At 67.3% G+C, this 51778-nt stretch carries 56 protein-coding genes and 1 pseudogene; 29 read left to right on the plus strand and 28 right to left on the minus strand.

Annotation, left to right across the window (positions count from 1 at the left end; translation table 11 throughout):
• Nucleotides 1–49 precede the first annotated feature (49 nt).
• Nucleotides 50–979 (plus strand): annotated as a pseudogene (locus F9K34_RS01510) (FliI/YscN family ATPase); the annotation flags it as partial.
• 68 nt (nt 980–1047) lie between these two features.
• Here the strand turns inward: F9K34_RS01510 and F9K34_RS01515 are convergent.
• The 6 genes from F9K34_RS01515 to F9K34_RS01540 all read right to left on the minus strand — a co-directional run bounded on the left by F9K34_RS01515 (nt 1048) and on the right by F9K34_RS01540 (nt 4797).
• Nucleotides 1048–1875 (minus strand): DUF1217 domain-containing protein, encoded by an 828-nt coding sequence (locus F9K34_RS01515; RefSeq protein ID WP_291334743.1) that lies wholly within the window; start codon nt 1873–1875, stop codon nt 1048–1050.
• On the minus strand, nt 1872–2276 hold the full coding sequence (gene flbT, locus F9K34_RS01520; protein ID WP_291334745.1) for a flagellar biosynthesis repressor FlbT: 405 nt from the start codon (nt 2274–2276) through the stop codon (nt 1872–1874). The genes F9K34_RS01515 and flbT overlap by 4 nt, the downstream gene beginning before the upstream one ends.
• Nucleotides 2273–2647, minus strand: coding sequence for a flagellar biosynthesis regulator FlaF (gene flaF / locus F9K34_RS01525; RefSeq protein ID WP_291334747.1), 375 nt, complete (start codon nt 2645–2647; stop codon nt 2273–2275). Before flaF ends, flbT begins: the two co-directional genes overlap by 4 nt.
• Nucleotides 2648–2732: 85 nt before the next feature.
• Nucleotides 2733–3947 (minus strand): flagellin, encoded by a 1215-nt coding sequence (locus F9K34_RS01530; RefSeq protein WP_291334749.1) that lies wholly within the window; start codon nt 3945–3947, stop codon nt 2733–2735.
• Nucleotides 3948–4154: 207 nt separating this feature from the next.
• Nucleotides 4155–4502 carry a hypothetical protein gene (locus F9K34_RS01535; protein WP_291334751.1) on the minus strand — a complete coding sequence of 116 codons (348 nt, stop codon included), beginning with the start codon at nt 4500–4502 and terminating at the stop codon, nt 4155–4157.
• The gene (locus tag F9K34_RS01540; protein ID WP_291334753.1) at nt 4492–4797 is read right to left on the minus strand and encodes a rod-binding protein; all 306 of its coding nucleotides are present in this window, start codon (nt 4795–4797) and stop codon (nt 4492–4494) included. Before F9K34_RS01540 ends, F9K34_RS01535 begins: the two co-directional genes overlap by 11 nt.
• A 413-nt stretch (nt 4798–5210) precedes the next feature.
• On the opposite strand from F9K34_RS01540, the gene F9K34_RS01545 reads away from it, so the two are divergent.
• Together F9K34_RS01545 and F9K34_RS01550 are read left to right on the plus strand one after the other, a co-directional pair.
• Entirely contained in the window at nt 5211–6608 is a 1398-nt protein-coding gene (locus F9K34_RS01545; RefSeq protein WP_291334755.1) for a flagellar hook-length control protein FliK, read from the plus strand.
• A gap of 12 nt (nt 6609–6620) precedes the next feature.
• Nucleotides 6621–7286 carry a flagellar hook capping FlgD N-terminal domain-containing protein gene (locus F9K34_RS01550; protein ID WP_291334756.1) on the plus strand — a complete coding sequence of 222 codons (666 nt, stop codon included), beginning with the start codon at nt 6621–6623 and terminating at the stop codon, nt 7284–7286.
• 13 nt (nt 7287–7299) lie between these two features.
• On the opposite strand, the gene ubiB is transcribed toward F9K34_RS01550, so the two are convergent.
• Complete coding sequence (gene ubiB, locus F9K34_RS01555) at nt 7300–8829, minus strand: 2-polyprenylphenol 6-hydroxylase (protein WP_291334758.1); 1530 nt, start codon at nt 8827–8829, stop codon at nt 7300–7302.
• A 2-nt stretch (nt 8830–8831) separates the two neighbouring features.
• Nucleotides 8832–9584, minus strand: coding sequence for a bifunctional demethylmenaquinone methyltransferase/2-methoxy-6-polyprenyl-1,4-benzoquinol methylase UbiE (ubiE, locus tag F9K34_RS01560; protein ID WP_291334760.1), 753 nt, complete (start codon nt 9582–9584; stop codon nt 8832–8834).
• 92 nt (nt 9585–9676) lie between these two features.
• Here ubiE and mutM point away from each other — a divergent pair, with 92 nt between their 5' ends.
• The 9 genes from mutM to gyrB all read left to right on the plus strand — a co-directional run bounded on the left by mutM (nt 9677) and on the right by gyrB (nt 19592).
• Nucleotides 9677–10528, plus strand: coding sequence for a bifunctional DNA-formamidopyrimidine glycosylase/DNA-(apurinic or apyrimidinic site) lyase (mutM, locus tag F9K34_RS01565; RefSeq protein WP_291334762.1), 852 nt, complete (start codon nt 9677–9679; stop codon nt 10526–10528).
• A gap of 60 nt (nt 10529–10588) precedes the next feature.
• Nucleotides 10589–11365, plus strand: coding sequence for an enoyl-CoA hydratase (locus tag F9K34_RS01570; RefSeq protein ID WP_291334764.1), 777 nt, complete (start codon nt 10589–10591; stop codon nt 11363–11365).
• A gap of 96 nt (nt 11366–11461) precedes the next feature.
• A complete protein-coding gene (gene rpsT / locus F9K34_RS01575) occupies nt 11462–11728 on the plus strand; it encodes a 30S ribosomal protein S20 (protein ID WP_291334766.1) in 267 nt (88 codons plus the stop codon).
• Between the two features lie 527 nt (nt 11729–12255).
• Complete coding sequence (gene dnaA / locus F9K34_RS01580; protein WP_291334768.1) at nt 12256–13614, plus strand: chromosomal replication initiator protein DnaA; 1359 nt, start codon at nt 12256–12258, stop codon at nt 13612–13614.
• 114 nt (nt 13615–13728) lie between these two features.
• Entirely contained in the window at nt 13729–14847 is a 1119-nt protein-coding gene (gene dnaN, locus F9K34_RS01585) for a DNA polymerase III subunit beta (RefSeq protein WP_291334771.1), read from the plus strand.
• Nucleotides 14848–14910: 63 nt separating this feature from the next.
• Nucleotides 14911–16026 carry a DNA replication/repair protein RecF gene (gene recF, locus F9K34_RS01590; RefSeq protein WP_291334773.1) on the plus strand — a complete coding sequence of 372 codons (1116 nt, stop codon included), beginning with the start codon at nt 14911–14913 and terminating at the stop codon, nt 16024–16026.
• Nucleotides 16023–16445 carry a VOC family protein gene (locus F9K34_RS01595; protein WP_291334775.1) on the plus strand — a complete coding sequence of 141 codons (423 nt, stop codon included), beginning with the start codon at nt 16023–16025 and terminating at the stop codon, nt 16443–16445. Before recF ends, F9K34_RS01595 begins: the two co-directional genes overlap by 4 nt.
• Complete coding sequence (locus F9K34_RS01600; RefSeq protein ID WP_291334777.1) at nt 16442–17062, plus strand: LysE family translocator; 621 nt, start codon at nt 16442–16444, stop codon at nt 17060–17062. Before F9K34_RS01595 ends, F9K34_RS01600 begins: the two co-directional genes overlap by 4 nt.
• A gap of 91 nt (nt 17063–17153) precedes the next feature.
• Nucleotides 17154–19592 (plus strand): DNA topoisomerase (ATP-hydrolyzing) subunit B, encoded by a 2439-nt coding sequence (gene gyrB / locus F9K34_RS01605; protein ID WP_291334779.1) that lies wholly within the window; start codon nt 17154–17156, stop codon nt 19590–19592.
• 5 nt (nt 19593–19597) lie between these two features.
• Here gyrB and F9K34_RS01610 read toward each other — a convergent pair whose 3' ends face one another.
• From F9K34_RS01610 to F9K34_RS01660, 11 genes are all read right to left on the minus strand, one after another.
• Nucleotides 19598–20230: a glutathione S-transferase family protein gene (locus F9K34_RS01610; protein ID WP_291334780.1), complete on the minus strand. Its 633-nt coding sequence runs from the start codon at nt 20228–20230 to the stop codon at nt 19598–19600.
• A 68-nt stretch (nt 20231–20298) separates the two neighbouring features.
• Nucleotides 20299–20724 carry an NUDIX hydrolase gene (locus F9K34_RS01615; RefSeq protein ID WP_291334781.1) on the minus strand — a complete coding sequence of 142 codons (426 nt, stop codon included), beginning with the start codon at nt 20722–20724 and terminating at the stop codon, nt 20299–20301.
• A complete protein-coding gene (locus F9K34_RS01620) occupies nt 20714–20986 on the minus strand; it encodes an NfeD family protein (RefSeq protein ID WP_291334832.1) in 273 nt (90 codons plus the stop codon). The genes F9K34_RS01615 and F9K34_RS01620 overlap by 11 nt, the downstream gene beginning before the upstream one ends.
• Nucleotides 20986–21879, minus strand: a complete 894-nt coding sequence (locus tag F9K34_RS01625) for an SPFH domain-containing protein (RefSeq protein ID WP_291334782.1) — start codon at nt 21877–21879, stop codon at nt 20986–20988. The genes F9K34_RS01620 and F9K34_RS01625 overlap by 1 nt, the downstream gene beginning before the upstream one ends.
• A gap of 72 nt (nt 21880–21951) precedes the next feature.
• Nucleotides 21952–22437: an RNA pyrophosphohydrolase gene (locus F9K34_RS01630; RefSeq protein WP_291334783.1), complete on the minus strand. Its 486-nt coding sequence runs from the start codon at nt 22435–22437 to the stop codon at nt 21952–21954.
• The gene (locus tag F9K34_RS01635) at nt 22434–23777 is read right to left on the minus strand and encodes a S41 family peptidase (RefSeq protein ID WP_291334785.1); all 1344 of its coding nucleotides are present in this window, start codon (nt 23775–23777) and stop codon (nt 22434–22436) included. Before F9K34_RS01635 ends, F9K34_RS01630 begins: the two co-directional genes overlap by 4 nt.
• 3 nt (nt 23778–23780) lie before the next feature.
• Nucleotides 23781–24914 (minus strand): murein hydrolase activator EnvC family protein, encoded by a 1134-nt coding sequence (locus F9K34_RS01640; RefSeq protein WP_291334787.1) that lies wholly within the window; start codon nt 24912–24914, stop codon nt 23781–23783.
• Nucleotides 24914–26434 (minus strand): 2,3-bisphosphoglycerate-independent phosphoglycerate mutase, encoded by a 1521-nt coding sequence (gene gpmI / locus F9K34_RS01645; RefSeq protein WP_291334789.1) that lies wholly within the window; start codon nt 26432–26434, stop codon nt 24914–24916. Before gpmI ends, F9K34_RS01640 begins: the two co-directional genes overlap by 1 nt.
• 68 nt (nt 26435–26502) lie before the next feature.
• Nucleotides 26503–26973 (minus strand): 23S rRNA (pseudouridine(1915)-N(3))-methyltransferase RlmH, encoded by a 471-nt coding sequence (rlmH, locus tag F9K34_RS01650; protein WP_291334791.1) that lies wholly within the window; start codon nt 26971–26973, stop codon nt 26503–26505.
• Nucleotides 26973–27446 (minus strand): ribosome silencing factor, encoded by a 474-nt coding sequence (gene rsfS / locus F9K34_RS01655; protein WP_291334793.1) that lies wholly within the window; start codon nt 27444–27446, stop codon nt 26973–26975. Before rsfS ends, rlmH begins: the two co-directional genes overlap by 1 nt.
• A gap of 52 nt (nt 27447–27498) precedes the next feature.
• The gene (locus tag F9K34_RS01660; RefSeq protein ID WP_291334794.1) at nt 27499–28833 is read right to left on the minus strand and encodes a hypothetical protein; all 1335 of its coding nucleotides are present in this window, start codon (nt 28831–28833) and stop codon (nt 27499–27501) included.
• Nucleotides 28834–28975: 142 nt separating this feature from the next.
• Between F9K34_RS01660 and leuC the strand changes: the two genes are divergently transcribed.
• From leuC to F9K34_RS01680, 4 genes are all read left to right on the plus strand, one after another.
• Nucleotides 28976–30391, plus strand: a complete 1416-nt coding sequence (gene leuC / locus F9K34_RS01665; protein ID WP_291334796.1) for a 3-isopropylmalate dehydratase large subunit — start codon at nt 28976–28978, stop codon at nt 30389–30391.
• A gap of 12 nt (nt 30392–30403) precedes the next feature.
• Nucleotides 30404–31009 (plus strand): 3-isopropylmalate dehydratase small subunit, encoded by a 606-nt coding sequence (gene leuD, locus F9K34_RS01670; RefSeq protein ID WP_291334798.1) that lies wholly within the window; start codon nt 30404–30406, stop codon nt 31007–31009.
• A gap of 276 nt (nt 31010–31285) precedes the next feature.
• Nucleotides 31286–32122, plus strand: coding sequence for a hypothetical protein (locus F9K34_RS01675; protein ID WP_291334800.1), 837 nt, complete (start codon nt 31286–31288; stop codon nt 32120–32122).
• A gap of 47 nt (nt 32123–32169) precedes the next feature.
• Entirely contained in the window at nt 32170–33186 is a 1017-nt protein-coding gene (locus tag F9K34_RS01680) for an endonuclease/exonuclease/phosphatase family protein (protein ID WP_291334802.1), read from the plus strand.
• 4 nt (nt 33187–33190) lie between these two features.
• On the opposite strand, the gene F9K34_RS01685 is transcribed toward F9K34_RS01680, so the two are convergent.
• From F9K34_RS01685 to F9K34_RS01695, 3 genes are read right to left on the minus strand one after another with little or no spacing between them, the layout of a single operon-like run.
• On the minus strand, nt 33191–34168 hold the full coding sequence (locus F9K34_RS01685; protein WP_291334803.1) for a threonine ammonia-lyase: 978 nt from the start codon (nt 34166–34168) through the stop codon (nt 33191–33193).
• Nucleotides 34165–34992, minus strand: a complete 828-nt coding sequence (locus tag F9K34_RS01690) for an alpha/beta fold hydrolase (protein WP_291334805.1) — start codon at nt 34990–34992, stop codon at nt 34165–34167. The genes F9K34_RS01685 and F9K34_RS01690 overlap by 4 nt, the downstream gene beginning before the upstream one ends.
• Entirely contained in the window at nt 34989–35672 is a 684-nt protein-coding gene (locus tag F9K34_RS01695) for a haloacid dehalogenase type II (RefSeq protein WP_291334807.1), read from the minus strand. The genes F9K34_RS01690 and F9K34_RS01695 overlap by 4 nt, the downstream gene beginning before the upstream one ends.
• A gap of 156 nt (nt 35673–35828) precedes the next feature.
• Between F9K34_RS01695 and F9K34_RS01700 the strand changes: the two genes are divergently transcribed.
• The gene (locus F9K34_RS01700; protein WP_291334809.1) at nt 35829–36425 is read left to right on the plus strand and encodes a hypothetical protein; all 597 of its coding nucleotides are present in this window, start codon (nt 35829–35831) and stop codon (nt 36423–36425) included.
• A gap of 69 nt (nt 36426–36494) precedes the next feature.
• On the opposite strand, the gene F9K34_RS01705 is transcribed toward F9K34_RS01700, so the two are convergent.
• On the minus strand, nt 36495–37283 hold the full coding sequence (locus tag F9K34_RS01705) for an enoyl-ACP reductase FabI (protein ID WP_291334811.1): 789 nt from the start codon (nt 37281–37283) through the stop codon (nt 36495–36497).
• 7 nt (nt 37284–37290) lie between these two features.
• Nucleotides 37291–38520: a beta-ketoacyl-ACP synthase I gene (gene fabB / locus F9K34_RS01710; protein WP_291334813.1), complete on the minus strand. Its 1230-nt coding sequence runs from the start codon at nt 38518–38520 to the stop codon at nt 37291–37293.
• 171 nt (nt 38521–38691) lie between these two features.
• Here fabB and F9K34_RS01715 point away from each other — a divergent pair, with 171 nt between their 5' ends.
• Together F9K34_RS01715 and adh are read left to right on the plus strand one after the other, a co-directional pair.
• The gene (locus F9K34_RS01715; RefSeq protein ID WP_291334815.1) at nt 38692–39627 is read left to right on the plus strand and encodes a helix-turn-helix domain-containing protein; all 936 of its coding nucleotides are present in this window, start codon (nt 38692–38694) and stop codon (nt 39625–39627) included.
• Nucleotides 39628–39755: 128 nt separating this feature from the next.
• On the plus strand, nt 39756–41276 hold the full coding sequence (gene adh / locus F9K34_RS01720) for an aldehyde dehydrogenase (RefSeq protein ID WP_291334817.1): 1521 nt from the start codon (nt 39756–39758) through the stop codon (nt 41274–41276).
• A gap of 73 nt (nt 41277–41349) precedes the next feature.
• Here adh and fabA read toward each other — a convergent pair whose 3' ends face one another.
• Nucleotides 41350–41859, minus strand: a complete 510-nt coding sequence (gene fabA / locus F9K34_RS01725) for a bifunctional 3-hydroxydecanoyl-ACP dehydratase/trans-2-decenoyl-ACP isomerase (RefSeq protein ID WP_291334818.1) — start codon at nt 41857–41859, stop codon at nt 41350–41352.
• 180 nt (nt 41860–42039) lie between these two features.
• Between fabA and irrA the strand changes: the two genes are divergently transcribed.
• Nucleotides 42040–42459, plus strand: a complete 420-nt coding sequence (irrA, locus tag F9K34_RS01730) for an iron response transcriptional regulator IrrA (RefSeq protein WP_291334833.1) — start codon at nt 42040–42042, stop codon at nt 42457–42459.
• Between the two features lie 219 nt (nt 42460–42678).
• On the opposite strand, the gene F9K34_RS01735 is transcribed toward irrA, so the two are convergent.
• Complete coding sequence (locus tag F9K34_RS01735; protein ID WP_291334820.1) at nt 42679–42882, minus strand: DUF1127 domain-containing protein; 204 nt, start codon at nt 42880–42882, stop codon at nt 42679–42681.
• A 340-nt stretch (nt 42883–43222) separates the two neighbouring features.
• Here F9K34_RS01735 and F9K34_RS01740 point away from each other — a divergent pair, with 340 nt between their 5' ends.
• Nucleotides 43223–44107, plus strand: a complete 885-nt coding sequence (locus tag F9K34_RS01740; RefSeq protein ID WP_291334822.1) for a helix-turn-helix domain-containing protein — start codon at nt 43223–43225, stop codon at nt 44105–44107.
• Between the two features lie 10 nt (nt 44108–44117).
• On the opposite strand, the gene F9K34_RS01745 is transcribed toward F9K34_RS01740, so the two are convergent.
• Nucleotides 44118–44987 (minus strand): glycosyltransferase family 2 protein, encoded by an 870-nt coding sequence (locus F9K34_RS01745; protein ID WP_291334823.1) that lies wholly within the window; start codon nt 44985–44987, stop codon nt 44118–44120.
• On the minus strand, nt 44984–46015 hold the full coding sequence (locus F9K34_RS01750) for a LysR family transcriptional regulator (RefSeq protein ID WP_291334824.1): 1032 nt from the start codon (nt 46013–46015) through the stop codon (nt 44984–44986). The genes F9K34_RS01745 and F9K34_RS01750 overlap by 4 nt, the downstream gene beginning before the upstream one ends.
• A gap of 90 nt (nt 46016–46105) precedes the next feature.
• Here F9K34_RS01750 and F9K34_RS01755 point away from each other — a divergent pair, with 90 nt between their 5' ends.
• The 8 genes from F9K34_RS01755 to F9K34_RS01790 all read left to right on the plus strand — a co-directional run.
• The gene (locus tag F9K34_RS01755; RefSeq protein ID WP_291334825.1) at nt 46106–46552 is read left to right on the plus strand and encodes a cupin domain-containing protein; all 447 of its coding nucleotides are present in this window, start codon (nt 46106–46108) and stop codon (nt 46550–46552) included.
• 73 nt (nt 46553–46625) lie between these two features.
• A complete protein-coding gene (gene miaB, locus F9K34_RS01760; RefSeq protein WP_291334826.1) occupies nt 46626–47936 on the plus strand; it encodes a tRNA (N6-isopentenyl adenosine(37)-C2)-methylthiotransferase MiaB in 1311 nt (436 codons plus the stop codon).
• 199 nt (nt 47937–48135) lie between these two features.
• On the plus strand, nt 48136–48708 hold the full coding sequence (locus tag F9K34_RS01765) for an OmpA family protein (protein WP_291334827.1): 573 nt from the start codon (nt 48136–48138) through the stop codon (nt 48706–48708).
• 1 nt (nt 48709) lies between these two features.
• The gene (locus F9K34_RS01770; protein ID WP_291334828.1) at nt 48710–49000 is read left to right on the plus strand and encodes a hypothetical protein; all 291 of its coding nucleotides are present in this window, start codon (nt 48710–48712) and stop codon (nt 48998–49000) included.
• Between the two features lie 149 nt (nt 49001–49149).
• Nucleotides 49150–50169, plus strand: a complete 1020-nt coding sequence (locus F9K34_RS01775) for a PhoH family protein (RefSeq protein ID WP_291334829.1) — start codon at nt 49150–49152, stop codon at nt 50167–50169.
• On the plus strand, nt 50153–50659 hold the full coding sequence (gene ybeY, locus F9K34_RS01780; RefSeq protein WP_291334834.1) for an rRNA maturation RNase YbeY: 507 nt from the start codon (nt 50153–50155) through the stop codon (nt 50657–50659). Before F9K34_RS01775 ends, ybeY begins: the two co-directional genes overlap by 17 nt.
• Before the next feature lie 40 nt (nt 50660–50699).
• Nucleotides 50700–51587, plus strand: coding sequence for a hemolysin family protein (locus F9K34_RS01785; RefSeq protein ID WP_291334830.1), 888 nt, complete (start codon nt 50700–50702; stop codon nt 51585–51587).
• 2 nt (nt 51588–51589) lie between these two features.
• A partial coding sequence (locus F9K34_RS01790) for a hypothetical protein (protein WP_291334831.1) occupies nt 51590–51778 on the plus strand: 189 nt, incomplete at its 3' end.

A 51778-nucleotide genomic window follows, 5' to 3' on the forward strand; every position in this document is an offset into this window, starting at 1 on the left:
GCCATAGAGGCCATGCGCTGGGCGCGGTCACTCCTTGCCTCGGGGCGGGCGGCGCCGTCTGGGGCCGCGCCTGGAAACCGGTCTCGCCGTTTTTAACACGCTTCTGCCGCTCGTCCGCGGGCAGCGGATCGGTCTCTTCGCCGGCTCGGGCGTCGGGAAGTCCTCGCTCCTGGCGAAGTTCGCACGCGGGGTCGAGGCGGATGTGATCGTCATTGCGCTCATCGGCGAGCGCGGCCGGGAGCTTCGGGAGTTCGTCGACGGCGTGCTTGGGCCGGAGGGCATGGCAAAGTGCGTAATCGTCGCGGCGACGTCAGACCAGTCGCCACTTGTCCGCCGACGCTGCGCCTGGACGGCGATGGCGGTCGCCGAGCACTTCCGCGATGCGGGCCGGCAGGTGCTGTTCCTTGCCGATTCGATCACCCGTTTTGCCGAGGCGCACCGCGAGGTGGCGCTGGCGGGCGGAGAGCCTGCCTCGCTCCGCGGCTTCCCGCCGTCGACGTCCCATCTGATCATGTCGCTGGCAGAGCGCACGGGCCCGGGCACGGAGGAGACTGGCGACATCACCGCCATCTTCTCCGTCCTCGTCGCGGGGTCGGACATGGACGAGCCCGTTGCCGACATCCTGCGCGGCGTGCTTGACGGGCACGTGGTGATGGAGCGCGAGATCGCCGAGCGCGGGCGCTACCCGGCGATCAACCTGCTTCGCTCGGTATCGCGCTCCCTTCCCCGGGCAGCGACCGACGCAGAGAATGCGCTCATCTCCCGTGCGCGACGGCTCCTCGGCGCGTACGACCGGGCAGAGATGATGATTCAGGCCGGTCTTTACGCGGCCGGTTCGGACCCGCTTGTCGATTCGGCGATCCGTGTATGGCCGGCGCTCGACGCCTTCCTGTCGGACGACGCCCCCGAGGGGACGGCGGATAGCTTCGCCCGGCTCCGGGCGATCCTCGACCGGGCGGAACCGAAGCACTCCGGGTGAAGGATCAGAGTTGCGCCGCCTCGATGAACCGCAGCCGGCCTGGCGTCCTACCCCATAGCCAGCACGGTTCAGACCAGCCGCGACAGGAGCGTTCCGCGCGGCCCTGCCGATTGCAGCAACGTGAGAGCAGCGGACCGGGCCAAATAGACGCTGGACGCGGCGCCGACTTCGGCCCGCAGGAGGAAGGCCCGCACCAGCGTCCCGATCTTGCCGGGATCAGTGAACTGGCTGATCTCGGCATCGCCGAGCACACGTTCCGCCCGCTCGCGGAACACGCCGAGTTGCTGGTCGAGATCGAGCCTGGCGAAGGCCGAGGGCAGGCCGAGCGCGGTCTGGAAGACCTCGCGCAGAGGCGGCGAGCCCATCACGTGTAACCACCTCGCATCGTCACTGATCGCGCGACCGGCTATCCCGGCAAGTTCCCTCTCGGCGTTCATGGCCAGTCGCATGTTGTCGTCCTGCGCGCCGACGGCGGCCTCGAAGCTGCGTGTCTCGTAGCTTGCGAGAATCGCATCGGCGAAATCCGAGAGCTTCGTCCGCGGCATGGCGTAGTCGCCGAAACCAAATGCCTTCGAGAACTCCAGGTAGCGCTTGTCGGCGAGCTTGTGGCCGAGCGCATCGGGCGTCAGCGTGCCATCCTCGAGCACCCTGCGGATGAAGTGCCTGTTGTCGATGTCCGCCTCCAATCCGAAGGCTCCGAGCGCCACCGAGAGGAGCCGGCGGTCGGACACGAGATCCTCGGCGGTGGAGATGCTGCCGATCCTTTCACGAAAGTACGCCTCATCCCGCTTCAGGCGGGCGGAAGCGACGAAGGCCTCCTTCTGTGCCTCGCGGCTGCGGGCGAGGAAGGTCCAGCCGGCGTAGCCGCCGAACGGGACGACGGGCGTGAAGCTCATGACGCCGCCGCGGCCAGGAGCCGGGCCTCGCGCGGCAGGAGCGACCGGAGCGACTTCATCGCCAGGTAGAACTGCGCGTCGAGCACCGCTTGCGTGGCGAGCGACAGCTGCGAGCGGCTGTCGTGGTCGGTGAGGACCTGGCTCAACTGTTCGATGCCGCGGATGATCTGGGGGCGCGCCTCCCGCGGGTCGGCATCACCGGACAGCACCAGTTGAGCGATGTAACAGACCCTACGGACCGGCGTGTTCACTTCTTCGGGATGGATTGCGTCTCGCAACCTCAGGATGTTGGCATTCGGCGTGAGAATGGCAAGGCGCGAGCGCTTGTCGCCATTCTCGATCACCGCGCCGTTGATCAGGAGCCGCTCGCGCGGGGCGAGTTTCAGCACAAGGCCGGTCATGCGCCCTCCCCTTCGCCCCGGAGACCGCGCATGACGGCCGTATTGATGTCGATCAGGATGTCGACGGTGGCGTCGCCCGCGATCACACGGCGGCTGTGTTCGGTGGTGAATTGCGCGAGGTAGAAGATCTGTGCCCTGAGCGGTTTCGAGAGTTCATTCGTCTCGACCGCGACATCGGCGGCAAGCGTCGTCCAGAGGCTGCGGTTGTCGTGGAGCGCACGCACAAGTGCCGCGAACCCACCCTCGCCGGACTGGACCTGGCGCAAGCGGCGGGTAACCCGGGCAAAGATTTCGTACTCGGCGCCGCGCCCCGTGCGGGTGGAAATGGCAGCGGCGGAATAGGCCGATCTGGCCATCACGTGAGCGTTCACTGGGATACCTTCCGATGACGGTTTCGTCGGATCACGGGTTTTCCGGCGGAACCGGGGCGCCGTTCGCGCGCCCCGGCAGCGCTCCTCAGCGGAAGAGCGACAGGACGTTCTGCGGCGCCTGGTTGGCGATCGACAGCGACTGGATGCCGAGTTGCTGCTGAACCTGCAACGCCTGCAGCCGAGCCGAGGCCTCCTCCATGTCGGCATCCACCATCGAGCCGATGCCGGCGCGGAGAGCGTCGGAAAGCTTGCCCACGAAGGTGTTCTGGATGTCGATCCGCTTCTCCGCCGAGCCGAACTCGGCAGCGGCGTCGATTCCGGTCTGGATCAGTGTCTCGATCTCGGTCAGGGCCGCCGCGGCGCCCGATGCGGTCGAAACGTCGATCGTGGAGAGCGTGCCGAGCCCGCCCGAGCCGGCGTTCCGGAACTGACCCGTGACCGAAAGATCCGCGGTGCCGTTGTTGGTGAAGACCAGTTGCCCGGGATTGGCGCTGTCGTAGTCGACCGAGAAGTTCGCGATCCCGAGCGAATCGATCGCATTCTTCAGGCCCACGGCGACAAGGTCGTCGGTCGACGAGGCCGCGAGCACGTCGTTCGACGTCACCGTGTAGGAGGCGGTCTTGTCGCCGATGGTGATCGACACCTTGTCGCCCGCCGCCCAGGTGCCGCCGTTGGCGATGGTCAGGTCGTCCGAGCCACCGGCCTGGTCGAGCGTGGTGACGAAAGTGTCGCCGGCGGTCGAGATCGTGCCCGCCGTGGAGGCGCTGAAGACATTCGACGCAGCATAGCCGCCGGTCGAAAGGTCCTGCGCGGTGATCGAGATGGACGAGGTCGTCACCGTCCCGTTGGACTGCCGGTCGAGCGAGGCCAGAACGTCGACCGTCGTCTGAGACCCGTCCACGAGGTTGAGGCCGTTGAACTGCGCCGCTCCGACCACGGTGTTGATCTGGTCGACAAGCGCGTCGATGTCGGTCTGGATCTTGGCGCGGTCGACGTTGTCCTCCTGCGCGGCAACGATCTTGCCCTTCACTTCGGTCAGAAGGTCGGTGACCGTCTCAGCCGCCTGGCGAGCCACCGCGACGGTGGATTCGCCCAGCGCAAGGCTGTCCGAAATCCCCTTGAACCCCTTCACATCCGCCTCCATCACCTTCGAGATCGCCCAGACCGCAGCGTTGTCCTTGGCCGAAGCCACGGATTTGCCGGTCGAGATCTCGTCCTGGGTCTTCGACAGGTTGGAGTTGATGCCCTTCAGCGTCTGGAGCGCCACCATGGAGCTCGAGTTCGTCAGAATGCTCGACATGTATTGGTCCTTCATAGAGCGGCGCTTTGCGCCGGGTTTCGCTTGCCGTTGCTGGACGGCGCCCGTGGCGTTCTGACCGATGCGGGCCGGCTGCCACCGGCTCGCGCCACCCGATTCCGGATGCAGTGACGAACTTGGCGTCGAGACTCTAAGACTTCGCTAAGTGCGGCCGCCTGTTGCACGGGATTTTAGCGATCCTGCCCCTGGTTAGGCCCTGCGCTCCACCGTCCTGGCGGCGAAACTCACGCGTTGCACGCGACCCACGCGGTCGTAGGTGTCAAGTCGCGTGCCCGCCTGCCGGATCGCCGCGATCCGTGCGCGGGCGGCCGCTATGCCCCCGAGAGCCGCCTCCAGAAGCCGCCCGTTGGCCTCGCAGGCAGCCCGCAGGCCGTGCAGGTCGGCCAAGTCCAGCGTCGGCGGCAGCGCCTCGATCAACGCCGCCTTCCGCGCTCCGAGCGCTGCCAGCTCGGCGAAGGCGCCGCGTCGGAGAGCCTCCGACTCGCGCTCGACCAGCGCCCGCATTTCCGCGACCGTTTCGCCGCATTCAGCCGTCATCGCCGGCCCTCCGCTTCATCGCCTCGAAGATGGACTCCGCAAGACCGATCCCGCCCCGGCGGACCATCGCGGTCGCCTGTTCGTCGCGCAGCATCGAGGCGAACTGTTGTTCGCCCGCACCGCCGCCGAAGGATTCCGGCGTCTCGCCCAATCCCGCGGATTTCAACATCTCGGAGAGGAACTGCGCCTCCAGCGCCACCGCGGCCTCGCGCAGGGCGTCGTCGCCGGCGGCGAGTCCGGGGCCGCGGCCGGCCGGATGGGAAAGCAGTGTGCCCGGAGGCGTCAGATCGGTCATCGACAGAACTCCAATTGCACGCATTCGCCGCACTATCACGCGATCCCGGTAAAGGATCGGTAATCCACCGCTGAGATAGTCCGCGGCGCACTGGCAGAAGTCGTGACGCGATGACACCGATTCCCTTGACCGATCCCGGCCGGATCACCCCCCCGCAAGCGAAGTGCGCTGCACCGGGGGGCAAGGACGTCGCGGACGGTCCAGATGCCCACTCCGCGTTCCGCTCTGTGCTCGGAGGTCTTGCAGAGGCCGGGGCGCTCGCTCAGGCAGGCTCGTCCGCAGCCACCGAAGCTCCTGCCGTTCGGGATCCCGCGGCACAACCGCCACGCGCTCAAGAAGAGGATGCACCCGACAGCGCCGACATGTCGGGCGAGGCCGCCATCCCGGACGCTCTGCTACCCGAACCGCCGCCCATGCCCCTGTTCGTCGGGCTCCGGCCGCTGAAGGTCCCGCCGCCGGACGTTCCCCGCATCGGCAGTACCTTGGTCACCGAAATCATCAGTGACGGCAGGGCAACGGTGGGCGTTCCGGCCGATCTTGCCGCGCCGCCTGCCTTCTGGCAGGGGCCAGACAGCAGGCCGGAGACACCGGGGCCCGCGCGACACGTGGCCGTGGCTGCCCTGCCTTTGAAAGGCACCGCGGAAACGCCGCCGGCCTCCGGGCAGCCGGCGGCGGTCAATCCGACAGCGGAGGTGCCGGTCGGCATGTCAGGCATCGATCCGGGCGGCGACGCACCATCTCCGGTCAAGGGCTCCGCGCCCGGACAGCCGGTCGTGGTGGGAGTGATCGTGCAGGCCGGGGCCTCGGCGATAAAGATGCCTGCAATGATTGCGGCACCCCTCGCACTGTCACCAGCGAATGCCGCACAGCCGGATCACGCTGGCGCAATGACGTCGGCGGTCGTCCTAACGGGCCGTCGACCCGGGCCGGAGCCGGATCCTGCCCCCCAAGCGCCCGGCAGCGGCGAGACACGAGGTTCGGCAAGGATCGACGGGCAGACGCCTGTGCCACAAAGGGGGTCTGAGGCGGCTCCGCCAACCGACCGTGGCAGCACAGGGCCGCTTGCCGCCGCACCAGCCCAGGCCGTGCCGCCGACGCCGCACCCCGCTTCATCGGGCGGGTCCGAACACGTCGGCGCTCCGATCGTCGCGCCGACAGGAGGGCTTTCCGCCGGGGACTCGGCCGAAACGCCGTCCGCTTCTCGCGACGGGGCATCTGATACCGCCTCTCCGGGGCAAGCTGTGCAGGTCGTCAGCGCTACCAAGACCGGCCCACGCGGGTCCGACGTACTCGATCCGGGACCCGGACGTCCCGACGAGGTCGCACCCGCTTCGGATCAAGGCGTTGGTCCTGAACCGCTCGCCGCGCACCGCCTGACCGATCGACCGCAGCAGGTTCCGCAATCGGCGCTTCCGCCCGGCTTCGGACCACGTCTCGCCGAAGCCCTCGCGCCGTTCGCTGACCGGCCCGTCGAACTGACGCTGTCGCCGGAAGAGCTTGGGCGGGTACGCATGACGCTCACCACGCAGGATGGGACGCTGACGCTTACCATCCAGGCCGACCGCCCGGAAACCATCGACCTGATGCGGCGGCACATCGATCAGCTTGCGCAAGATTTCCGGGACCTCGGTTTCACGAATCTGAACTTCAGCTTCGGCCAGGACGGTACAGCGGCGGGAAACCGTCAGGCGCAGGAGAGAGCCGATCAGATGCCGGAGAACCTTCCGGAGAACCGCGTCGCCCACACGACCCGCGCCCCTGACCGTCGCGCGCCGCCCGGCGCCGGCGGCGGACTTGACCTCAGACTGTGAAAGGAGCCGCCGATGGACGTCACCTCGGCTACCGCTACGAGCGCGCCCCGCGCGCAGGCAACGACACAGCAGGGGACGCTGATCAACAGCGATTTCGAGACCTTCCTCGTGATGCTCACGACCCAGATTCAGAACCAGGATCCACTTAATCCGATCCAGTCCTCTGACTATGCCGCCCAGCTCGCCACCTTTTCGGGTGTCGAACAGCAGGTGAAGACCAACACGCTGCTCGAATCCCTGTCGGCGCAGCTTGGGATGTCTGGCATGGCGCAGATGGCTGCCTGGGTTGGCATGGAGGCGCGCGTCAGCGCGCCCGTGATGTTCGACGGTACGCCGCTCACGCTCTACCCGGACCCGCCCGATGGCGCGGAAGAGGCCGTCCTCGTCGCCCTCGATGCCACGGGGAAGGAGGTCACGCGCCACCCGATCGCCATCACGGATGAGCCGGCGCTCTGGGCCGGCACCGACGCGGCGGGCGCCCCGTTGCCCTCGGGCACCTATGCCTTCCGGCTCGAGACCTACGCGGCGGGAGAACTTTCGCAGGTCACCGCCGTCGAGGCGTACAGCCGGGTCAGCGAGGTTCGAAACGGCGCGGAGGGCGCCCTGCTTGTTCTCGAGGGCGGGGCAACCGTCGCGCCCGCCGATATCCGCGCCGTCCGGAGCCCAGGCATGGAGTGACGCCGGCCGCCGTTCAGAACAGTGCCAGGGCAGCCCCCGCCGCAGCGCCAACTATCGCACCGGTCAGAAGCAGCGCGACAGCATGGCCCCTGTCCTGTCGCGGTGCCGGAGGCGGCGCTTCGGACTGCCGGATCAGCAAGGCCTCCGCCATCTGCGGCAGGCGCGGACCGAACCGGCCGAGCACGCGCGCGGTGCGGACCAGATCGCGGATCAAGGCGCGGGGACCCAGGTTCGCGTGGATGTAGCGCTCCACCACCGGGCGCGCGACCTGCCACATGTTCACGTTAGGATCGAGCGAGCGTGCCACGCCCTCCACGACGACCATCGTCCGCTGCAGGAGGATGAGTTCGGTACGTGTCTGCATCCCGAACCGTTCCGTCACCTCGAAGAGATAGGCCAGCAGCCGCGCCATCGAGATATGGCTTGCGTCCATCCCGAAGATCGGCTCCCCCACGGCCCTGAGCGAACGGGCGAAATCGTCGATGTCGCGGTCGCGCGGCACGTAGCCCGCCTCGAAATGCACCTCGGCCACGCGGCGGTAGTCCCTGCGGATGAACCCGATCAGGATCTCGGCATAGACGCGGCGGGTATATTCGTCGATCTGCCCCATGATGCCGAAGTCATAGGCGATGATGTCGCCATTCGGCGCCACCTTCAGGTTGCCCTGGTGCATGTCGGCATGGAAATAGCCGTCGCGCAGCGCATGGCTGAGAAACAGTTGCAGGACCCGCTCGGACAGCGAAACGCAGTCGTGCCCGGCCTCTCGGATCGCGGCCACCTCGCCCATCGGGATGCCTTCGGCCCATCCGAGCGTCATGACCCGCCGCGACGAGAGGTTCCAGAAGGGCTTCGGCACCTGAAACCCGCCATCCGCTTCGGTGTTCGCCGCGAATTCCGAAGCCGACGCCGCCTCAAGCCTGAGGTCGAGTTCGCCCATCACGACGCTTTCGAAATGGGCGATGACATCGCTCGGCCGAAGCCGGCGAGAGGCGGGCGACAAAGCCTCGATCATCCGGGCCGCGAAATGGAAGGCGTCGATGTCGCGGCGGAAGGCGCGTTCGATCCCGGGGCGGAGGACCTTGACCGCGACCTCCTCACCCGTCGCGGCGACGCGGGCACGGTGGACCTGCGCAATGGACGCGGCCGCCACCGGCTCCGAGAACTCGGTGAAGAGTGCCTCGACACCCTGACCGAGCTCTTCGCGGACGGTTGCCTCGGCGACGGTGGTCGGGAAGGGCGGCAGCTTGTCCTGCAGCACCCGAAGCTGGTCGGCAAGCTCCGCTCCCACCACGTCGGGGCGGGTCGACAGCACCTGGCCGAACTTGATGTAGGCGGGCCCGAGCGCCGTCAGCGCCCGCGTCACCGGCGGCAGTGCAGGGTCACCCGCATAGCCCAGCCACTTGAACGGCCAGCCGAGTACGCGCGCCACCACCCTGAGCCGCGGCGGCACCTCCATCGCCTCGAGCGCGAGCTTCATGGCACCCGTCCGCTCGAAGGTCGCCCCGGTGCGGATCAGCCGCCAGATGTTGTGGGGTCCGCGCAAGATCAGAGCTTCCAGCCGGAGTGCAGCGCGGCGACGCCCATCGTCAGGTTTCGGTACTTCACAAGGCTGAAGCCGGCGGCCCGGATCATCCCCGCGAAGGACTCCTGATCAGGAAACTTGCGGATCGACTCCACCAGGTACTGGTAGCTCTCGCGGTCGTTCGCCACGACCTTGCCCATCGCCGGGATCACGTTGAAGGAGTAGCGGTCATAGAGCCATTGCAGGCCGGGGTCCGGCAAACGGCTGAATTCCAGCACCATGATCCGACCGCCGGGCTTCAGGACGCGGTACGCTTCGGCAAGCGCATCGGGAATCCGCGTGACGTTCCGGATGCCGAAGCTGATGGTGTAGACGTCGAACGTGTCGTCCGGGAATGGCAGCGCCATCGCGTCGCCGACAACCCAGGAAAGCCGGTCTGCGAGGCGCTCTGCCTCGGCCCGCTTCTGGCCCTCGACCAGCATCGGCTCGGTCATGTCGAGAACGGTAGCGGTGGCCCCGGGCGCACGCCTGAGAAAGCGGAAGGCGATGTCGCCGGTGCCGCCGGCCACATCCAGCAGCTTCTGGCCCGGCCGCGGGGCGAGCCAGTCCATCATCGCGTCTTTCCAGAGCCGGTGGATGCCTGCGCTCATCAGGTCATTCATCAGGTCGTAGCGGTTCGCGACGCGGGAAAAGACGCCATGGACCATGCTGGCCTTCTCGCCCTCGGGCACGTCCTGGAACCCGAAATGGGTCGTCGGGGTATCGCTCTCGCTCATGGCCCTTGCCGTCCGCTCGCTGTCGGCCCTGTTATAGAAGCTGTGGCCGCAGAGACAATGCGGCGTTCGCGCCACGAGAAGGACCCCGACGAATGCCCGAACTGCCCGAAGTCGAAACCGTCCGTCGCGGTCTTCTCCCGGCGATGGAGGGTCGCATCATCGAACGGGTGGAGGTGCGCAGGCGCGACCTGCGCTTTCCCTTCCCCGATCGCATGGCCGAGCGGCTGACGGGCGCTCGCGTCGTCGGCCTGCGCCGGCGGTCGAAGTACATTCTCGCCGATCTCTCGACCGGCGAGACACTTCTTGTCCATCTCGGCATGTCTGGCCGGATGCTGGTTTCCGGCACGATACTCGGCGATTTCCACCACGACCATCCGGCGCCGGCGAAGCACGACCATGTCGTCCTCGACATGGAGGGCGGTGCGCGCGTGACCTTCAACGACGCCCGTCGCTTCGGGGCGATGGACCTCATGTCCACCGACCGGGCAGAGGACCACTGGCTCCTGCGTGACATCGGCCCCGAACCGCTGGGCAATGCCTTCGACGGAGCCTACCTGGCCCGGCGGCTCTCCGGCCGGATGACGCCGGTCAAGGCGGCGCTTCTCGACCAGAAGCTCGTCGCCGGCCTCGGCAACATCTATGTCTGCGAGGTGCTGCACCGCGCCGGCATCGACCCTCGCCGCAGGGCCGGCCGCATCGCGCCCAGCCGCGTCGCCACGCTCGTCCCCCTGATCCGAACCGTGCTTGCCGAGGCGATCGAGGCGGGCGGATCGTCCTTGCGCGACTACCGCCAGGCGGACGGCGAACTCGGCTATTTCCAGCACGCGTTCCGCGTCTACGACCGCGAGGGCGAGCCCTGCCCGACGCCAGGATGCGGCGGGCGGGTCGCGCGAATCGTCCAGTCCGGCCGGTCCACCTTCTTCTGTCCACGCTGTCAAAGATGACTTGATCCCTTCGCGGGGGCTGGTAGGACTCGGCCTCGCAGCCGCAGAAAGGGCCTCGCCATGGCTTACGAGACGCTGATCGTCGAGATCGAGGACTACGTTGCCCTGATCCGCCTGAACCGTCCTGATGCGCTGAACGCCCTGAACTCCAAGCTTGTCGGCGAGCTTGCCGAGGCGATCACCGAGGCCGACACGAATGACAAGGTGCGGTGCCTCGTCATCACCGGCTCGGACAAGGCCTTCGCCGCGGGCGCCGACATCAAGGAGATGTCGACGAAGACATACGTCGATGTCTTCACGGATGACCTCTTCGGCCCGATCAACGAGTGCTTCCGCCGAGCGCGCAAGCCCGTTGTCGCCGCGGTCGCGGGCTATGCCCTTGGCGGCGGCTGCGAGCTTGCGATGATGTGCGACTTCATCATTGCCGCCGATACGGCCAAGTTCGGCCAACCCGAAATCAACCTCGGCGTCATCGCCGGGATCGGCGGCACCCAGCGGCTCACCCGCTTCGTGGGCAAGGCGAAGGCGATGGACATGCACCTGACCGGGCGCTTCATGGACGCGGCCGAGGCGGAACGCGCGGGCCTCGTCAGCCGCGTCGTGCCCGCGGTCAAGCTGCTGCCCGAGGCGATGGCCGTCGCCCGCAAGATCGCCGAGAAATCGGCGCTCGCGACGGTCGCGGCGAAAGAGGCGGTGAACCGCAGCTACGAGACGACCCTGACGGAGGGCATCCTCTTCGAGCGGCGGCTCTTCCACGGGCTCTTCGCCACCGAAGACCAGAAGGAGGGCATGAGTGCCTTCCTGCAAAAGCGCACGCCGCAGTTCCGCGACAGATAGGCAGAAAAATCTCCGCCCCCGCTGTTGACTTGCGCCCGAGTCGCGCATAGAAGCGCGGCTTCAGATTTACCCGAACCGAAAACCGGAAGACGTTACATGGCCAATACGCCCCAGTCCAAGAAGCGCGCGCGCCAGAGCGTTCGTCGTCAGGACGTGAACAAGGCCCGCCGCTCGCGGATCCGCACCTTCCTGCGCAAGGTCGAAGAGGCGATTGCGTCGGGCAACCAGGAAACCGCGACCGCCGCGCTGAAGGCGGCGCAGCCCGAGCTTGCCCGTGGCGTGACCAAGGGCATCCTCCACAAGAATACTCTGGCCCGGAAGATGTCGCGGCTGACGTCGCGCGTGAAGGCGATCACCGCCTGATCCCGGAACAAACCGGAGACTGACGAAGGGCGCGCCACAGGCAGCGCCCTTTTTCGATGTGGCCTGCCGCCCGACTCCACCCGGCAAAATTGCTCCCCTGTGCCCCGTTTGCACAGGCACCCGGATTCGGTGCGACAAAGAGGGAGTCAAGCGTGAAGTTCTGTTGCCCCCGCTTCCGCCACCTTGGTAGCGTCTCCCTGCGATTCACGTCGTCTTGGGGGGACATGCGGTAACCACCGGGCCCGCGCAGGAGCTGCACCCTGCGTTGGCTTGAACGTGTGTTGGGGAATTCCAGCGCATGGGTTGTTCTGGCGGCGGCTGCAAGCCACGCGCCTGGAACGCGGGGCCGGTCAGTCGGCCGCTGCCATGTCCAAAGGAACCAACGCTTCCGGCGGGAAGCGGCACGAACCGGCTGCGGCTGGGATTTGATGCTGCTTGCGCCGGAGGTGCGAACGACGGCTTCGCGGGAAGAGACGGACCGGCACGGCTGCAGTGCGGGACAGTGAACCGAAGACGCGAGCACAGAAATGATCCAAGACTCCTGGGGGCGGGTGCGACATGAACTTCTCAAGACGATCGGGCAGAACAACTTCACGACCTGGATCGAGCCGCTGACGCTCGCCGAGTTTGACGATGGCATCGCCCGTTTCCTGGCGCCGACGAAATTCATGCGCGACTGGGTATCGCGCAACTACGCCGAACAGATCCGCCAGCACCTGAACAATTCCGGACTGGAGGTCGAGCGCGTGGAGTTCCACGTCTCCGAAGCCCGGCCCGTGCAGGCGGCCCCGTCGGCCCGCAGGTCGGCGCCGAGGGCGGTTTCTGCCGCGCCCGCGCAGGACACGCTGCCCGGGGCGCCGCTCGACCCGCGCTTCACCTTCGACACCTTCGTTGTTGGCAAGCCGAACGCGCTGGCCCATGCCGCGGCCCGCCGCGTGGCCGAAGGTGCGCCGGTCAGCTTCAATCCGCTCTTCCTCTACGGGGGCGTTGGTCTCGGCAAGACACACCTGATGCATGCGATAACCCAAGAACTGCGCGCACGCTTCCCCGAGAAGAAGGTAATCTACCTGTCGGCCGAGCAGTTCATGTACCGCTTCATCCAGGCCCTGAGAGAGCGCGAGATCATCGCCTTCAAGGAACTGTTTCGCGGCGTCGATGTCCTCATGGTCGATGATCTTCAGTTCATCGCCGGCAAGGATTCGACGCAGGAGGAGTTTTTTCACACCTTCAACGCGCTCGTCGATCAGAACCGTCAGATCGTCATTTCGGCCGATCGCTCGCCCGGGGAAATCAAGGGGCTGGAGGAACGGATCAAGAGCCGCCTGCAGTGCGGGCTCGTCGTCGACCTGCACCCGACGGACTACGAGCTTCGCCTCGGCATCCTGCAGCAGAAAGCCGAGATGCAACGCGGCCACTACCCGGGGGTGAAACTCCTGCCCGGCGTCTTGGAGTTCCTCGCCCATCGGATCACGACGAACGTGCGGGTTCTCGACGGCGCGCTGACGCGCCTCTTCGCCTTCGCCTCGCTCGTCGGGCGCGACATAACGCTCGACCTCACGCAGGACTGCCTGTCGGACGTCCTGCGCGCCTCCGACCGCAAGGTCTCGATCGAAGAGATTCAGCGCAAGGTCGCGGAGCACTACAACATCCGGCTGTCCGACATGGTCGGTCCGAAGCGCCAGCGCACCGTGGCCCGTCCGCGGCAGGTTGCGATGTACCTGGCCAAGACCCTGACGACACGCTCCCTGCCCGAGATCGGGCGGCGGTTCGGCGGGCGCGACCACACCACGATCATGCACGGCATCCGCAAGATCGAGGAACTCAAGGCGACGGACGGCCAGTTGTCGGACGATCTCGACCTCCTGCGTCGCTCTCTGGAAGGGTGAGGGCGCGAGAAGCGCCCTTGACCCCCCCTCCATTCCAATGGAAATTCCCGAAAAATCTTGAGCCCGAGGCGAAAGTCGCTAACTTTCGCCTCCCGGCATCTCAGGGGGATGAATATGAAGATCAGCATCGAGCGGGCGACGCTTCTCAAGGCGGTCGGCCAGGCCCAGTCGGTGGTCGAACGCCGCAACACGATCCCGATCCTCGCCAACGTGCTGATCGAGGCCGAGGGGAACACGGTGAGCTTCCGCGCCACCGACCTCGACATCGAGGTGGTGGACAAGGCCCCGGCCCAGGTCGAACGCGCCGGGGCCACGACCGTCTCGGCGGTTATGCTCCATGAGATCGTCCGCAAGCTGCCGGACGGCGCGCTCGTCCAACTTGCCGACGACAGCGCGGCCGGGCGTCTGACGGTGCAGGCGGGCCGGTCGATGTTCTCGCTTGCCACGCTGCCGAAGGAAGACTTCCCGATCATGGCGTCGTCGGAATACACCTCGAACTTTTCCGCCCCGGCACCCGTGCTGAGGCGGCTCTTCGACAAGTCGAAGTTCGCGATCTCGACGGAAGAGACGCGCTATTACCTGAACGGTGTCTACATGCACGTAGCCGAGGGCGAAGGCGGCAAGGTCCTGCGCTGCGTCGCGACGGACGGGCACCGACTGGCACGGATCGACGCGTCCCTGCCCGCGGGTGCCGAGAACATGCCGGGCGTGATCGTGCCCCGAAAGACAGTGGGAGAGCTCAGGAAGCTTCTCGACGACGACGATTCGCAGATCGCGGTCTCGGTCTCGGAAACGAAAGTCCGTTTCGCCACGCCGGCGATCACGCTGACGTCGAAGGTCATCGACGGCACCTTCCCGGACTACAGCCGCGTCATCCCGACGGGGAATACCCGACGCCTGGAGGTCGACGCCGCCGAGTTCGCGAAGGCGGTGGACCGGGTCGCCACGGTCTCGTCCGAACGCTCGCGCGCGGTCAAGCTGTCGCTCGACGACGATCGGCTGGTGCTTTCGGTCAACGCCCCCGACGCCGGCGCGGCGGAGGAGGAACTGGCGGTGGCCTATGGCGACGAGCGGCTCGATATCGGCTTCAACGCCAAGTACCTGCTGGAGATCGCCAGCCAGGTGGACCGTGAGAACGCGGTGTTCCTGTTCAATTCGGCGGGCGATCCGACGCTGATGCGCGAGGGCAACGACACCTCGGCCGTCTATGTCGTGATGCCGATGCGGGTCTGATCGGGCCAGCGGCCGGGGCCTCTGGCGGGAGCACTTGAGCCACAATGAAAGGCAGGGCCTGACTTGCCGCGGCTCGTCGTCACATCGCTTGTGCTGTCGCACTTCCGCTCGCACCGGCGGACCGGACTCGGCTTTGACGGCCGCCCGGTGGCGCTCTGGGGGCCGAACGGGGCCGGCAAGACCAATGTGCTGGAGGCGATCTCCCTCCTCTCGCCCGGCCGCGGCCTTCGTCGCGCTGCGCCCGAGGATCTGGGACGGCGCCCCGAGGGCGTCGGCTGGAAGCTGAAGGCCGTGGTCGAGAGCCTTCGCCAGACACACGAGGTCGAGACCTTCGCTGAACCCGGCGTGGCACGCAGCGTCCTGATCGACGGCAAGCCCGCGCCGCAGGCGGCGCTGGGGCGCATCCTGAGGATGCTCTGGCTCGTTCCGGCAATGGACCGGCTCTGGATCGAGGGGGCGGACGGGCGGCGGCGGTTTCTCGACCGGATGACGCTCTCGTTCGAACCGGGTCAGGCCGAGGCCGCCCTGACCTACGAGAAGGCCATGCGGGAGCGTAACCGGCTCTTGAAGGACGAGGTGCGCGACGCCCGCTGGTACGATGCGCTGGAGGCGCAGATGGCCGAGGCAGGCGCGGCAATCCAGGCAAACCGGGCTGCGGCGGTCGCCAGGGTCGCGGCGGCAAGCCGGGATGCGCGCACCTCCTTCCCGGCGGCGGACCTCGCCATCGTCGGGCCGGACGGCGCGGAGGTTCCCCTGGACGCTGAGGAACTGTCCGAGGCACTTGCCGCAGGACGGGGCCGTGACATGGCGGCGGGACGGACGCTTGCCGGCCCGCACCGGGCCGACCTCGCCGCAACCTACGCCGCCAAGGCTGTGCCCGCCGCTCAGGCCTCCACCGGGGAACAGAAGGCGCTGCTCCTCTCGCTCATCCTTGCCAATGCCCGCGCGCTCGCGGAGGATTTCGGCGCGCCGCCGATCCTTCTTCTCGACGAGGTCGGGGCGCATCTCGACGCCGGGCGGCGCGAGGCGCTTTATGATGAGATCTGCGCGCTCCGCGCCCAGGCCTTTCTGACCGGTACCGGAGCGGAGCTCTTCGATACGCTCGGAACCCGCGCTCAAGGATTTGAGGCGATGGAGGAAAACGGGCTGTCGATCGTGACGGAAAGGAACATTCCATGACCCCCCAGCGCGTCACCTTGATCACGCTTGGCGTCGCCGACCTGTCCCGGTCGCGCGCCTTCTACGGGGCACTCGGCTGGGTTCCTGCCGAGGCGCAGGAGGGCGTGGTTTTCTACCAGATGCAGGGCGCCGTTCTTGCGCTTTTCGGCAAGCACGACCTTGGCACCGACCACGACCGGCCGGGCGCCGCGCTCGGGACCGGGGCCATGACGCTCGCCCAGAACTTCCGCACCGAAGCCGAGGTGGACACCGCCTTCGAGGCGGCGCTCGCCGCTGGGGCTACGGCGCTGAAACGACCGGAGAAGGTCTTCTGGGGCGGGTATTCGGGCTATTACGCCGACCCGGACGGCCATGTCTGGGACGTGGCGATGAATCCCTTCTGGCCCCTCGCCGACGATGGCAGCCTGACCTTGCCATGACCGTCACCAGCCATCAGCTTCTCCTCTATGCGCTCGGCATGGCGGGTCTGTGGGCGGTGCCCGGCCCGGTCTGGGTGGCGCTGACCGCACGGGCGCTGTCGGGCGGGATGGCCGCAGCCTGGCCGCTGGCCGTGGGCGTGGCGCTCGGCGACCTGATCTGGCCCTTCTGCGCGATCCTGGGCCTCGCCTGGGTCCTGTCGCTCTATGGCGACGCACTCAGCGTCCTGCGCTGGCTGGCGGCAGCAGTCTTCATCGTCATGGGTATCCTCCTGATCCGGCGCCCGCCGTCGCCGCCCGGCGCAAACGGCCGGCTTGTGAAACCCGGGCTCTGGGCCGGCTTCTCCGTCGGGGTGGCGGCGGTGATCGGCAATCCCAAGGCGATCCTCTTCTACATGGGTTTCCTGCCGGGGTTCTTCGATCTCTCGCGCGTTACCGCCCCCGATATCGCGGCGATTCTCACGATTTCGGCGCTGGTGCCGATGGCAGGGAACCTCGCGCTGGCGGTATTCTTCGACCGCGCGCGCAGGGTGCTCAGCAGCCCCGGCGCGCTCCATCGGCTGAACCTCGGCTCGGGTCTCCTGCTGGTTCTGGTGGGCCTGGTGATCCCCTTCACATGATCCGCCTCGCGCCACCAAATCTTGTGGCATCCTCGTGACATTCGCCGCCTGAACGCCTATAAGATGCGGGCAAGAACAAGGACGGGCGGGCATGACCGAGGAAGCACGGGCGGCAGCCGAATACGGCGCCGAATCCATAAAGGTTCTCAAGGGGTTGGAAGCCGTTCGCAAGCGGCCGGGCATGTACATCGGCGATACGGACGACGGCTCGGGCCTGCATCACATGGTCTACGAGGTCGTGGACAACGGCATCGACGAAGCGCTGGCCGGTCACGCCAACTTCGTGCGCGTGCGCATCCACGCCGACAACTCGGTCTCGGTGCGCGACAACGGCCGCGGCATCCCGACCGACATGCACCCGACCGAGGGCGTTTCGGCGGCCGAGGTCATCATGACCCAGCTCCATGCCGGCGGGAAGTTCGACCAGAACAGCTACAAGGTCTCCGGCGGCCTGCACGGGGTCGGCGTCTCGGTCGTGAACGCTCTGTCCGACTGGCTGGAGCTTCGCATCTGGCGGGGCGGCAAGGAGCATTTCGCGCGCTTCGAGAAGGGCGAGACGGTCGAGCCGCTGCGCGTCGTTGGCGACGCTGCCCCGGGCGAAAAGGGGACCGAGGTGCGCTTCCTCGCCGCGGCGAAGACGAACCATCCCGAGGGCACGTTCTCCAACCTCGAATACAGCTTCAAGACGCTGGAAACGCGGCTGCGGGAGCTCGCCTTCCTGAACTCCGGCGTGAAGATCATCCTGGAGGACAATCGCGGCGCGGAGCTCCTCCGGTCGGAGCTCTTCTACGAAGGCGGCGTGCGCGAGTTCGTGAAATACCTCGACCGTCACAAGACACCGGTCATGCCCGAACCGATCTTCATCACCGGCGAGCGCGGGGGCATCGGCGTCGAAGTGGCGATGTGGTGGAACGACAGCTATCACGAGACGGTGCTGCCCTTCACCAACAACATCCCGCAGCGCGACGGCGGCACCCACCTCGCGGGATTTCGCGGCGCGCTGACCCGGACGTTGACGAAATACGCGCAGGATTCGGGCATCGCCAAGAAGGAGAAGATCGACTTCACCGGCGACGACGCGCGCGAGGGGCTGACCTGCGTCCTTTCGGTGAAGGTGCCGGACCCGAAGTTCTCGTCCCAGACCAAGGACAAGCTCGTCTCCTCCGAGGTGCGGCCGGCGGTCGAGAACCTGGTGAACGAGAAGCTTTCCGAATGGTTCGAGGAGCATCCCGCCGAGGCCAAGGTCATCGTCGGCAAGATTGTCGAGGCGGCGCTGGCGCGGGAAGCGGCGCGCAAGGCGCGGGAACTGACGCGGCGCAAGACCGCGATGGACGTTGCCTCGCTGCCCGGCAAGCTGGCCGATTGCCAGGAAAAGGACCCCGCGCTTTCGGAACTGTTCCTTGTCGAGGGCGACTCGGCCGGCGGGTCGGCCAAGCAGGGAAGGGAGCGGAGGAACCAGGCGGTGCTGCCCTTGCGCGGCAAGATCCTGAACGTCGAGCGCGCGCGCTTCGACCGGATGCTGTCGTCCGATCAGATCGGAACGCTCATCACCGCGCTCGGCACCGGGATCGGGCGCGACGAGTTCAACCTTGGCAAGCTGCGCTACCACAAGGTCATCATCATGACCGACGCCGACGTCGACGGCGCGCATATCCGCACGCTTCTGCTGACCTTCTTCTTCCGGCAGATGCCGGACCTGATCGAGGCGGGTCATCTCTTCATCGCCGAACCGCCCCTCTATAAGGTCACCCGCGGCAAGTCCGAGGTCTATCTCAAGGACCAGGCGGCGCTGGAGGATTACCTGGTCGAGCAGGGCATCGAGGGCGCCGTGCTGCGCCTCGGCTCCGGCGAGGAGATCACCGGCGCGGACCTGCGCCGCGTGGTCGAGGAGGCGCGGGTGGTCCGCAAGAGCCTTCTGGCCTTCCCGACGCACTACCCGACGCACATCCTGGAACAGGCCACGATCGCCGGCGCGCTCCTGCCCGGCCGGGTGGATGCCGACGCGCAGGGCGTGGCCGACGAGGTCGCCCGCCGGCTCGACGCGGTGGCGGTGGAATATGAACGGGGCTGGCACGGCCGGCCGACACAGGACGCGGGCATGCGGTTCTCGCGTTCGCTGAGGGGCGTGGAGGAGGTCCGCACGCTCGACGGGGCGATCCTGCGCTCCGGCGAGGCGCGGCGGCTCGCGACCCACACAAGGGCGCTGCAGGAGGCCTACGGCGAGATCGCGCGGCTGGTGCGGAAGGATCGGGAACAGGTCATCCACGGGCCGATCGAGCTCCTGAAGGCCATCCTCGCCGAGGGCGAGAAGGGCCTGACGCTGCAGCGCTACAAGGGCCTGGGCGAGATGAACCCGGAACAGCTCTGGGAGACCACGCTCGATCCGGCGGCGCGGGTGCTCAACCAGGTGAAGGTCGAGGATGTGGCGGATGCCGATGACATCTTCACCAAGCTGATGGGCGACGTGGTCGAGCCGCGGCGCGAGTTCATCCAGCAGAACGCGCTGAGCGTCGAGAACCTCGACTTCTGAGCCCTTCAGGGGAAGTTGCGGGCGTAGGCGGCTGCAACACCGGGAAAGCCCCGTGCCGCCCTGGCGATGGACAGAAGCCCCGGAGCCTCGGCCGCGAACCACTCCTCGCGCGGGCGCCAGCGGGTCATGACGGCAAGATAGAGGTCGAGCGCCGAGAAGCGTGGTCCGAGGAACCAGGGGCCTCTGGTCTCCTCCACCGCCGCGGCGACCTGCCGCCACAGGTCCTTGGCGTAGCTGTCCACCCGCTCGCGGAATGCCGCGGCGGCGCCCCCGTCGGCCACGAAGCGCGTCGGCACGTCCGCGTAAGTGAAGGTCGGGTAAATGTTCGCCACGATGAAGACGAGCCAGCGCAGGAAGGCCGGGCGCTCGGGTGTGGAAGGGCCCGGCACCAGATCGTCCCGCCCGGTGATGTCGGCGAGATATAGCGTGATCGCCGCGCTTTCCGTCATCACTTCGCCCGAGGGCAGGATCAGGGTCGGGATCTGGGCCAGCGGGTTGATCGCGGCAAGTCGATCGCGGGCTTCCGCGTCCTCGAACAGTTCGCCGGCCTCGACAAGATCGCAGGGCAGGTTGTAGTGAGCGAGCTGCAGTTCGACAATGGCCGAACCCCAGCCGGGCATCTGGTAGAGCGTGAACATGCGGAGCCTCCGGGGATCGCGCAGGATGCCTCCAGCCTAGGCACAATCGCGGGGATTCGCCCGCGATTTCAGACGACGCCGGAGGCGAGGAAATCGCCAAGCCGGTCGCGCAGGTAGGGCACGGCCCGGTCGTGGGAAAGGAAGTCGTCGACCGCCATCATCTCCCACCACTGGCCTTCGTCGCCGAAGACGATGGCGGCGATCTCGGCCTCTGTGATCCGTCCGCCGAAGAAGGCCGCGATGCCGCCGGGGACATGCTGCGACGGGTAGTCCCGCCGCCAAAGGAGCCGTGTCGCCGGAAGGACCAGCCCGTATTCCTCGTGAAGTTCGCGAAGCGCGCAGACCTCGGGCGTCTCGCCACCCTCGCGCCCACCGCCGGGGAAGTCCCAGTGCCCCGGAAAGGCGATCACGGGGATGTCGTCGCGCAAGTGGGTGAGGACTCGTCCCGCCGCCACCAGCGCGATCTTCGCGCCGACGACCGCGTCAGCCTTCATTGATGTCGCGGTCCCAGACCTTCACCTGCCCGTGGCGAACACCCACAACGCGGCGCAGCGCAAGCCAGGCGAGGAGCGAGCCAACCGCGAAGACAAGGATCAGGGTGGCCAGCGAGCCACCAAGCACACCCAGCCAGAGCAGGAGCCCGGTCAGCGCAGCGCCGATGGCGAAGCCGAGGAGGATGAAGCCCGAAACGAGGATCTCCAGAATTGCGAGCACGGCACCCGCGATCATCCAGACCCACCAGAGCTGCCAAAGCATCATGACCGCCCCTTCAGCATGCGGAAGGCATCGCCGAAGGCTTCGAGGGCACTCGCCGGGACGATCACCGTCTGCTTGCCTGCGCCCTGCCCCACGACCGTCAATGCCTCCACCTGTTTCAGCGCCACCTGATACTGTGCCGCCTCCAGCCCGTTCTCCTTGATTGCCTCGGCAATGACCGCCGTGGCAAAGGCCTCTGCCTCGGCCGTGATCCGCTTGGCCTTGGCCTGCTGTTCGGCCGCGTAGAGCTCCGCATCGGCGGAGAGTTCGACGGCGCGCTTCTTGCCCTCGGCCTCGGTCACCTGCGCGCGGCGGGCCCGCTCGGCGTTGAGCTGCTGAAGCATCGCCGCCCGCGTCGCCTCGTCGAGGTTCACGTCGAGGATTTCGGCCCGCGTCACCTCGATCCCCCAGTCGTCGACCATGGCCGCGACCTGCTCGCGCACCTTGGCGATGAGGTCGGAGCGGTTCGACTGCACCTGGTCGAGTTCCATCTTGCCGATCTCGCTGCGCACGATGCCGGCGACCGTCGTCGCGATCGCCGCGTCCACGTCACGGATTCGGTAGACGGTCTTTTCCGGCTCGGTGATCCGGTAGAAGACGCTTGTCTCCACCTTCACCAGCACGTTGTCGGCGGTGATCGCATCCTGCAGCGCGTTTGGCAGCTGACGTTCCAGCACCGAAATCTTGTGCGCCACGCGATCGAGGAAGGGCACGATGAAATTGATCCCAGGCCCGAGGACGGCGCGGAGCCTTCCAAAGCGCTCCACCACATGCTTTTCCGATTGCGGCACGATTCTGACGCCCAGCCAGACGCAGAGCAGAATGAAGAGCGCAAGCGCGAGCACCGCACCATTGCCGCCGATCAACTCTCCGATGAGCCCGCTGCCGTCCATGCCGTCCTCCACTGTCACTGACGTGGACTATGCCCGCGCCCGCGGCCAGTGGAAAGACCCGGCGCGACAAGCTCAGGCGAGATGCGGCCGGAACGCCTCGATCACCGCCCGGTAGACCTCACGCTTGAAAGGCACGATGGCGGCCAGCATCTCGTCGGCCTTAACCCAGCGCCATTCCGAGAACTCGGGATGATCACTCTCGATATCGATGTCGGTGTCGCTGCCTAGAAAGCGGAAGAGGAACCAGCGCTGACGCTGGCCACGGTACCTGCCGCCCCAGATTTTGCCGACAAGCTCCTCCGGTAGATCGTAGGTGACCCACTCGGGCGATTTCGCCACGAACTCCACGAGACCGGCCTTGACGCCGGTTTCCTCGCGCAACTCGCGCAGCGCGGCCTTGCGTGGCTTTTCGCCCTCATCGATCCCGCCCTGCGGCATCTGCCAGGCGGACGCCGGGCCGTCCGTGCGCCGGCCGGCGAAGACAAGGCCGGCGCGGTTGATCAGGACGACGCCGACGCAAGGCCGGTACGGCAGGCGGGCGGCCTCCTCCGGCGTCATTCCGCGGCAGCTATGGCCGAAAGGCCCTTGAGGATATCGATCGCATAGGCGAGCTGATAGTCGTCCTCGCGCAGCTTGGCGGCAGCCTCGGCCCGGCTCTGCTCTTCCTCCCATACGCGTTTTTCGTCGTCGCTCATCGTGTCGTTGGTGATGGCCCCACGCAGGTCCGCCTCCGAGCGGGAGCGGGTCGCGGCCGAAGCTTCGTCTTCCGTTCCCGCCTCGGCGGCCGGCTTCGGCTCCGGCTGTTCCACCACGATGTCCGGCGCGATGCCTAGCGCCTGGATCGAGCGGCCCGAGGGCGTGTAGTAGCGCGCCGTCGTCAGCCGCATCGCGCCTTCGCCTCTGAGCGGGATAACGGTCTGGACCGAGCCCTTTCCGAAGGACTTGGTGCCGACGACGATGGCACGGCGATGGTCCTGGAGCGCGCCGGTGACGATCTCGGACGCCGAGGCGGAGCCGCCGTTGATCAGCACGACAATGGGCTTGCCCTCGGTCAGGTCTCCCGGCTCGGCGTTGAAGCGTTCGCTGTCCTGGGGATTGCGGCCACGGGTCGAGACGATCTCCCCCTTGTCGAGGAAGGCGTCCGAGACCTGGATGGCCTGCGTCAGTAGCCCGCCGGGATTGTTCCTGAGATCGAGCACGAAGCCGTTGACCTTGTCCATGCCCCCAGCTTCCTCGACCGATTTCTTCAGCGCATCCGACATATTGTCGTAGGTCTGGTCGTTGAAGGTGGTGACGCGGAGGACCACCGTGTGCCCTTCGACCCGGCCACGTGCAGCGGTGAGCTTGATCGTGTCGCGGACGATGGAGACGTCGAATGGCTCCTCCGTCCCGTCGCGTACCACGGTCACGACGATCTCGGATCCGACCGGCCCGCGCATCTTGTCCACCGCCTCGTCGAGCGTGAGTCCGAGGACGCTTTCGCCATCGACATGGGTGATAAAGTCGCCCGCCTTGATCCCGGCCTCGGCGGCCGGCGTCCCGTCCATCGGCGAGACGACCTTGATGAAGCCCTCCTCCTGCGTCACCTCGATCCCGAGGCCGCCGAACTCGCCCCGGGTCTGCACGCGCATGTCGTCGAAGGCGTCCGGGGGCAGGTAGCTGGAATGCGGATCAAGCGATGTCAACATGCCGTTGATCGCGGCCTCGATCAGCTTGCCCTCGTCCACCTCCTCGACGTACTGCGAGCGGATGCGTTCGAAGATGTCGCCGAAGAGGTCGAGCTGTTCGTAGACATTCGGCTTCTGCGTCTCCTGCGCGACTAGAGGCCCGGCCACCTGCGTCGTCAGCACCACGCCCGCGATCGTGCCGCCCAGGGCAGCCATCAGAAATTTGCGCATCGCTCAGTCTTCCCTTGTCTCGGTGAACCACGGGGCGGGGTCCACGGGCTCCTTGCCCTGTCTCAGCTCTATATAAAGCGTTTCCGTCCGCTCCGCGCCACCGCCATCTTTGTCGCCCCCGGCAAGGGTGGCACCCTCGGACGCGATGCCGCCCATGAGCCCGACCGGCGCGCCGGCGTCGAGCACGTCGCCGGTATCGCCGAAAATGGACCCGAGCCCGGCAAGCACCAGAAGATAGCCCGATGCCGGCTCTGCGATCATCACATTTCCGTAGTCGAGCAGCGGCCCCCGGTAACGCACGGTCGCGGGCCAGGGCAGGGTAACGAGAGCGCCGGGCCGGGTCGCAATCAGCAGGCCCGGGCGCCGGATGCCGGCCGCGTCCGCCTCGCCTGCGCGGCGCAGGAGGGTTCCCTCCACCGGCAGCGGCAGGGTTCCCTTCGCTCCGGCGAAATCGCCCATCGGCGCGCCGATATCGGTTTCCATCCGGGAGAGGCCGGCCGCGAAGGCGTCGAGGCTCTCGGCGCTGGCCACCAGCGCCTTCAGTTCCTCGGGATCGTCGAGAAACCGGCGCGGCAGGTCGGTCCGATCCTGGATCGCCTGCGCAAGCGCCGTCCGCGCGGCCTGCGCGGCATCGAGACCTCGCTGGAGTGTCTCGGCGACCTCGGTCTGAAGCGCGCGAACGCGGCGAAGCTCGTCAAGCTCGGCGCGCAGGGTCTCGGCCTCCGCCTGTAGCGCCGGCGTGACGGAGGCGAGGATCATCCCGGATCGCGCCATCCCGATCGGCCCGTCGGGATGAAGGAGAAGAAGCGGCTCGGACTCGCGCTCCATCATCGCCATGGCGCCAAGAAGCGCTCCGATCCTCTCGCGCCGGGCGGCGAAGGAATCCTCGATCTCCGCCTCGCGCGCCTTGGCGCGCCGGAGCGTGTCGCGCAAGGCACCGAAGCCGCGTTCGTAGGCACGGATCGTGCGGGTCAGTGCCGCCACGCGTTCGCGCGATCCCTCGGCGGCGTTCAGCGCCTCCACCGCCGCGCGCAGTTCCGCCGCAGCCGCCTGCGCCTCGGGCGCCGCTGGGTCCGCGGCGTGTGCCGGCTGGCCGAGCGCCAGCGCCAGTGCGAGAAGGAAGGCCGCGGCGCGCATCACCGTTCGATGAGGCTCCGGCCCGTCATCTCGGGCGGAAGCGGCAGCCCCATGAGGTCGAGGAGCGTGGGCGCGAGGTCCGCGAGCCGGCCATCCCTCAGCCGCGCCCCCGCCGGCCCGCCGACCAGGATCACCGGGACCGGGTTCGTGGTGTGCGCGGTGTGGGGCCCACCCGTCGCCGGGTCGATCATCACCTCGCAGTTGCCGTGGTCGGCAGTGACGATCATCGCGCCACGGGCCTTTTCCAGCGCAGCGACGGCGCGGCCGAGACCCCTGTCCACCTCCTCCACCGCGGCGATGGCGGCGGAAAGCACGCCGGTATGACCCACCATGTCGGGGTTGGCATAGTTCACGACGATGAGGTCGTAGCCCCCACCGATCGCCGCGACGAGATGGTCCGTGACCTCCGGCGCCGACATCTCAGGCTTCAGGTCATAGGTGGCGACCTTGGGCGAGGGCGCCATGTACCGGTCCTCGCCTGCCTCGGGCGCTTCCTTGCCGCCGTTCAGGAAGAAGGTGACATGCGGATACTTCTCGGTCTCGGCCAGGCGGAACTGCCGCAAACCGTGCGCCGCGACCCAGGCGCCGAGTGTATTGACGACCGGGCGCTTTGGGTAGGCGGCGGCCATGAAGGCGTCGTGGGTCCTGGAATAGTCCACCATTCCCAGAAGCGCCGCCCAGTGCGGCCGCGTGCCACGGTCAAACCCTGCGAAGTCGTCCTCGCCGACGGCCAGCAGGATCTCGCGCGCGCGGTCGGCGCGGAAGTTGAGGCAGAAGAAGCCGTCGCCGTCCTTCGCGCCGCCGTAGCCGCCGATCACCGTCGGCGGGATGAACTCGTCCGTCTCGCCACGGGCATAGGCTTCGGCCACCGCGGTCGCGGGGGAGGCGGAGGAGAGCCCCTTGCCCTTCACCATCGCCTCATAGGCGCGCGAGACCCGCTCCCAGCGGTTGTCGCGGTCCATGGCGAAGTAGCGCCCCGTCACGGTGGCCAGGAAAGCGCCTGCGGGCAGGCGCCGCGTCAGGTCGGCGACAAAGCCATCGGCCGATTTCGGCGCTACGTCGCGGCCATCCGTCACGGCATGCAGCGCCACGGGCACTCCTGCCGCCGTCACCATCTCGCAGGCGGCGACGACATGGTCGATATGCCCGTGCACCCCGCCGTCGGAGATCACGCCCATCAGATGCGCCGTGCCGCCGCTGGCCTTCAGCGACTGGACGAAGGCGGTGATCGCCGCGTTGGAAAAGAAGCTCCGGTCCTCGATCGCGAGGTCGATCTGGCCGAGGTCCATCGCCACCACGCGGCCGGCGCCGATGTTGGTGTGGCCAACCTCGGAATTGCCCATCTGGCCGGTGGGCAGGCCGACATCGGGCCCGTGGGTGACCAGTTGCGCATGCGGGCAGGCGGCAATGATCCGGTCGAAGACCGGCGTGTCGGCCAGCGCCACGGCATTGCCCCGCGTCGCGGGGTTCAGCCCCCAGCCGTCGAGGATGCACAGGACAACGGGTTTGGGGGTTGGCATGGCGGGCGATCTCCGGTTGCGCCCCCGATCTAAAGCGTCGGGGCGGTCAGGGAAAGGGGCCGCACCGCTCAGGCGCGGTGATAGGGTCCGCCCGACAGGATCGTCGCCGCGCGGTAGAGCTGTTCGGCCAGCATCACCCGGGCAAGCATGTGCGGCCAGACCATCGGCCCGAACGACAGCGCGAGATCGGTGCGGTCGCGCAAGCCGGGCGCCAGCCCGTCGGCGCCGCCGATCAGGAAGGCCATGTCCTGCCGCCCGCCGTCGCGCAGCCGCACCATCAGGCGGGCGAAGTCAGGCGAGGCGAGGGTGCGGCCGCGTTCGTCCATCGCCACCACGAAGGCGCCGGAGGGGATCGTCCGGGACAGGAGCGCCGCCTCCGCATCCGGCCCGCCGCCCTTGCGGTCCTCGACCTCGTGGACGGTTGCGGGACCAAGCCCGAGGGGCCGGCCCGTCCGGTCGAACCGTTCGAGATAGTCTTCGAGAAGGGCGCGTTCGGGGCCGGCCCGGAGCCTGCCCACCACGCCGAGATGAAGGCGCATCAGGCCTTGCGCGCCGCGGCGATCCCCGCGCCCGGCTGCATCCACATCTTCTCGAGCTGGTAGAACTCGCGCACTTCCGGGCGGAAGACATGGACGATCACGTCGCCCGCGTCGATCAGCACCCAGTCGCCCTGGTCCTTGCCTTCGATGCGGCTGGTCCGGCCGAATTCGTGCTTCAGGCGCTCCACCAGCTTCTCCGCGATCGCGGCGACCTGGCGCGAGGACCGGCCCGAGCAGATCACCATGTGATCGGCAACGGAGGAGCGGCCGCGGAGGTCGATCGCCACCACGTCCTCGGCCTTGTCGTCATCGAGGGAAGAAAGCACCCGCGCGAGCAATGCGTCGCTGGTGACTTCTATGGGCGCGGCCGTCATCGGCATCGCCCCTGCGGCCCGGGAAGTGGCCGCGGTGTGGGTAGGTAACAGGACATCGTCCTCCTGGGTTGCGCGCCGTAACGCCCCGGCGCCGGGCATGATGGAAACGTAGCATCGGAGTGCGGCTTTCTCAAGGAATGGAGACAAATTCCTACCAGGGTTCCGCCACCGCCGCGCCCGGATCGGAATATGCCACCAGCCGGACCGCGCCCGTGGTCATGTCGACGAGATAGAGGCGCCGGCCTGCCGCCGCGATGCCCGGGGCTTCCTGCGACCGGACGCGGAGGCCGGCACCGGCCGCCAGCAGCAGCTTTCCGTCCGCAACCGCGACAGGCACCAGCATGGGGGCCGGCCCGTTGCCGGGCTCGTAGAGGTCGTCGAGCCCGGCGAATGCCGCGGCGGCCAGCGGAGTCCTTGCCTTTCGTCCATCCATGTCCAGAAACAGCAGTTCCAGCCCGCGTATGGCAACGAGGCCGCTGACGACGATCACCAGCCTGCGGCCCTCCGGATCGAAGATCATGCCGCTGGCGTCGGCCTGCTTCATGCTGCTTTCGACCGCCCATCGGCCGGTCGACGGATCGAAGGAGTAGAGATAGCCCTCCCCGCCCAGCGACACGCCGAACATCCTGCCGGTTTCGGGGTCGCGCGCCGCGCCCATCGGCCAGCTAATGTCGGGAACGTCGAGCGTCACGGGATGGCGCGTTGTGGTGCCGTCGCCGTTCTTCAGGATGAATCCGTCGGCGCTGAACACGAGATCGGGCTGCGGCAGTGCCGCACCGTCCTTGAGATACGCGCGCAGGGCTTCGGGCACCTCCTCGGCATCCGCAAGTTGAGACTTCAGGTAGTCGTTGCGCAGTTGGGGAAGATCCTCCTGCGTGCCATCGATCGTGAAGTCGCCCGGCGGCGCGGTATAGGCGCCGTGGAAGCTGCGCAACTGCGGGGCACCGGTAAGTTGCGGCACCTCGTGCACCAGCCTTCTGAACTTTTCTCCGCGTGCCGAATGGACATTGCCGAAGGCGGCAATCTCGGCCCGGGCGTAGGGCTGCCCGTTCACGATCACCTCGCTGCGGCGGTCGCGGGCGGTGCTGAGCAGGATGCGGGAGAGCGATGTGCCCTCGGTGGTGGTGACGAGCCAGCGCACCGGCTCGAACGAGGACAGCATGAGCACCACTTCCGCCCCCGGCCTGTCCACGGTGACCGACACGCGCGGCCCGTGAATCACTTCGTCGGAACGGGTGAGGCCCTCGTAGACGCCGACCGCATGCACCTCAGTCTCGGCCGCAGCGGCAAGGGGGGCGAGCGCGATCAGGAGCAGGGCGAGAAGTCGTGACACGAACATGGGAAAACCCGCGAAGGGATGAATGGCCGCCACCGACGGGTATTGTCCGATCTGGGCGAAAGTGTGACGCGGCGGCCTGCCTCGGGCGAGCACTCCCGTATTGCGCACCCCTCGGCGTGAGCGTAAAAGCGTGGCGATGAAACGCATCTTCGACATGGACGACCGCGCGCGCCTGCCCTGGCGGTTCTTCGGCGCGACGCTGACGGTGCTGGCGGCGCTTTGACCGCCGGCCGCCTCCTGTCGCCCCCTCGGTTACTGACCCCCGAATTCCCACGTGCGGAGAGGACTCATGTCCGGCAAGACACTTTATGATAAGATCTGGGACACCCATGTCGTCGATACCCAGGACGACGGCACCTGCCTGCTCTACATCGACCGCCACCTCGTCCACGAGGTGACGAGCCCGCAGGCCTTCGAGGGCCTCCGGATGGCCGGCCGCAAGGTGCGCGCGCCTGAAAAGACCATCGCGGTGCCCGACCACAACGTGCCGACGACCCCCGACCGTGTGAAGGGCATCGAGAACGAGGAAAGCCGCATCCAGGTCGAGGCGCTCGACAAGAACGCCAAGGATTTCGGCATCAACTACTATCCGGTGAACGACATCCGCCAGGGCATCGTCCACATCGTCGGGCCGGAACAGGGCTGGACTCTCCCGGGCATGACCGTTGTCTGCGGCGACAGCCACACCGCCACCCACGGCGCCTTCGGCGCGCTGGCGCACGGGATCGGCACGTCGGAGGTGGAACACGTCCTGGCCACCCAGACGCTGATCCAGAAGAAGTCGAAGAACATGAAGGTGGAAATCACCGGCAAGCTCCGCCCCGGCGTCACCGCCAAGGACATCACGCTGTCGGTGATCGGCGCGACCGGGACCGCCGGCGGCACCGGCTATGTCATCGAATACATGGGCGAGGCGATCCGCGACCTTTCCATGGAAGGCCGCATGACCGTCTGCAACATGGCGATCGAGGGCGGCGCCCGGGCGGGGCTGATCGCGCCGGACGAGAAGACCTTCGAATACGTCAAGGGCCGCCCCCACGCGCCGAAGGGCGCCCAATGGGAAGCCGCGCTCACCTGGTGGCAGACACTGAGGTCCGACGACGACGCGCACTGGGACAAGGTCGTGACGCTGAAGGGCGAGGACATCGCCCCCGTCGTCACCTGGGGCACCTCGCCCGAGGACGTGCTGCCGATCACCGGCGTCGTGCCGGCCCCTGAAAGCTTCACCGGCGGCAAGGTCGAGGCCGCGCGCCGGTCGCTCGACTACATGGGCCTGACGCCCGGGACGAAGCTGACCGACATCAGGGTCGACACGGTCTTCATCGGCTCCTGCACCAACGGCCGCATCGAGGACCTTCGGGCCGCTGCCGCGATCCTGAAGGGCAAGAAGATCGCTCCGGGCATCCGCGCGATGGTCGTGCCGGGCTCCGGCCTCGTGCGCGCGCAGGCCGAGGAGGAAGGACTGGCGCAGATCTTCATCGACGCCGGCTTCGAATGGCGGCTGGCGGGCTGCTCGATGTGCCTTGCCATGAACCCCGACCAGCTGTCGCCCGGCGAACGCTGCGCGGCGACGTCGAACCGCAACTTCGAGGGCCGTCAGGGCCGGGGCGGACGCACCCACCTGATGTCGCCCGCGATGGCTGCGGCGGCGGCGGTCACGGGGCACCTGACCGACGTGCGCGAGATGATGGCGGAAGCGGTGTAAGGGAGAAAGACGATGGAAAAATTCACCACCCTCACCGGGATCGCGGCGCCGATGCCGCTGGTCAACATCGACACCGACATGATCATCCCCAAGCAGTTCCTGAAGACGATCAAGCGCTCGGGCCTCGGCAAGAACCTTTTCGACGAGATGCGCTTCACCCAGGACGGCAAGGAGATTCCCGACTTCGTCCTGAACCAGCCCGCCTGGCGCAAGGCCGAGATCATCGTGGCCGGGGACAACTTCGGCTGCGGGTCCAGCCGCGAGCACGCGCCCTGGGCGCTTCTCGACTTCGGTATCCGCTGTGTGATCTCGACGTCGTTCGCCGACATCTTCTACAACAACTGCTTCAAGAACGGCATCCTGCCGATCGTGATGCCGGAGAAGGTTGTCAAGGTCCTGATGGAGGACGCGAGGAAAGGCGCCAACGCACGGATGACGGTGGACCTGGAAGCGCAGACGGTCACCACCTCGGACGGCCAGAGCTTTGCCTTCGACGTCGACCCCTTCCGCAAGCATTGTCTCCTGAACGGACTCGATGACATCGGCCTGACGCTGGAGAAGGTCTCGGCCATCGACACATTCGAGACGGGTGCTGCACAGAGCCGTCCTTGGGTCTGAAAAGTCTTGAGATACAACATCTTGGGCCGCCCCTCGGGCGGCCTTTTTGCTGCGCGAGGATCGGCGGAAAATTGCTCATGAAATGATGCAAAGGCGCACCAGTTCTTCCACGAAAAGGCCCCAATGCGGGGGCTACTCTTAACGAAACGTTGATGGGGAGCCGGACTTGGGCAAATTTGGGGCAACAATGAGGCAGTTCGCCACAATCGGCGAGCTCAAGTTGGCCAGATGCGCCCGGCGATGCACCGGCAACGGCCAGGTTGAGGGAACGGGGCAGTGATTTCTCAGCTCACAGGGGCGCTCGTACGCGCGGTTCTGGTCATGGTGTTGATCGCGACACCATCGCTCCTGCTGCCGCACGTTCCGCACGACACGACCCAGATCGTTGCACTCGTGGCGCTCTTCGCTGCCGCGCTCACCTTCTTCGAATATGCCTCGACCTATCCCGGCCTCGTGGAATTCCGCGACGCGCCTCCCTTCAACCGGCTGCGATTCCTGTCGCTCTTCGTCACCGTTCTGATCCTGTCGACGATCGTCCGTGGCCAGACAGAGCCGACGACGCTGACGGTCTTCATCGAGGCGCTCGGCAACAAGCTCGGCGAAGTCATCGACGTGCCCTACAGCCCGGTTCGCCTCGTCGTCCTGATGCTGCCCGAGGACATGAGCCTGCGCCACCTCATCCTGGTGCGCACCTCGGCGGGCATCTCCTACATGATCTCGCTGATCACGCTCATCCTCTTCGTCGTGACGATGCGGGTGATCGGCTGGCCGAGCCGGATCGGCTCGTTCAACGTCTGGATCAACCTGCCGACCTTCGATCCGACGACCGGCGGCGACGTGGTGGACCGGCTTCAGCGTGACGCGCGGTTCAACATCGCGCTCGGCTTCCTTCTGCCATTCCTCATTCCCGCTGCGGTCAAGCTCGCCGCGCTCGCCTTTTCGCCGGTGACGCTGGAAAGCCCGCAGACCCTGATCTGGACGATGACAGCATGGGCCTTCCTTCCCGCCTCCCTCTTCATGCGCGGCATCGCCATGGGGCGCATCGCCGGCATGATCGCCGAGAAGCGCCGGCAGAACAACGCCTCGGCCGAGGCGGAGCTCTTGCCGGCCTGATCCTCGCGGCACTGCTGCCCACCGGGACACGGGCCGAGACGCTGCGGGTGGCGACCTTCAACGCCGATCTCAGCCGCGAAGGGCCGGGGCTACTCCTGCGCGACATCCTCACTGAAAAGGACCCGCAGGTGGAGGCAGCAGCAGCGGTTATCGCAGCGGCTGCCCCTGACGTGATCCTGCTGACCGGGATCGACTACGACCTCGGAGGCGTCGCGCTTGGCGCCTTCGCGGATCGGCTCGCCGCGGCGGGGGCGGACTTTCCGCACCGGCTTGCGCTCCGCCCCAACACCGGGATGTCCACCGGCCTCGACCTCGACGGCGACGGGCAAGCGGGGGGTCCGGGCGACGCACAGGGTTTCGGACGCTTCGCCGGCGAAGGCGGCATGGCGGTCCTCTCGCGTCACGCGCTGGGCGAGGCGACGGACTACTCTGCCTTTCTCTGGCGCGACCTTCCAGGGAATCTCATGGACGGGGCGGCGTTGAGCGAGGATGCCGCCGCGATCCAGCGGCTTTCGACGACCGGCCACTGGGGTGTGCCGCTTGCACTGCCGGAGGGGCGGTCGCTGACGCTTCTCGCCTGGATGGCGACGCCGCCCGTTTTCGACGGGACGGAGGATCGCAACGGGCGACGCAACCACGACGAGGCGGCCTTCTGGACGCGATTTCTCGACGGTGACCTGCCCTTCGCCCCGCCCGCGGCGCCCTTCGTGCTCCTCGGCGACGCGAACCTCGACCCCGTCGACGGCGAAGGGAATGCCGAGGCGCTGACGGCGCTTCTGGGCGATGCGCGCCTTCAGGACGTCCGCCCCGAAAGCAAGGGGGCCCTGGCGGCGGCGGGGCAGGGTGGTGCCAATGCCCGCCAAAAGGGGCCGGTGGCGCTCGACACCGCCGATTGGCCCGACGATCCGGGGCCGGGGAACATGCGCGTCGACTACGTCCTTCCCTCGGCCGGTCTCGCCGTCCAAGGCTCGGGCGTGTGGTGGCCCGAACCGGGCCCGGCGGCGGATCAGGCCGCCGCCGCCTCGCGCCATCGGCTGGTGTTCGTGGACATCAGCCTGCCCTGACCGCTCAGGCGTCGCCGAACCGTTCCATGGCCTTCCTGTGGATCGCCGGATCGACATTGCCGCCCGAGGCGACGACGATCACCGCCTCGCCCGCCACCTCCCCGGCCCGGTAGAGCGCCGCAGCCAGGGCGACCGCTCCGCCCGGTTCCAGAACGATGTGCAGCCGGTTGAAGGCCGCGGCCATGGCGGCCATTGCCTCATCCTCGCTGACCGCGATCCCCGGCCCGCAGAGCCGGCTTAGGATCGGGAAGGTGATCTCACCCGGCGAGGGTGTCACGATCGCGTCGCAGATCGTGCCCGTCATCCGCGCATTCCGCTCGATTTTCCCCGAGGCGAGCGAGCGGGCCACGTCGTCGAACCCCTCGGGCTCCACCGTCCGCGCCCTGAGCCCCGGCGACCGCGCTTCGAGCGCCAGCGCGATCCCGGAGGACAGCCCCCCGCCGCCGCAGGGCACGAGCACATCGCCCGCCGTCACCCCGGCCTCGGCCGACTGCTCGGCGATCTCGAGTCCCGTAGTCCCCTGTCCGGCGATCACCAGCGGCTCGTCGAAGGGCTTCACCAGCGTCAGCCCGCGTTCCTCGGCAAGCGCCGCGCCGATCGCGTCGCGGTCGCCCGTGGCGCGGTCGTAAAGCACCACCTCCGCCCCCAGCGCCCGGGTGTTGTCGATCTTCACGCGCGGCGCGTCGGAGGGCATCAGGATCACGCAAGGCGCGCCCATGGCGCGGGCAGCAAAGGCCACGCCCTGGGCATGGTTGCCGGAGGAGAAGGCGATGACCCCCTTGGCGCGAGCGTCGGGCGGCAGCGCCGACAGCGCCGACCAGCCGCCGCGCAGCTTGAACGAGCCAGTCGGTTGCAGGCATTCCGGCTTCACCAGCACCCGCCGCCCGGCGATCTCGTCGAGAAACGGCGAGGACAGCAGTGGCGTGCGCACCACATGCCCCTTGAGCCGCCCGGCGGCCGCCTCGATCATCCCGATGTTCATCGCATCCTCTCCAGCCAGGCACGGACTGCGGCAAGGCTCTCGGCCTCGTCGAGAAAGGGTACATGCGCCCGGTCGGGCACGACGGCGAAGGTCATGTCGGGGCGCCGGCGCCGCATCTCGGCCGCGGCCGCCCCAGACAGGAGGTCGGAATTGGCACCACGGACAAGCGCCAGCGGCAACCCGGCACAGGCGTCGAAGAGCGGCCAGAGATCGGCCTGCGGCCCCTCGAAGGCGGCCAGAAAACTGGTCCTGAGTTCAGGGTCGTAGCGGATGTGGAGGCCCGTCTCCGTCGGCGTGTAGAGCCGTTCGGCGAAGGCCCGCCAGCGCGCCTCGGGGACATTGGCGAAACCGGGCATCGTATGCGGCAGCTTCGCCACGAGGTCGTCCATGGTCGTCGCCGCCGGGTTGCGCCCGACGTAGTCAAAGATCTTCTCCAACCCCGCCCGTTCCAGCACGGGCCCCACATCGTTCAGGAGAATGCCCAGAAGGCGCGGCCGTGCGGTCGCCGCGAGAAGCATGGCGATCAGACCGCCGCGCGAGGTGCCGATGATGGCAGCCTGTTCGATCCCGAGGTGGTCGAGAAGCTCAACCGCATCCTTGGCTTCGCGCGGGACGGTGTAGGTCGCGGCCCCGGTCCATTCCGACCCGCCGCGGCCGCGATAGTCGGCGCGGATGAGCCGCACGTCGGGCAGATGCGGCGCCAGGAAGTCGAAATCGGTCGAGGACCGGGTGAGACCGGCGAGGCATAGAACGGGAAGCCCCTCGCCCTCGTCGCGATAGGCGAGGCGGGCACCATCGGAGGCGGTGAAGTGCAGAAGTGTCATGGGCAGGCAAGGTCCGGGATCATGGTGAGGTCAGGGAGTATGTGATGCGGGCGGGCGGGCAGGCGGTCGACCGGCACCCCGGCGCGGTTCACCCAGGCCGTGCGGAAACCGTAGCCCGCGGCGGCCGCCGCGTCCCAGCCGTTCGAGGAGACGAAGAGCACCGCGTCCCGGGCGCAGCGGAAGCGATCGGTCACGAGCCCGTAGACGCGCGCATCGGGCTTGAAGACGCCGACACTTTCGACCGAGAGGACATCGTCGAGGAAACCGCCGATCCCGGCGGACGCGACCGCTGCGGCAAGCATCGGCGGCGAACCGTTCGAGAGGATCGCCGTCATGAGCCCGCGCGCCTTCAGCGCGGCGAGCATGGAGGGAACCTCCGGATAGGCCGCAAGCTCCCGGTAGAGCGCCAGCAGGCGCGCCCGGAGCTTTGGATCCGCCAGCCCGTTGGCCTCCAGCGCCCAGTCGAGCGCGTCCCCCGTGACGGTCCAGAAATCGGCGTGCCGGCCCATGACGGCGCGGAGCCAGGTGTATTCTAGTTGCTTTCTCCGCCAGTCCTCGGCGAGACGGGGCCACACAGCGGCGAGCGCCGCTTGCCCGGGTTCGTCGGCGGCGAGGCGGGCGGCGGCGGCCACGTCGAAGAGCGTGCCGTACGCGTCGAAGATGCAGGTCGTTATGGCCATGGAACCTCTGCCGGCCAGACTGGCGCGGGGCGCTTCGGGCGGCAAGGGTGGAAATGTGCCCCGCACAATCCCGGGCCGCCGGGCTCGCACTGGCATTTCCGGCGCACCGCGGGCACTCTGGAAAGGCCATCGCCGGCCCCGTCGAAGGAGCGCGCCATGTCCGACCCGGCCCCCATCGAGCGTTTCAAGCAGGCACTGCGCGCACTCGAATCCGAGTTCGACGCGGAGCTTGCCCAGCGCCGCACCGCGCTGAGATACCGGATCGAACGCGGCCGCGTCGTCTTCGACCGCGAGGTTCTGGCGCGCCACCGCGAGGCGCGCGTCCGGCTCAGGGAGTTCCTCGCCGCCGCCCGGCCAATGGTGATCCTGACCGCGCCGGTGATCTACGCGCTGATTGTCCCGCTGGCGCTCCTCGACCTCTGCGTGAGCGTCTACCAGGCGGTCTGCTTCCCGGTCTACGGCATCGCCAAGGTGCGGCGGCGCGACCACATCGCGATGGACCGCCATCACCTCGCCTACCTGAATGCGCTGCAGAAGCTGAACTGCGCCTATTGCAGCTACGCCAACGGCCTTGTCTCCTACGTACGCGAGATCGCCGGGCGGACGGAGCAGTACTGGTGCCCGATCAAGCATGCGCGACGGGTCGCCGGGACCCACGCCAACTACCCCGACTTCACCGACTATGGGGATGCAGACGCGTTTCGGGCCGAGTCAGAGGCACTGCGCGAGACGCTGCGGCGTCCAGGCGACTGACGGCGCGGACGGACATGCGCCTGACGGCAGCAGGAGTTGCGAGCGCGGGCGTGGATGCCGCCGGCTGTCTCAGAGGTTTTCGGCCTGAGGCATCCCAAGCACGTGATAGCCGCCATCGACGCGGATGATCTCTCCGGTCGTGCAGGTGCCGAAGTCGGACAGGAGATAGACCGCAGTCCCGCCGATCGCCTCGAGCGTGGCGTTGGCGCGCAGGGGCGCGTTGGCCTCGGTGTGGCGGAAGGTCGCCCGCGCGCCGCCGATGGCGGCCCCGGCCAGCGTCTTCATCGGCCCGGGCGAGATGGCATTCACACGCACCTTCTGCGGCCCGAGGTCGTTCGCAAGATAGCGCGTTGCGCTTTCAAGCGCCGCCTTCGCGACGCCCATCACGTTGTAGTTCGGGGTGACGCGGTTCGATCCCGCGTAGGTGAGCGTCACGAGGCTGCCGCCCTCGGGCATCAGTTCGGCCGCGCGCCGGGCGACGTCGATGAAGGAATAGCAGGAGATGGCGAGCGAATTGGCGAAGTTCGCCCGGCTGGTGTTGATGAACCGGCCCGTCAGTTCGGTCTTGTCGGAATAGGCGATCGCATGGACAAGAAAATCCATGCGGCCCCAGCGCGCCTTCAGCGCCGCGAAACAGGCGTCGAGGCTGGCGTCATCGGTCACGTCGACATCGACGAGAAAGTCCGAACCGACCGAGGCTGCAAGCGGTTCCACACGCTTGCCGAAGGCGTCGCCCTGATAGGAGAAGGCAAGATCCGCGCCTTCCGCGGCAAGGGCCGCGGAAATTCCCCAGGCAATCGAGCGCTCGTTCGCGACGCCCATGACGAGCCCGCGCTTCCCCTTCATCAGATCGGCCATGTGTGCCTCACCCGTGATACTTGCTCATCACGAGCGTAGCATTGGTGCCGCCGAAGCCGAAACTGTTCGACAGCACCGAGTCGAGTTCGACACCTTCGCGGTATCGGGTCGCGATCTCTTCCGGCCGGATCTCGGGATCCAACTCGGTGACATTCGCCGAAGCGGTGATGAAATTGCCCTTCAGCATCAGAAGCGAATAGATCGCCTCGTGCACGCCCGTCGCGCCCAGCGAATGACCGGTCAGCGATTTCGTCGAAGAGATGGGCGGCACATTACCTTCGCCGAAGATGCGGCGAACGGCCTTTACCTCGATCACGTCGCCGACCGGGGTGGAGGTGCCATGCGCGTTGATGTAGCCGATCCTGCGGTCCCTGGGCAGCGTCGAGAGCGCGACCCGCATCGAGCGTTCGCCGCCCTCGCCGGACGGGGCGACCATGTCATAGCCGTCCGAGGTTGCGCCATAGCCCGTGACCTCGGCATAAATCTTGGCACCGCGCGCCTTCGCGTGCTCGAGTTCCTCCAGCACCACGACGCCGCCGCCGCCGGCGATGACGAAGCCGTCGCGGGTGGCGTCGAAGGCGCGCGAGGCGGTCTGCGGCGTGTCGTTGTACTTGGACGACATCGCGCCCATCGCGTCAAAGAGGCAGGAGAGCGTCCAGTCCAGCTCCTCGCCGCCGCCGGCAAAGACGATGTCCTGCTTGCCCATCTGGATCAGTTCGGTGCCGTTTCCGATGCAATGCGCGCTCGTCGAGCAGGCCGAGGTGATCGAATAGTTCACCCCCTTGATCTGGAAGGGCGTGGCAAGACAGGCGGAGTTCGTCGAAGACATGCAGCGGGTGACCATGAAGGGCCCCATCCGCTTCGGCGCGCCCTTTTCGATGACGATCTGATGGGCCTGGAAGAAGTTCGACGTGGAGGGTCCGCCGGAACCCATGACAAGGCCGGCGCGCTCGTTGGACACGTCCGAGTGTTCCAGCCCGCTGTCCGAGATCGCCTGTTCCATGGCGAGGAAGTTGTAGGCCGCGCCCGGCCCCATGAAACGCAGGTTGCGCTTGTCGATGTGGTCCTCCAGCACGATCTGCGGCATCCCGTGGACCTGGCTGCGAAAGCCGTGCTCGGCGTAATCGGGGGCGAAGACAATGCCAGAGCGGCCGGTCCGCAGGCTCGCCTCGACCTCGGCCGCGTTGTTGCCGATGGGCGACACGATCCCGATCCCGGTGATGACGACGCGGCGCATGCGGCCTCCTTGATCCCGTTTCTGCCTGTCTAGGATACGGGGGTAAATGGGGCAAGCGGATAGCGCCGCCAGATTCCGCCGGGTGATCGGCGCACAGGTGTCGTTGCGCGGCGCTTCGGTTCTGATTACCGTGATCGCAGGGAGGATCCGGCCGTGCGGGACAGGCGTCACGTGGACAGGGTGATAACAGCCGTCAACTCGCCGTCCGCAGCCGCGCATTCGTCTCTGGCAGCTTCCTGGCGGCGGTCTGCGACACGACACGGGCTCGACCCGTCCGACGACCGCCTGGACGAGCGGCTGGGTCAGGCCGATATCAAGCGCCGGCTCGGGCGGCTCGAGCGGTTCATGCACATCGCCACGCCGAGGCTCGACCATCTCTTCGGGCTGGTCGGTGTTTCGGGATGCGGCGTGTTCCTGACCGACGAAACCGGCCTCGTGCTCGACCGGCGCGTGGCGGATGCCGACGCGACCGCCTTTGATCATTGGGGCCTGGGCGTCGGGACGGACTGGAGCGAAGCCAGCGAGGGCACGAACGGCATCGGTACTTGCCTTGCCGAGAAACGCCGCGTCACCATCCACCGCGATGAGCATTTCTTCGTGCGCAACATCGGGATGAGCTGTCTCGACGCCCCGATCTTCGGTCCGGAAGGCGAGCTCGTGGCCGCACTTGACGTGTCGTCGGCCCGTGCCGACCAAACCGAGGCCTACAACAGGCTGATCGGCGCGATGGTGGCGCAGGCCGCGCAGGCGATCGAGGCCGATTTCTTTCGCGCCAGCTTTCCCGGCGCACGGATCGTTGTCGCGGACCGGGACCATGGCGACGGGTCGGTGCTTCTGGCGGTGGACGGCGATGACCTGGTGGTAGGCGCCACGCGGGGTGCGCGGCGCACCTTCGGGCTGGAGCCGAACGGCACCCTGAAGGTGCGGCCCGCCGCAGACGTTCTGGGCCGCGGCGACGGACCCTCCGGGTTCGAGAAAGCCGAGCGTGCCGCGGTGATTCGCGCGCTGGCGCGGGCCGATGGCAACGTTTCAAGGGCCGCCCGGGGCCTTGGGATCGGCCGGGCAACGCTGTATCGGCGCATGAAGCGCCTGGGCCTCGGCGGATAACATCCCGACCTGTCTCAGAACTGAGACAGTCGGTTCCGGCGGAACCGGTCGGCAGGGCTGACGCGCCGGCTGCCCCATCCGATGTTCTTGTCGGCCGGGCGGAGGACCCGGACTTCAGGAGGAACACCATGAACGAATTGACGCAGATCGCGGGCGAATACCGATCGCCCTTCAAGACCCGCTACGACAACTTCATTGGCGGTCGCTTCGTCCCGCCGGTGGCGGGAACCTATTTCGACAACATCACGCCGATCACGGGCGCGGTGGTCTGCGAAGTCGCCAGGTCCGGCGCCGCAGATGTCGAGCGCGCGCTCGATGCGGCCCATGCCGCCCGGGAAGCCTGGGGCACGACCTCGGCCGCGGATCGCTCGAACATCCTTCTGAGGATCGCCGACCGCATGGAAGAGAACCTCGACCTGCTGGCGCAGGCAGAGACCTGGGACAACGGCAAGCCCATCCGCGAGACGACGGCGGCCGACATCCCGTTGTCGATCGACCATTTCCGTTACTTCGCCGGTGTGCTGCGCGGCCAGGAAGGCACCATGTCGGAGATCGACGCCGACACCGTCGCCTATCATTTCCACGAACCGCTCGGCGTGGTCGGCCAGATCATCCCGTGGAACTTCTCGATCCTCATGGCGGCGTGGAAACTGGCGCCCGCACTCGCGGCGGGCAACTGCGTCGTGCTGAAGCCCGCGGAACAGACTCCGGCGGCGATCATGGTGCTTGTCGAACTCATCGCCGACCTCTTGCCCGACGGCGTGCTGAACGTCGTGAATGGAATGGGCCCGGAGGTCGGCGCCCCGCTGGCCACGAGCCCCCGGATCGCCAAGATCGCCTTCACCGGCTCGACCGAGACCGGCCGGATCATCATGAAGGCCGCGACCGAGAACCTGATACCGGTCACGCTGGAACTGGGCGGGAAGTCCCCGAACATCTTTTTCTCGGACGTGATGGCCGCAGACGATGCCTTCCTCGACAAGGCGGTCGAAGGCTTTGTGCTGTTCGCGTTCAATCAGGGCGAAGTCTGCACGTGTCCGTCGCGCGCGCTGATCCAGGAAGACATCTACGAAGCGTTCATCGCGCGCGCCATCGAGCGGGTGAAGGCGATCAAGCAGGGCGATCCGCGCGACATGTCGACGATGGTCGGCGCCCAGGCAAGCCGGGAACAGCAGGACAAGATCCTGTCGTATCTCAGCATCGGTCGCGCGGAAGGCGCGCAGGTGCTGGTGGGCGGTGATGCGGCGCACTTCAAGGGGGATCTGTCGGGCGGATTCTACATCCAGCCGACCATTCTCAAGGGCCACAACAAGATGCGGGTGTTCCAGGAGGAGATCTTTGGCCCCGTGGTCTCGGTCACGACGTTCCGGACCGAAGACGAGGCGCTGCAGATCGCGAACGACACGATTTACGGCCTCGGGGCAGGTGTATGGACGCGCGACGGTACCCGCGCCTACCGCTTCGGTCGCGCCATCGAAGCCGGCAGGGTCTGGGTCAACAACTACCACGCCTATCCGGCGCATTCGGCCTTTGGCGGCTACAAGCAGTCCGGCATCGGGCGGGAGACGCACAAGATGATGCTCGACCATTACCAGCAGACCAAGAACATTCTGGTCAGCTATAACCCGAACAAGCTCGGGTTCTTCTGACCCATGGCGTGAAACAGCGCGCGGCGGCCCCATTCGGGCCGCCGCCCAGCTCTCGGCACGCGCGCCCTTCGCGTCACACCTCGCTCAGCGCGACCTTCATGTCCTTCACGAGATAGATGGTCTCGCCATCCGCTTCCACCCGGCCATCGGCCACACCCATGGTCAGGCGACGGGTCTGTACCGCCTTGGTGAAATCCACGTAGTAGGTCAGCATCCTGCGGTCGGGCCGCACCATGCCGGTGAGCTTCACTTCGCCCACGCCCAGCGCATAGCCGCGCCCCTGCCAGCCGCGCCAGCCGAGGTTGAACCCGGTGAGTTGCCAGAGCCCGTCAAGCCCGAGGCAGCCGGGCATGATGGGGTTGCCGGGGAAATGACACTCGAAGAACCAGAGGTCCGGACGAATGTCGAATTCGGCAACGACGTGACCCTTGCCATGCTCTCCGCCGTCGGCCGAGATGTCCGTGATCCGGTCCATCATCAGCATCGGCGGCGCCGGGAGCTGGGCATTGCCGGGTCCGAACAGTTCTCCCCGCGCGCATTTGAGGAGTTCTTCCCGCTCGAACCTCGTCGGATAACTCGCCATTCCGCCTGCCCCTCGTCGGCTGCACATTTCCGACCCTCTATCATCCGGCTCCGCCACAGGGCAAGGCCACTGCCGGGCCGCCATCGTGCGAAACGGATTGAATTTCCGCCCAACTCCGGCCTATAAAACGACCCTGAGGCAGAGAATGGAGCGGCAGTGGCGCAAGCGGCTATCGAGACGGTGACGGATCAGATTGCCTCGGCGCGCGGGGCGCGCTGGCTCACGCGGGCAGGGCTGAGGCCGACGCGCCAGCGGCTGGTGCTTGCCACGCTCCTCGTGGGCGACGGTCAGAACCGCCATGTGACCGCAGAAAGCCTGCATGCAGCCGCCACCGCGTCGGGCGAGCCGGTGTCGCTGGCGACCGTCTACAACACGCTCAGGGCCTTCTGCGAGGCCGGGCTCATCAACGAGATCTCGGTTGACGGCAGCCGTAGCTATTTCGACACGAGGCTCGACGATCATCCGCATTTCTTCTGGGAAGAAGAGGGTCGCCTGGTGGATGCCCCGGCGGAGGATCTGAAGATCGCGCGCCTTCCCGACCTGCCGGAAGGGGCAGAGCTTGCGCGGGTCGACGTGGTCATCCGCCTGAAGCGCTGCTGATCATCCGGGGCAAGCTTGCGCTCCTGCCCGCGACGGGCACGCATCCAACACTGGAGCCTAAGCCGCAGCGGGAAGCCGACGCGCCCCCGGCCTGGGGTTGGCCGGGGGCGCGGGGGCGTGGGAATTCACGCGGGAAAGGACCAACCGGTCGGAAGCGGTCCGGCTTGATCGGGAAAGGGCTTTGGTTCGAAAGGACTTGCTGAAAGGTGGGGTGTCGGTTCAACGGATGCCGGTGATGTCCTCCAGATCCCCACGGGTGAGGCCGATGTCGCGCAGCAGCCGGTCGTCCAGGTCGGAAAGCCCGCGGATCGAACGCGCGACCGCGCGCCGTTGCTGGCGGGCCTCGAACCAGTCGCCCAGAAGCGCGAACAGGCGTGTGCTTCGGCGCTCTGTCGGTGCGGGGAAGAGGAATGTCTCGCTCATCATGTTTCCTTCACTCCTGAAATGCTTTCGTGCTCGCTCGGGGCTCCGACCCGCAAAATATCCGGGACCGGCCTGTCTTGGGTCTTGGCGCTCTCCGGTCAAAACCCGGCTGGCGTCATCTCCGGCAGTTGACGGGATGGGACCTGAAAGAACGTGTCCCGGCCGAGCGAACAATCGTTACTGGAATGTCGAGACTTGTAACGTTTCTTTCAGAATATGTCCGTTGCATCGGCTGGCATGACGTTGCGTCATCATGCAATCCGTTGCAAATTGTTGCATGCTATGGGCCTGAGGGGAGCGCGATGCCTCGGCGGGCCCGGACGGTGGAGCGTGCAGCACCATGATGAAGGAAACAACCGCCCGTCTCGGCGAGCGGCTTAGCCTAGCTCTCAAGACGATCAACGTGTCGCCTGCGGCGCTCGGCGCCGCTGTCGGCGTGGACAAGTCCGTCGTCTCCCGCTGGCTGTCTGGAAAGGTCCGGCCGAGCGGTCACAACCTGACCCGGATCGCGGTGGAGATCGCGCGGCACCGGCCCGGATTCTCCACGCTCGCCTTGGAGGGGTCTGACGAGGAGTTCCGCCGTGCGCTCGACCTTGCGGTACAGGGCGTGGCAAGCGGGGCCGCGCAGGGCCCGCCCGGGGACCCGTCGGTTCTGCCGATCCCCTACGACCTGGTGAACGCGTCCCGTAACGAGGTCGCGCGGCGCGGGGACGAGTACTTCGGCCATTACGACGTCCATTACTGGTCCTTCACCCAGCCGGGCCGGATCGCACGTCTCGCGCTGATGCTCAGGCCCGCGCAGGGGCTGATCGAGGCACGCTACGGCGCCCGCGGGTTCGAGTTCCGCGGCTGGGCCCTTCTCCTGCAGAACCGGCTTTATATTCAGTTGGCCGAACTGCGCCACGACGCGATGCTCTACTTGGTCACGAACGCCGGTCAGCAGCCGAGGGCTGCGCTGATCAGCGGCATCATCCTCGGACCCAGCGACGGCAACCTCATGCCCACCGCATCGGGCGTGATCCTGACGCGCGCGGGCGAGATCGAGGGCCGGATCGATGCGGACGACCGCGCCTTCGAGGCACGCGCAGACGGCGACCCCTTCGCGGGCGGCGACGCCACCCCGGCGACCGTCCGCGATCTGCTCGAATCGCTCCGGCCGGGCGGTGCAGGCGCGGCCCAATGGCTGTTCCGGGTGAACTATCTGGACGGCGGTAAGGGACTTTAGGCGGTGCCTGTCAGAACCACTGCCCGGGCTCCATCAGCCCGAGGTCCATCAATTGCCCCGAGGTCCAGTCGAAGCGGACCGAACCGTGCCACGTGAAGGTCGGGATGTCGAAGGAAGAGCCGGGGTTCGCCTTCAACGCCTTCGCCGCGCGGAACGAGACCACCGCCGCCGTGAGGTTGTGGTGCCACGGACAGGCATAGGTGTTGTATTCTTCGACGTTGAACGTGTGATCGTCCCGGAGCGTGAGCCCCTTCGCGGCGCGGAAGAGCGCGATGCGGTCGATGCGGCGCCGGGCCTTCGGCACATGTTCCTCGAATCGCCAGCGAAGGCCGCCGAAGAAATCGAGCTGCCGTTCCCTTGGATGCCCCGTCTCGGGGTCAGGCCGGGCAAGCGCGTAGTAGCCCGAGCGGTCGAGCATCGCCTCCTCGCGGCTGACACCGCCGGGGTGCCGGCCAAGGTCGGGGGCGTAGAGATCGACGACGTAGGCCAGCATGGCATCGCGCCGTTCCTCGGCATGGAAGGTCAACATCTCTCCCACCGTCCGCGACTCGCAGAAAGGGAAGAAGAGGTATTCGGCGTTGTGGCCGTAGTAGATCCAGGTCTTCGCCGGCGCCGCGACGATCACCGCATTGACCGCAGCCGCGACGGCGCCTTTCGCGAGCGTGTCGTGGCGTATCCAGGTCGCGGCCGCCGCGATCTCTTCCGGGATCGGCACGGCATCAGGGATGAAGACCACGATCTCGCGGAAGCCGAGGCCCGCGTGGTGGAGGACGGTGGAAGCGATCTCTACCGGGTCCTCGACGAAGAGTAGTGCAACCGGACCCGTGGCGAGGCACGCCGCGCCCCGTGTCAGGAAGTCCTTGAGCGAGGCAAAGGTCATCGCGGCTGTCCTCTTGCGTCGGGCACGAGGGTCGGCGATGGCAGGGCGGAATGCAATGCCCCGGTGCCGGGTCCGTCCGGCGCCTCCGGCTCGCCCGCATCGAGCGGTTGCAGGAGTTCCGCCACGAGGCCGCGCAGCCAGCGGTGGGCCGGGGCGCGCGCGGCACGACGGTGCCAGACCATGCAGATCGTCGCCGCCGGAAGAGGCATCGGGGGAATGCAGACCCACAGGCCCAGACGTGGCGCCATGGCTTCGGCGAGCTGACGCGGCAGAAGCCCGACGAGGTCGCTTTCGGCCACTGCACGGCAGACGCCTGAGAAGACCGGCACCGTCATCGCCACGCGCCGCTTGCGGCCGACTGCGGCAAGCGCGGCGTCGCCCATGGCGCTGACCCTGCCCTCAGGCGAGAAGAGTACATGTCCAAGGTCGCAAAAGAGGTCGGTCGGGACGACGCCGCCCGGTGGAACGCCGGCGGCGAGAAGTCGTGGGTGCCCCGCCCGGGCGACCATGCGGAAGCTCGAACGGAACAGCCGGGCGTGCTCCGCCCATTCCGGAAAGGTCGTTTCGGGCACCAGGACGAGATCGGCGCGCTGGCGTTCGAGCGTGGCGACGTAGTTCTCGGGCACCAGGTCGACGAGCTGGACGAGGAGCCCGGGCGACCGCTGCGACAGCGCCGCACCAAGCGCGGGCATCAGCATTTCGGCGAAGAAATCTGACCCGCCGATGCGGAAGGCACCCGACGCGCGCGCCGGATCGAATGTTTCGGGGCCGGCGATGAGGTCCTCCGTCCGGTCCAGAATCTCCCGCAGGGAAACCTCGAGGCTCAGCGCATGGTCGGTGGGCACCAGTCGCTGCCCGTGCCGGACGAAGAGTGGATCGCCGAGCGCGTGACGGAGGCGTCCGAGCGCGGCAGAGGTCGCAGGTTGCGAAAGCCCGACCCGCGTCGCCGCCCGTGTCACGGAGCTTTCGCGCAACAACGCATCGAGTACGCGCAGCAGGTTGAGGTCGAAGGTCGATATATTCGCCATGTGGATATTAAATCTACAATTAATCAATTGGTCAAATGACTACGGCGCGGCCATTCTCGCGGCATCCGACGCATGACACGGAGTTGAACGATGCTCGACGCCACCCTCGGTCCCGGCACGATCGACTGGAACGGCACGCTCTACCGCATGCTCCTGGCCCCTGCCGAGACCGGCGGCGCCATGTCCATCGTGGACAGCCTCTCCCCCGCCCGCTCGGGGCCGCCGCGCCATGTCCACCACGCCGAGGACGAGACTTTCGTGATCCTCACCGGCGAGGTGACCTACTGGCTGGAAGGCGAGACCTTCGCGCGCGGGCCCGGCACCAGCGTCTTCGTGCCGCGGGGGCGGGAACACACGTTCCGCGTGACGGGCGACGCCCCGTCGCGGCATCTCGTCATCCTCACCCCCGGCGGGTTCGAGGGCTTCTTCGCCGACATGGCGCAAGGGCACTTCCGGATTCCCGAGGACATGCCGGCAATCCTGGAATCGGCCGCGCGCCATCACCTGACGTTCACCGGCCCGCCGCTCGCGGCCTGACCGGTTGCCCGGGGGGCGGGTTCGGGTGTAGGAAGCGGGTCGCGATCCCGCGCCATCCCGAAAGCGACCCTGCGTGACCAAGAAGCTCTTCATCAAGACCTACGGCTGTCAGATGAACGTCTATGACAGCGAGCGCATGGCGGAAGCCCTGGGCGCGGAGGGCTATGTCACGACCGAGGTGGCGGAGGAGGCGGACATGGTGCTGCTGAACACCTGCCACATCCGAGAGAAGGCCGCAGAGAAGCTCTATTCCGACCTCGGGCGGCTCAAGCCTCTCAAGGTGGAACGGCCCGACCTGAAGATCGGCGTGGCGGGTTGCGTCGCGCAGGCCGAGGGCGAGGAGATTTTGCGCAGGATGCCGCTCGTCGACCTTGTGGTGGGGCCGCAGAGCTATCATCGCCTGCCTGCGATGGCAAAGCGGGCCGAGGCGGGGGAAAAGTCGGTCGATACCGACTTTCCCGAGGAGGACAAGTTCGACCACCTGCCGGACCGGCCGAAGGCGGCGGTGCGGCCGACCGCCTTCCTGACCGTGCAGGAAGGCTGCGACAAGTTTTGCGCCTTCTGCGTAGTGCCCTACACCCGCGGCGCCGAGATCTCGCGTCCGGCGGAACGGGTGCTGGCGGAGGCGCAGGGCCTGGTCGGCAAGGGCGTGCGCGAGATCACGCTTCTTGGCCAGAACGTGAACGCCTACCACGGCGCAGGTGCCGACGGCGACTGGTCGCTTGCGCGCCTGGTGCGGGAACTGGCCCGGATCGACGGGCTCGACCGCATCCGCTACACGACCTCGCACCCCAACGACATGACCGACGACCTCATCGCCGCCCATGGCGAGGAGCCGAAGCTGATGCCCTACCTGCACCTGCCGGTGCAGTCGGGGTCCGACCGCATCCTGAAGGCGATGGCGCGCAAGCACCGGGCGGAGGACTACCTGCGGCTGGTCGAGAAGATCCGCGCCGCGCGGCCGGACATCGTGCTGTCGGGCGACTTCATCGTCGGCTTCCCCGGAGAGACGGAGGCGGATTTCGCCGCCACGCTCGACCTGATCCGTGCGGTGAACTACGGCATGGCCTATTCCTTCAAGTATTCCGCCCGCCCGGGAACGCCGGCGGCGGAAAGGACCCCGGTGCCGACCGATGTGGCCGACGCGCGGCTCCAGACCGTGCAGGCCCTTCTGACGGAACAGCAGCGCGCGACGCAGGCGGCGATGGTCGGGCGCGAGGTCTCGGTTCTCTTCGAGAAGCCCGGAAGGCTTCAGGGGCAGATGGTCGGCAAGTCCGACTATCTGCACGCCGTGCATGCGAAGACGGATGCCACCCCGGGCACCATCGCGCGCGTGAGAATCACCGGCTCCGCACCCAACTCGCTGGCCGGTGAGATCGCCTGACCGCGCGGCACCGCTCAGGCGCATTGTTGGTCAAGGGCGGAAGGATCACCCATCCGCATCCATTTCTGTTTCCCCTTTAATAACAGTGAGTTCGTAATCGGCAGGTTCGATCCGCGGCTCTCTCTGCTATGATGCCCAATGGGTGACGAAGGGACCTGCCGCACTGTCAGCGGCCGTCCCGCAAGCTTTGGGGGCTGGGGTGAGAGTTCCGAAAACGGCTGTGGCGCGGGCGTTTGCCTGCGCGTTTCTCTGGGCATCCGCGGCCGCACCGGTCGTGGCGCAAGGCGAACGGATTCCTGCCGAACGCTACCGGCCGGCGCTGGCGCAGACACCGGACGGCTGCCAGGTCTGGATGATCGACGACGGCTGGGAAGGCTATGCCTGGAACCGGACCGACCGGAACGGCAAGCCCGTCTGCATGAAGGTCGAGACCTGCCTCGTCGCCAGCGCCGACACGCTCTTCGCCACCGACAGCGCCACCGTCCGCCCGGCCGAGGCCGAGCGGCTCAGGGCATTCTTCCGGCAGGAGGGCGTCTGGTCCTACGGCATCCATGGCCACACCGACGCGCGCGCCTCGGACGAATACAACATGCGCCTGTCGCAACGCCGTGCGAACGCGGTGGCCAAGATCGCGCTCGGCGCCGGCGCGCGGGTGGCCTCGGCCAACGGCTTCGGCGAACGGATGCCCGTCGCCTCCAACGCCACCGCCGCGGGGATGCAGACGAACCGGCGGGTAGAGATTGTCTGCTACCGCGAGATCGGGAGGTATTGAGATGGACGCGCGCATCCTGATGCTCGGTGCGGGCCTCGCGCTTTCGGCCTGCGTCAAGACCGACCACAGCGTCGACCGTTTCATCGACAGCGGACAATTGGCGCAGAAGGTGAAGTGGGGTATCTACGTCGATCCCGACGGCTGCGATGTCTGGATGGCCGACGACGGGATCGAGGGCTATTCGGTCCTGCGCCTCGACCCGCGGACGGGTGAGCGGGTCTGTTCGGGCGTGCTGCCCAAGGGCTACGCAGCCGGCCACAAGCGCGGCTCGCCCATTCCCGATCCCATCTGATCCGACGGGAAATCGAGCGGAAGCGGCGGCAACCCTGCAACGCGGGCAATTCTTTTCGCGCGACGCCACAATTCTGTGCTGATCTCTTGCTTTGATCGGGAGGGAGAGTCACGATCCCTTCCAGGATCGCTTCCTTCGAGGAGACTTGCTTGGGCATCAGCGCCTTGACCCCGCCGCCGCGTCCCGAAGACCTGCACGAGACATTGCTGGAATTCGCCGACAATCGCTTGCTGATCGACCTGTGCGGAGAGTTTGACCGCAACCTGGCGCAGATCGAACACCAGCTCGGGGTGCATATCCTCAGACGCGGCAACCAGGTCGCCGTGGTGGGGACAAGCGAGGCGCGCGCCCGGGCGGCGAATGTCCTGACCAATCTCTACGCCAGGCTTCAGACCGGGCGGCCCATCGACGCCGGCGAGATCGACGGCGCGATTCGCATGGGCGAGGGCGGGCGGCTCGACCCGCCGAGCCTTGACGAGCAGCTCGAGATGTTCGCGGGCGGTCGCTACGAGATCCGCACCCGCAAGAAGCAGGTGGAGCCGCGGACCGAAGCGCAGAAGGCCTATGTCAAGAACCTCTTTTCCAACGAACTCGCCTTCGGGATCGGCCCGGCGGGCACGGGCAAGACCTATCTCGCGGTTGCGGTGGGCGTGACGATGATGATCGGCGGCCACGTCGACCGTATCGTCCTCAGCCGCCCGGCCGTCGAGGCCGGCGAACGGCTCGGCTTCCTGCCCGGCGACATGAAGGAGAAGGTCGATCCGTACATGCAGCCGCTCTACGACGCGCTGAACGACTTCCTGCCCGCCAAGCAGGTGCAGAAGCTGATTGAGGAAAAGCGGATCGAGATCGCGCCGCTGGCCTTCATGCGTGGCCGGACGCTCGCGAATGCCTTCGTCGTCTTGGACGAGGCGCAGAACGCCACGACCATGCAGATGAAGATGTTCCTGACCCGTCTGGGCGAAGGCTCGCGCATGGTGGTCACCGGCGACCGCACGCAGGTTGACCTGCCGAAAGGCACCGCCTCGGGCCTGGCCGATGCAGAGCGTATCCTGAAGGATGTGAAGGGCGTGAGCTTCAACTACTTCACCGCGAAGGACGTCGTGCGCCACCCGCTTGTCGCACGCATCATCGAGGCCTATGACCGCGACGATGGAGCCGCTGGTTGAAACCCTGACCGAGGACCCGCGCTGGGAGGCGTTCGGGCTCGGCGCGATGGCCGACCGGGCAGCGCATGCCGTCCTGGCCGACCAGGGCCTTCCGGCGGAGCGCTTCCTTGTCAGCCTCCTCGGCTGCTCCGACACCCGCATCGCCGAACTGAACGCCGACTTCCGCGGCAAGCCGCAGCCGACCAATGTCCTCTCCTGGCCCTCGGACGAGCGCGGCGCCGGGGAGGACGGCGGCGCACCGTGCCGGCCGGACCCGGGGACGATCGAGATGCCGGAGGAGCTTGGCGATATCGCCATCGCCTGGGAGACCTGCGCCCGCGAAGCGCAGGATCAGGGCAAGTCGATGTCCGACCATGTCGCGCACCTTCTCGTGCACGGGCTGCTGCATCTGCTGGGCTATGACCACCTCCGCGATGGCGACGCCGCGTTGATGGAGGCCGCCGAAGTGCGCATACTTGCAAAACTGGGTCTTGCTGACCCATATGAGTGAACCGGCGCGGCAACCGCGACGGGCAATCTGGAAAGGACCAATGGGCGACAGCTTGGACGGGTCTACGGTGGCGCAGGAGGCGCCCGACCCCTCGGACAGTAGCGGGCAGCGCGGCTTCTTCGGCCGGATCATCGACGCCCTCTCCCCTTCGGAAAATGACCGCGACGAGACGGCCGCAGTGGTGGCAGATGCGCCCCGCCCGGCCCAGGCCGCGCCGCTTCCCGGCATCGGCAACCTTCGCCGGATGCGGGTGGAGGATGTGGCGATCCCCAAGGCAGAGATCGTCGCCGTGCCCGTGAACGTCTCGCTCGACGACCTCGTCGCCGCGTTCCGCGAAAGCGGCTTTTCGCGTCTTCCGGTCTTCAAGGGGACGCTCGATAGCCCGGTCGGACTCATCCACCTGAAGGACCTCGCGCTCAACCAGGCGTTCACCGACCCGAAGCCCCGCTACAACCTGCGCAAGATGCTGCGCCCGCTTCTCTACGCGCCGCCGTCCATGCCGATCGGCGTCCTTTTGCAGAAGATGCAGACCGAACGGATCCACATGGCGCTCGTGATCGACGAATATGGCGGGGTGGACGGGCTGGTGACGCTCGAAGACCTTGTGGAGACGGTGATCGGCGAGATCGAGGACGAACACGACACCTCGGAAGACGGGCTCTGGCACGAGGAGAAGCCGGGGCAATACATCGTCCAGGCCCGCGCGCCGCTCGCGGAGTTCGAATCCGAGATCGGCCTGAAGCTCGCCGCGCCGGAGGAGGATGCCGAGATCGACACGCTCGGCGGCTTCGTCTTCATGCTGTTTGGCCGGGTGCCTGCGCGCGGCGAGGTGATCCCGCACGAGAGCGGCACCGAGTTCGAGGTCATGGACGCCGATCCCCGCCGGATAAAGCGGCTGAGGGTGCGCCTGCCGCAGGCGAAACCCTGACCATGGGCGCCAGCCTGCGCGGTCTCCTCGGGCGCGACGCCCGGCCATCCGCGCGGTCTATTGCCCTTGCCGCGTTCGCCGGTGCCGCCGTGGCGGCCGGGCAGGCACCCTGGGACCTGTGGTTCGTCGCCCTCCCGGCGCTTACGCTTGTGACCGCGCTCGTGACGGCGGAGCGTCGCGCCGCCCGTCGC

This window comes from Albidovulum sp. (assembly GCF_008933605.1).
In the GTDB taxonomy this organism is placed as follows: domain Bacteria; phylum Pseudomonadota; class Alphaproteobacteria; order Rhodobacterales; family Rhodobacteraceae; genus Albidovulum.

What these genes read in the sequence shown, in the direction of transcription:
- F9K34_RS01515 (WP_291334743.1), bottom strand. Translation starts at nt 1,875, where the DNA reads ATGAGCTTCACGCCCGTCGTCCCGTTCGGCGGCTACGCCGGCTGGACC.
- flbT (WP_291334745.1), bottom strand. Translation starts at nt 2,276, where the DNA reads ATGACCGGCCTTGTGCTGAAACTCGCCCCGCGCGAGCGGCTCCTGATC.
- F9K34_RS01530 (WP_291334749.1), bottom strand. Translation starts at nt 3,947, where the DNA reads ATGTCGAGCATTCTGACGAACTCGAGCTCCATGGTGGCGCTCCAGACG.
- F9K34_RS01535 (WP_291334751.1), bottom strand. Translation starts at nt 4,502, where the DNA reads ATGACGGCTGAATGCGGCGAAACGGTCGCGGAAATGCGGGCGCTGGTC.
- F9K34_RS01540 (WP_291334753.1), bottom strand. Translation starts at nt 4,797, where the DNA reads ATGACCGATCTGACGCCTCCGGGCACACTGCTTTCCCATCCGGCCGGC.
- F9K34_RS01545 (WP_291334755.1), top strand. Translation starts at nt 5,211, where the DNA reads ATGCCCCTGTTCGTCGGGCTCCGGCCGCTGAAGGTCCCGCCGCCGGAC.
- F9K34_RS01550 (WP_291334756.1), top strand. Translation starts at nt 6,621, where the DNA reads ATGGACGTCACCTCGGCTACCGCTACGAGCGCGCCCCGCGCGCAGGCA.
- ubiE (WP_291334760.1), bottom strand. Translation starts at nt 9,584, where the DNA reads ATGAGCGAGAGCGATACCCCGACGACCCATTTCGGGTTCCAGGACGTG.
- mutM (WP_291334762.1), top strand. Translation starts at nt 9,677, where the DNA reads ATGCCCGAACTGCCCGAAGTCGAAACCGTCCGTCGCGGTCTTCTCCCG.
- F9K34_RS01570 (WP_291334764.1), top strand. Translation starts at nt 10,589, where the DNA reads ATGGCTTACGAGACGCTGATCGTCGAGATCGAGGACTACGTTGCCCTG.
- rpsT (WP_291334766.1), top strand. Translation starts at nt 11,462, where the DNA reads ATGGCCAATACGCCCCAGTCCAAGAAGCGCGCGCGCCAGAGCGTTCGT.
- dnaA (WP_291334768.1), top strand. Translation starts at nt 12,256, where the DNA reads ATGATCCAAGACTCCTGGGGGCGGGTGCGACATGAACTTCTCAAGACG.
- dnaN (WP_291334771.1), top strand. Translation starts at nt 13,729, where the DNA reads ATGAAGATCAGCATCGAGCGGGCGACGCTTCTCAAGGCGGTCGGCCAG.
- F9K34_RS01595 (WP_291334775.1), top strand. Translation starts at nt 16,023, where the DNA reads ATGACCCCCCAGCGCGTCACCTTGATCACGCTTGGCGTCGCCGACCTG.
- F9K34_RS01600 (WP_291334777.1), top strand. Translation starts at nt 16,442, where the DNA reads ATGACCGTCACCAGCCATCAGCTTCTCCTCTATGCGCTCGGCATGGCG.
- gyrB (WP_291334779.1), top strand. Translation starts at nt 17,154, where the DNA reads ATGACCGAGGAAGCACGGGCGGCAGCCGAATACGGCGCCGAATCCATA.
- F9K34_RS01610 (WP_291334780.1), bottom strand. Translation starts at nt 20,230, where the DNA reads ATGTTCACGCTCTACCAGATGCCCGGCTGGGGTTCGGCCATTGTCGAA.
- F9K34_RS01615 (WP_291334781.1), bottom strand. Translation starts at nt 20,724, where the DNA reads ATGAAGGCTGACGCGGTCGTCGGCGCGAAGATCGCGCTGGTGGCGGCG.
- F9K34_RS01620 (WP_291334832.1), bottom strand. Translation starts at nt 20,986, where the DNA reads ATGCTTTGGCAGCTCTGGTGGGTCTGGATGATCGCGGGTGCCGTGCTC.
- F9K34_RS01625 (WP_291334782.1), bottom strand. Translation starts at nt 21,879, where the DNA reads ATGGACGGCAGCGGGCTCATCGGAGAGTTGATCGGCGGCAATGGTGCG.
- F9K34_RS01630 (WP_291334783.1), bottom strand. Translation starts at nt 22,437, where the DNA reads ATGACGCCGGAGGAGGCCGCCCGCCTGCCGTACCGGCCTTGCGTCGGC.
- F9K34_RS01635 (WP_291334785.1), bottom strand. Translation starts at nt 23,777, where the DNA reads ATGCGCAAATTTCTGATGGCTGCCCTGGGCGGCACGATCGCGGGCGTG.
- F9K34_RS01640 (WP_291334787.1), bottom strand. Translation starts at nt 24,914, where the DNA reads ATGCGCGCCGCGGCCTTCCTTCTCGCACTGGCGCTGGCGCTCGGCCAG.
- gpmI (WP_291334789.1), bottom strand. Translation starts at nt 26,434, where the DNA reads ATGCCAACCCCCAAACCCGTTGTCCTGTGCATCCTCGACGGCTGGGGG.
- rlmH (WP_291334791.1), bottom strand. Translation starts at nt 26,973, where the DNA reads ATGCGCCTTCATCTCGGCGTGGTGGGCAGGCTCCGGGCCGGCCCCGAA.
- rsfS (WP_291334793.1), bottom strand. Translation starts at nt 27,446, where the DNA reads ATGCCCGGCGCCGGGGCGTTACGGCGCGCAACCCAGGAGGACGATGTC.
- F9K34_RS01660 (WP_291334794.1), bottom strand. Translation starts at nt 28,833, where the DNA reads ATGCGTTTCATCGCCACGCTTTTACGCTCACGCCGAGGGGTGCGCAAT.
- leuC (WP_291334796.1), top strand. Translation starts at nt 28,976, where the DNA reads ATGTCCGGCAAGACACTTTATGATAAGATCTGGGACACCCATGTCGTC.
- leuD (WP_291334798.1), top strand. Translation starts at nt 30,404, where the DNA reads ATGGAAAAATTCACCACCCTCACCGGGATCGCGGCGCCGATGCCGCTG.
- F9K34_RS01685 (WP_291334803.1), bottom strand. Translation starts at nt 34,168, where the DNA reads ATGAACATCGGGATGATCGAGGCGGCCGCCGGGCGGCTCAAGGGGCAT.
- F9K34_RS01690 (WP_291334805.1), bottom strand. Translation starts at nt 34,992, where the DNA reads ATGACACTTCTGCACTTCACCGCCTCCGATGGTGCCCGCCTCGCCTAT.
- F9K34_RS01695 (WP_291334807.1), bottom strand. Translation starts at nt 35,672, where the DNA reads ATGGCCATAACGACCTGCATCTTCGACGCGTACGGCACGCTCTTCGAC.
- F9K34_RS01700 (WP_291334809.1), top strand. Translation starts at nt 35,829, where the DNA reads ATGTCCGACCCGGCCCCCATCGAGCGTTTCAAGCAGGCACTGCGCGCA.
- F9K34_RS01705 (WP_291334811.1), bottom strand. Translation starts at nt 37,283, where the DNA reads ATGGCCGATCTGATGAAGGGGAAGCGCGGGCTCGTCATGGGCGTCGCG.
- fabB (WP_291334813.1), bottom strand. Translation starts at nt 38,520, where the DNA reads ATGCGCCGCGTCGTCATCACCGGGATCGGGATCGTGTCGCCCATCGGC.
- adh (WP_291334817.1), top strand. Translation starts at nt 39,756, where the DNA reads ATGAACGAATTGACGCAGATCGCGGGCGAATACCGATCGCCCTTCAAG.
- fabA (WP_291334818.1), bottom strand. Translation starts at nt 41,859, where the DNA reads ATGGCGAGTTATCCGACGAGGTTCGAGCGGGAAGAACTCCTCAAATGC.
- F9K34_RS01735 (WP_291334820.1), bottom strand. Translation starts at nt 42,882, where the DNA reads ATGAGCGAGACATTCCTCTTCCCCGCACCGACAGAGCGCCGAAGCACA.
- F9K34_RS01740 (WP_291334822.1), top strand. Translation starts at nt 43,223, where the DNA reads ATGATGAAGGAAACAACCGCCCGTCTCGGCGAGCGGCTTAGCCTAGCT.
- F9K34_RS01745 (WP_291334823.1), bottom strand. Translation starts at nt 44,987, where the DNA reads ATGACCTTTGCCTCGCTCAAGGACTTCCTGACACGGGGCGCGGCGTGC.
- F9K34_RS01750 (WP_291334824.1), bottom strand. Translation starts at nt 46,015, where the DNA reads ATGGCGAATATATCGACCTTCGACCTCAACCTGCTGCGCGTACTCGAT.
- F9K34_RS01755 (WP_291334825.1), top strand. Translation starts at nt 46,106, where the DNA reads ATGCTCGACGCCACCCTCGGTCCCGGCACGATCGACTGGAACGGCACG.
- F9K34_RS01770 (WP_291334828.1), top strand. Translation starts at nt 48,710, where the DNA reads ATGGACGCGCGCATCCTGATGCTCGGTGCGGGCCTCGCGCTTTCGGCC.
- ybeY (WP_291334834.1), top strand. Translation starts at nt 50,153, where the DNA reads ATGGAGCCGCTGGTTGAAACCCTGACCGAGGACCCGCGCTGGGAGGCG.
- F9K34_RS01785 (WP_291334830.1), top strand. Translation starts at nt 50,700, where the DNA reads ATGGGCGACAGCTTGGACGGGTCTACGGTGGCGCAGGAGGCGCCCGAC.